The sequence below is a fragment of the Mahella australiensis 50-1 BON genome (assembly GCF_000213255.1).
Lineage (GTDB): Bacteria > Bacillota > Clostridia > Mahellales > Mahellaceae > Mahella > Mahella australiensis.
Window position 1 is genome coordinate 2,131,447 of sequence record NC_015520.1, and the last position, 57,671, is coordinate 2,189,117.

52 protein-coding genes, 1 pseudogene and 2 riboswitches (2 of these 55 only partly in view) are annotated in these 57,671 nt (G+C 44.3%); of the genes and pseudogenes, 18 read left to right on the top strand and 35 right to left on the bottom strand.

Annotated features, from left to right (window positions below; translation table 11 throughout):
* A protein-coding gene (locus MAHAU_RS09980; RefSeq protein ID WP_013781607.1) for a GNAT family N-acetyltransferase crosses the window boundary here: on the top strand, positions 1–291 show its 3' portion. Its footprint begins 207 nt before the window's first position; 291 of the gene's 498 nt are visible here — the last part of the coding sequence; its start codon lies beyond the left edge, outside the window; it ends in the stop codon at positions 289–291.
* Here MAHAU_RS09980 and MAHAU_RS09985 read toward each other — a convergent pair.
* The 9 genes from MAHAU_RS09985 to MAHAU_RS10025 all read right to left on the bottom strand — a co-directional run bounded on the left by MAHAU_RS09985 (position 278) and on the right by MAHAU_RS10025 (position 11,031).
* Complete coding sequence (locus MAHAU_RS09985; RefSeq protein WP_013781608.1) at positions 278–1,129, bottom strand: hypothetical protein; 852 nt, start codon at positions 1,127–1,129, stop codon at positions 278–280. The genes MAHAU_RS09980 and MAHAU_RS09985 overlap by 14 nt on opposite strands.
* Positions 1,130–1,162: 33 nt before the next feature.
* Entirely contained in the window at positions 1,163–3,739 is a 2,577-nt protein-coding gene (locus MAHAU_RS09990) for an Eco57I restriction-modification methylase domain-containing protein (protein ID WP_013781609.1), read from the bottom strand.
* A 9-nt stretch (positions 3,740–3,748) separates the two neighbouring features.
* On the bottom strand, positions 3,749–5,842 hold the full coding sequence (locus MAHAU_RS15105) for a Sip1-related alpha-galactosidase (RefSeq protein WP_013781610.1): 2,094 nt from the start codon (positions 5,840–5,842) through the stop codon (positions 3,749–3,751).
* Between the two features lie 94 nt (positions 5,843–5,936).
* Positions 5,937–6,872 (bottom strand): thiamine pyrophosphate-dependent enzyme, encoded by a 936-nt coding sequence (locus tag MAHAU_RS10000; RefSeq protein WP_013781611.1) that lies wholly within the window; start codon positions 6,870–6,872, stop codon positions 5,937–5,939.
* A 12-nt stretch (positions 6,873–6,884) separates the two neighbouring features.
* A complete protein-coding gene (gene porA, locus MAHAU_RS10005) occupies positions 6,885–8,066 on the bottom strand; it encodes a 2-ketoisovalerate ferredoxin oxidoreductase subunit alpha (RefSeq protein ID WP_013781612.1) in 1,182 nt (393 codons plus the stop codon).
* Between the two features lie 19 nt (positions 8,067–8,085).
* Positions 8,086–8,397: a 4Fe-4S binding protein gene (locus MAHAU_RS10010; RefSeq protein ID WP_013781613.1), complete on the bottom strand. Its 312-nt coding sequence runs from the start codon at positions 8,395–8,397 to the stop codon at positions 8,086–8,088.
* On the bottom strand, positions 8,394–8,972 hold the full coding sequence (locus MAHAU_RS10015; protein ID WP_013781614.1) for a 2-oxoacid:acceptor oxidoreductase subunit gamma family protein: 579 nt from the start codon (positions 8,970–8,972) through the stop codon (positions 8,394–8,396). Before MAHAU_RS10015 ends, MAHAU_RS10010 begins: the two co-directional genes overlap by 4 nt.
* Before the next feature lie 189 nt (positions 8,973–9,161).
* Entirely contained in the window at positions 9,162–10,637 is a 1,476-nt protein-coding gene (locus MAHAU_RS10020; protein ID WP_013781615.1) for a RecQ family ATP-dependent DNA helicase, read from the bottom strand.
* Positions 10,627–11,031 carry a secondary thiamine-phosphate synthase enzyme YjbQ gene (locus MAHAU_RS10025; protein ID WP_013781616.1) on the bottom strand — a complete coding sequence of 135 codons (405 nt, stop codon included), beginning with the start codon at positions 11,029–11,031 and terminating at the stop codon, positions 10,627–10,629. The genes MAHAU_RS10020 and MAHAU_RS10025 overlap by 11 nt, the downstream gene beginning before the upstream one ends.
* Before the next feature lie 394 nt (positions 11,032–11,425).
* Between MAHAU_RS10025 and MAHAU_RS10030 the strand changes: the two genes are divergently transcribed.
* From MAHAU_RS10030 to MAHAU_RS10060, 7 genes are all read left to right on the top strand, one after another.
* Positions 11,426–12,751: a sulfatase family protein gene (locus tag MAHAU_RS10030; RefSeq protein WP_013781617.1), complete on the top strand. Its 1,326-nt coding sequence runs from the start codon at positions 11,426–11,428 to the stop codon at positions 12,749–12,751.
* An 83-nt stretch (positions 12,752–12,834) separates the two neighbouring features.
* Positions 12,835–14,184 carry an ABC transporter substrate-binding protein gene (locus tag MAHAU_RS15110; protein ID WP_013781618.1) on the top strand — a complete coding sequence of 450 codons (1,350 nt, stop codon included), beginning with the start codon at positions 12,835–12,837 and terminating at the stop codon, positions 14,182–14,184.
* An 80-nt stretch (positions 14,185–14,264) separates the two neighbouring features.
* Positions 14,265–15,173 carry a carbohydrate ABC transporter permease gene (locus MAHAU_RS10040; protein WP_013781619.1) on the top strand — a complete coding sequence of 303 codons (909 nt, stop codon included), beginning with the start codon at positions 14,265–14,267 and terminating at the stop codon, positions 15,171–15,173.
* 13 nt (positions 15,174–15,186) lie between these two features.
* The gene (locus tag MAHAU_RS10045) at positions 15,187–16,056 is read left to right on the top strand and encodes a carbohydrate ABC transporter permease (RefSeq protein ID WP_013781620.1); all 870 of its coding nucleotides are present in this window, start codon (positions 15,187–15,189) and stop codon (positions 16,054–16,056) included.
* A 41-nt stretch (positions 16,057–16,097) separates the two neighbouring features.
* Positions 16,098–17,324, top strand: coding sequence for an ROK family transcriptional regulator (locus MAHAU_RS10050; protein WP_013781621.1), 1,227 nt, complete (start codon positions 16,098–16,100; stop codon positions 17,322–17,324).
* Positions 17,321–18,823, top strand: coding sequence for a sulfatase (locus MAHAU_RS10055; RefSeq protein WP_013781622.1), 1,503 nt, complete (start codon positions 17,321–17,323; stop codon positions 18,821–18,823). Before MAHAU_RS10050 ends, MAHAU_RS10055 begins: the two co-directional genes overlap by 4 nt.
* Before the next feature lies 1 nt (position 18,824).
* Positions 18,825–19,595: an alpha/beta hydrolase family protein gene (locus tag MAHAU_RS10060; RefSeq protein WP_013781623.1), complete on the top strand. Its 771-nt coding sequence runs from the start codon at positions 18,825–18,827 to the stop codon at positions 19,593–19,595.
* A gap of 49 nt (positions 19,596–19,644) precedes the next feature.
* Here MAHAU_RS10060 and dmpI read toward each other — a convergent pair whose 3' ends face one another.
* From dmpI to MAHAU_RS10115, 11 genes are all read right to left on the bottom strand, one after another.
* Positions 19,645–19,899, bottom strand: coding sequence for a 4-oxalocrotonate tautomerase DmpI (gene dmpI, locus MAHAU_RS10065; RefSeq protein WP_245543912.1), 255 nt, complete (start codon positions 19,897–19,899; stop codon positions 19,645–19,647).
* 4 nt (positions 19,900–19,903) lie between these two features.
* The gene (locus MAHAU_RS10070) at positions 19,904–20,545 is read right to left on the bottom strand and encodes a D-sedoheptulose-7-phosphate isomerase (protein WP_013781625.1); all 642 of its coding nucleotides are present in this window, start codon (positions 20,543–20,545) and stop codon (positions 19,904–19,906) included.
* On the bottom strand, positions 20,542–21,507 hold the full coding sequence (locus MAHAU_RS10075) for an ROK family protein (RefSeq protein WP_013781626.1): 966 nt from the start codon (positions 21,505–21,507) through the stop codon (positions 20,542–20,544). Before MAHAU_RS10075 ends, MAHAU_RS10070 begins: the two co-directional genes overlap by 4 nt.
* A 4-nt stretch (positions 21,508–21,511) precedes the next feature.
* A complete protein-coding gene (locus tag MAHAU_RS10080; protein ID WP_013781627.1) occupies positions 21,512–23,938 on the bottom strand; it encodes an alpha-mannosidase in 2,427 nt (808 codons plus the stop codon).
* A gap of 17 nt (positions 23,939–23,955) precedes the next feature.
* Positions 23,956–26,496, bottom strand: a complete 2,541-nt coding sequence (locus MAHAU_RS10085) for a glycoside hydrolase family 2 protein (protein WP_013781628.1) — start codon at positions 26,494–26,496, stop codon at positions 23,956–23,958.
* A gap of 51 nt (positions 26,497–26,547) precedes the next feature.
* Positions 26,548–28,077 carry a xylulokinase gene (gene xylB, locus MAHAU_RS10090; RefSeq protein ID WP_013781629.1) on the bottom strand — a complete coding sequence of 510 codons (1,530 nt, stop codon included), beginning with the start codon at positions 28,075–28,077 and terminating at the stop codon, positions 26,548–26,550.
* A 21-nt stretch (positions 28,078–28,098) separates the two neighbouring features.
* Positions 28,099–29,313 carry an amidohydrolase family protein gene (locus MAHAU_RS10095; protein ID WP_013781630.1) on the bottom strand — a complete coding sequence of 405 codons (1,215 nt, stop codon included), beginning with the start codon at positions 29,311–29,313 and terminating at the stop codon, positions 28,099–28,101.
* Between the two features lie 92 nt (positions 29,314–29,405).
* On the bottom strand, positions 29,406–30,716 hold the full coding sequence (locus MAHAU_RS10100; RefSeq protein WP_013781631.1) for an ABC transporter substrate-binding protein: 1,311 nt from the start codon (positions 30,714–30,716) through the stop codon (positions 29,406–29,408).
* Positions 30,717–30,779: 63 nt separating this feature from the next.
* On the bottom strand, positions 30,780–31,598 hold the full coding sequence (locus tag MAHAU_RS10105) for a carbohydrate ABC transporter permease (protein WP_013781632.1): 819 nt from the start codon (positions 31,596–31,598) through the stop codon (positions 30,780–30,782).
* Positions 31,599–31,609: 11 nt separating this feature from the next.
* The gene (locus tag MAHAU_RS10110) at positions 31,610–32,485 is read right to left on the bottom strand and encodes a carbohydrate ABC transporter permease (RefSeq protein WP_013781633.1); all 876 of its coding nucleotides are present in this window, start codon (positions 32,483–32,485) and stop codon (positions 31,610–31,612) included.
* Between the two features lie 23 nt (positions 32,486–32,508).
* Positions 32,509–33,507: a LacI family DNA-binding transcriptional regulator gene (locus MAHAU_RS10115; protein ID WP_013781634.1), complete on the bottom strand. Its 999-nt coding sequence runs from the start codon at positions 33,505–33,507 to the stop codon at positions 32,509–32,511.
* A gap of 298 nt (positions 33,508–33,805) precedes the next feature.
* Here MAHAU_RS10115 and MAHAU_RS10120 point away from each other — a divergent pair, with 298 nt between their 5' ends.
* Positions 33,806–35,950, top strand: coding sequence for a glycoside hydrolase family 3 C-terminal domain-containing protein (locus MAHAU_RS10120; RefSeq protein WP_013781635.1), 2,145 nt, complete (start codon positions 33,806–33,808; stop codon positions 35,948–35,950).
* Between the two features lie 8 nt (positions 35,951–35,958).
* On the opposite strand, the gene MAHAU_RS10125 is transcribed toward MAHAU_RS10120, so the two are convergent.
* The 10 genes from MAHAU_RS10125 to MAHAU_RS10170 all read right to left on the bottom strand — a co-directional run bounded on the left by MAHAU_RS10125 (position 35,959) and on the right by MAHAU_RS10170 (position 45,903).
* The gene (locus tag MAHAU_RS10125) at positions 35,959–36,771 is read right to left on the bottom strand and encodes a DeoR/GlpR family DNA-binding transcription regulator (RefSeq protein ID WP_013781636.1); all 813 of its coding nucleotides are present in this window, start codon (positions 36,769–36,771) and stop codon (positions 35,959–35,961) included.
* A 21-nt stretch (positions 36,772–36,792) separates the two neighbouring features.
* Positions 36,793–38,073, bottom strand: a complete 1,281-nt coding sequence (locus MAHAU_RS10130) for a four-carbon acid sugar kinase family protein (protein ID WP_013781637.1) — start codon at positions 38,071–38,073, stop codon at positions 36,793–36,795.
* The gene (locus tag MAHAU_RS10135) at positions 38,070–39,008 is read right to left on the bottom strand and encodes a class II fructose-bisphosphate aldolase (RefSeq protein WP_013781638.1); all 939 of its coding nucleotides are present in this window, start codon (positions 39,006–39,008) and stop codon (positions 38,070–38,072) included. Before MAHAU_RS10135 ends, MAHAU_RS10130 begins: the two co-directional genes overlap by 4 nt.
* Entirely contained in the window at positions 39,005–39,697 is a 693-nt protein-coding gene (locus tag MAHAU_RS10140) for an aspartate/glutamate racemase family protein (RefSeq protein WP_013781639.1), read from the bottom strand. Before MAHAU_RS10140 ends, MAHAU_RS10135 begins: the two co-directional genes overlap by 4 nt.
* Before the next feature lie 14 nt (positions 39,698–39,711).
* Positions 39,712–40,569, bottom strand: a complete 858-nt coding sequence (locus MAHAU_RS10145; RefSeq protein ID WP_013781640.1) for a carbohydrate ABC transporter permease — start codon at positions 40,567–40,569, stop codon at positions 39,712–39,714.
* On the bottom strand, positions 40,566–41,480 hold the full coding sequence (locus tag MAHAU_RS10150) for a carbohydrate ABC transporter permease (protein ID WP_013781641.1): 915 nt from the start codon (positions 41,478–41,480) through the stop codon (positions 40,566–40,568). Before MAHAU_RS10150 ends, MAHAU_RS10145 begins: the two co-directional genes overlap by 4 nt.
* Positions 41,481–41,550: 70 nt before the next feature.
* Complete coding sequence (locus tag MAHAU_RS10155) at positions 41,551–42,909, bottom strand: ABC transporter substrate-binding protein (protein WP_013781642.1); 1,359 nt, start codon at positions 42,907–42,909, stop codon at positions 41,551–41,553.
* A gap of 309 nt (positions 42,910–43,218) precedes the next feature.
* Positions 43,219–43,674 carry a VOC family protein gene (locus tag MAHAU_RS10160; protein ID WP_013781643.1) on the bottom strand — a complete coding sequence of 152 codons (456 nt, stop codon included), beginning with the start codon at positions 43,672–43,674 and terminating at the stop codon, positions 43,219–43,221.
* Between the two features lie 74 nt (positions 43,675–43,748).
* Positions 43,749–44,558 carry an aldo/keto reductase gene (locus MAHAU_RS10165; RefSeq protein WP_013781644.1) on the bottom strand — a complete coding sequence of 270 codons (810 nt, stop codon included), beginning with the start codon at positions 44,556–44,558 and terminating at the stop codon, positions 43,749–43,751.
* Positions 44,559–44,787: 229 nt separating this feature from the next.
* Positions 44,788–45,903 carry an aminopeptidase gene (locus MAHAU_RS10170; RefSeq protein WP_013781645.1) on the bottom strand — a complete coding sequence of 372 codons (1,116 nt, stop codon included), beginning with the start codon at positions 45,901–45,903 and terminating at the stop codon, positions 44,788–44,790.
* Positions 45,904–46,082: 179 nt separating this feature from the next.
* On the opposite strand from MAHAU_RS10170, the gene MAHAU_RS10175 reads away from it, so the two are divergent.
* From MAHAU_RS10175 to MAHAU_RS10215, 9 genes are all read left to right on the top strand, one after another.
* A complete protein-coding gene (locus MAHAU_RS10175; RefSeq protein ID WP_013781646.1) occupies positions 46,083–46,436 on the top strand; it encodes a LysM peptidoglycan-binding domain-containing protein in 354 nt (117 codons plus the stop codon).
* Positions 46,437–46,518: 82 nt separating this feature from the next.
* Positions 46,519–46,633, top strand: a riboswitch (TPP riboswitch).
* Positions 46,634–46,688: 55 nt separating this feature from the next.
* Positions 46,689–47,312: a thiamine phosphate synthase gene (gene thiE, locus MAHAU_RS10180; RefSeq protein ID WP_013781647.1), complete on the top strand. Its 624-nt coding sequence runs from the start codon at positions 46,689–46,691 to the stop codon at positions 47,310–47,312.
* Position 47,313: 1 nt separating this feature from the next.
* A complete protein-coding gene (locus tag MAHAU_RS10185) occupies positions 47,314–47,748 on the top strand; it encodes a hypothetical protein (protein ID WP_013781648.1) in 435 nt (144 codons plus the stop codon).
* A complete protein-coding gene (thiM, locus tag MAHAU_RS10190; protein ID WP_013781649.1) occupies positions 47,745–48,548 on the top strand; it encodes a hydroxyethylthiazole kinase in 804 nt (267 codons plus the stop codon). Before MAHAU_RS10185 ends, thiM begins: the two co-directional genes overlap by 4 nt.
* Positions 48,545–49,825: a phosphomethylpyrimidine synthase ThiC gene (gene thiC / locus MAHAU_RS10195; RefSeq protein ID WP_013781650.1), complete on the top strand. Its 1,281-nt coding sequence runs from the start codon at positions 48,545–48,547 to the stop codon at positions 49,823–49,825. The genes thiM and thiC overlap by 4 nt, the downstream gene beginning before the upstream one ends.
* A gap of 94 nt (positions 49,826–49,919) precedes the next feature.
* Positions 49,920–50,492 carry an RNA polymerase sigma factor gene (locus MAHAU_RS10200; protein ID WP_013781651.1) on the top strand — a complete coding sequence of 191 codons (573 nt, stop codon included), beginning with the start codon at positions 49,920–49,922 and terminating at the stop codon, positions 50,490–50,492.
* A 19-nt stretch (positions 50,493–50,511) separates the two neighbouring features.
* Positions 50,512–50,991, top strand: a complete 480-nt coding sequence (locus tag MAHAU_RS10205) for an anti-sigma factor family protein (protein ID WP_013781652.1) — start codon at positions 50,512–50,514, stop codon at positions 50,989–50,991.
* A gap of 19 nt (positions 50,992–51,010) precedes the next feature.
* On the top strand, positions 51,011–51,916 hold the full coding sequence (locus tag MAHAU_RS10210) for a hypothetical protein (protein ID WP_013781653.1): 906 nt from the start codon (positions 51,011–51,013) through the stop codon (positions 51,914–51,916).
* A complete protein-coding gene (locus MAHAU_RS10215; RefSeq protein WP_013781654.1) occupies positions 51,913–52,506 on the top strand; it encodes a YqaA family protein in 594 nt (197 codons plus the stop codon). Before MAHAU_RS10210 ends, MAHAU_RS10215 begins: the two co-directional genes overlap by 4 nt.
* Before the next feature lie 188 nt (positions 52,507–52,694).
* Here MAHAU_RS10215 and MAHAU_RS10220 read toward each other — a convergent pair whose 3' ends face one another.
* The 5 genes and pseudogenes from MAHAU_RS10220 to MAHAU_RS10240 form a co-directional block, all read right to left on the bottom strand.
* The gene (locus MAHAU_RS10220) at positions 52,695–53,210 is read right to left on the bottom strand and encodes a hypothetical protein (protein WP_013781655.1); all 516 of its coding nucleotides are present in this window, start codon (positions 53,208–53,210) and stop codon (positions 52,695–52,697) included.
* 12 nt (positions 53,211–53,222) lie between these two features.
* Positions 53,223–53,843, bottom strand: a complete 621-nt coding sequence (locus tag MAHAU_RS16085) for a J domain-containing protein (protein WP_013781656.1) — start codon at positions 53,841–53,843, stop codon at positions 53,223–53,225.
* A 137-nt stretch (positions 53,844–53,980) separates the two neighbouring features.
* Positions 53,981–55,638: pseudogene (locus tag MAHAU_RS10230) on the bottom strand (methionine synthase).
* On the bottom strand, positions 55,635–56,738 hold the full coding sequence (locus MAHAU_RS10235) for an NAD/NADP-dependent octopine/nopaline dehydrogenase family protein (protein ID WP_013781657.1): 1,104 nt from the start codon (positions 56,736–56,738) through the stop codon (positions 55,635–55,637). Before MAHAU_RS10235 ends, MAHAU_RS10230 begins: the two are co-directional and overlap by 4 nt.
* A 96-nt stretch (positions 56,739–56,834) precedes the next feature.
* A riboswitch (cyclic di-AMP (ydaO/yuaA leader) is annotated at positions 56,835–56,962 on the bottom strand.
* Positions 56,963–57,032: 70 nt separating this feature from the next.
* Positions 57,033–57,671, bottom strand: partial view of a GntR family transcriptional regulator gene (locus MAHAU_RS10240; RefSeq protein ID WP_013781658.1) — the 3' portion only. It continues 117 nt past the right edge of the window; only the last 639 of its 756 coding nucleotides appear in the window; the start codon falls outside the window, past its right edge; its stop codon occupies positions 57,033–57,035.

Sequence of the window (57,671 nt, forward strand, 5' to 3'; positions counted from 1 at the left end):
CGCTATGAGATAAAAGCCGACGGCACCGCTTATTTGAGCCGTTTTGGCGTACGGCCGGCTTATCAAAAATACGGAGCCGGCACCGCCTTAATGAGAGCTTTAGAGCAGGACGCCGAAAAAAACGGGGCCACCGCCATAGTCCTCCATACTGCCTTAAAAATGAAACATCTTATAGGCTTTTATCAGCATATGGGCTATTATGTGGTTTCCACATCCGACGATACCGGCTATATACGCGCTTTGCTGCGTAAACCGCTGCAACAACAAGCCGAAGCGGTCAGTCCTTCATGATCACTGTTTTATTCGGGCTGTTTCGGCCTTCTATCATAGGAGGCCGTCCCTCAAGTATGGCCAACGATATTTCTATGTCTTCCTTCGCTTCCTGAGGCGTCAGACAGCCCACCGTTACCATATCACACGGCCGTATGGTATGCCATACGAATGTAAGCCCCACAAATGGGCTTACACGTCCTGCCGCCATCGGTTTTATGGTCATGACCGGTTTTTTTGCATTCCAAATGACTTTATTGATATACTCCACTTCAACCTGCATTAAAAATCCCATGCAGTTATATATCTGTATATACGTTTCAACATCGTACCCATTGAGATCAGAATAAATGATTAACTCCGGCATATGGCATGAAAGCCCTGGTATCATGCCTTGATCCCGTATCATCTTAAGATAATCCGGCAGTCTTTCTATAGTTTGTTTGTTTTTGCTAACCAACTGCTCTACGGACGTGTGGTGCGGCAAGCAAAATGTAGCGCCGAGCTTACGAGAATCGGCTATAACTTTTTCTGCTTCCTTTCTGGCCACGACATTGTTATCCACATTGATTATAGGCGTATCTATAATTATCATGCCTCTGCCGGTACGATCCTCAGCTAATTTCACAGCATCGATCAAATGTTGATTGCCCCCAAATGGAGCCATTATAGCATACACACCGCTCCGCAAAAACACTTCCAGCATATCAGCAATAGCCTCGGCAGTGGCATTCCTGTGTTTTATAAGCATATCGGCCGCAGATGTGGTGTGGCTGTATCCCAATATCCAATTAGTGCCTATTATCATTCTAGGTAACCGTACACCGCCAACCTCGGTGCATGGAAAAACATCGCTCATAGACTTTCCCCTTTCACATCGTTTCAACAACTATTATATCCTCGACACATAACTTTTGCAATATGGTGCTCCACGCAATTTTAGACCATGCCGCTCAAGCCATTCATAATAGTCCTCTGCATCCGTCTTAGCCGGTGTCGCATCGGCCTCAAGCCCGGCTATCGCCTTCTCTAACAGCATTTTCACTTTGTGCTCGGTATCCGTCGATATGCTGTAGCGCCATACAAACACCGTAAAATATCTGCCCTCCGATTGCCCCTTCCATATGAGCGGCTCCCATGGATTCTTTATCTCCTTATATTTGCCAGTATTGTTATCAAAACCAGTATTGTTCAAATAATCATTAGCAAAATCGTCCCTCAGCCACATTTCTATGCTCTTACCCAGTATGTCATTTATCTGGGCTTCTATGGCGCTGCTTTCGGCGCCGAAGTTGGCATATATAGCGTTATGCACGCCTTTCGCCATATCATATAGAGCCGCTACCCCATCGCTGCAATCGGAGAGAACGTGCCGAGCCAATGTTTGAAGGTATCGGGCCACCAATTGATCATCCCCAGGTTTCCGCTCAGGCCGGTGCCTGCCGGCAATTTGCTCCGATATATACCGCCGGTCGGCTGAACTTATACCGTACAGATCAAATATAGCCTCGTCTATGGTATCAACCATTTTCCCTACGGATAAATCATAGTCGTGCAGTTTATTTCGAAATGCCTTGCAAAGCCCATACATATCGGCCGTATTGCCCAGCGATAATTGTTCGGATATGCCGTCGACTTGGTATAGCTCGGACAGCACATCGTATTTATATAATTGTTTTTTTAATTCTACAATGGCCTTTACCATCCCGCTCACCTTCTTCGATATCTCTCTGTCAGGCTTTTTATGTGGCAACCTGCATACATCGCCGACCTGGAAATTGACCGTGGGATTAAGCATAGTCATGAAATAGCATGCCAGCTTCGAATTCACAAACCCCAAGAGATAATAAAGGTCGATGTCTTTTGGAAAGATGCATGAGCCTCCCACATCGAATATCCAGCCCGGAGGCAGATACCTCGCATTGAAATTATCGTATGCTACCAAGCTGAATGTTATGCCCTCGCGAAAGTAATATTCTCTATTTCTGATAACCGAACCTTTGAATTTTCTTATCTCATTCCCATCATCCGCCCAATCGATGACAAAATCATTCCGTCCAAGATACTTATTATAACCTCCTCCCTTGGCATACGGTATCCAGCGCTGACCAACCTCGTCCGGTGAGACTTCCCACCTCATATATACGAATCTGTTGTTACATCCGGTGGCCAAGCCCTGCTTGACATCGGCGTAAGAGGGCGACAACGCCGGCAGATTATTTAATATCTCCAATATGCTGACCGGCACATTATATAAGAACCTTTCGCCGTCCAATGACTTGAAAATACATTGCTCCCTTATATACACATACCTATCATCTATGCGGTATAACGCCCCTTTCTTATCTTTAACCCTTCGCAGATCATAAAACCAGCTTACTCCCCTGTTTTTTGCATCATTGCGTGCTATAAGCACGGCCACGCTTACGTTGGCATTTGCGAATACATCATTGCCTAAATGCACAATCTTATCTATATATAGTTTGTCCAGTAAGACACTGCGCAGTGTTTCGAACCTTTTTATGTATAGATATGTATCGGGCGTAATATAACCCAAATAGCCTTCAGGGACTAAAAGCTCCAATCCTCGTTCAATAAAGGCAGCATAAAGATCGGTTTTGCTGTGGCTGTACCATTGAGCAATATTCCCCCTTAAATTATCGGTCATTTTGCGGTTATTTAAGTAAGGCGGGTTGCCGACCACCACATCGTATAGTTGTCCGCCCACCTTATCGTGGATACCATGTCGCACCAGGCTGCCCATATCGTGATCCGAGCAGATAATGTTCTTAGTCGGCACATCCACGTCGGCATTCATGCTCTTTGCCTTCATATAGAGGTTTAAACGCGCTATGCGCACAGCTCTGGGGTCTATATCCACGCCGTATATATTTTTGTTCAAAATACTGCGCGGTATATCCCCGACAGGCACGCAGCCTTCTTCCACATACATATCATAAAATCTATCGAACGCGTATAATAAGAATGAGCCACCGCCGCACGATGGGTCCAACAGCTTTATACTTTCTACGCTCTTACCTATCTTACGCCAATAAGGCGTCAGCGTATTGTCTACTATATATTTTACTATCCAATCATATGTATAAAACCGTGTTTTAGACTTAGAATCGGCGCTATTAGCACAATGTCGGTAGATCCAAGCTATTATATCATCCTTAAGCCAATCATCTTCGCTTATAGCGTGCGACAGTATGTGGGCAAGTTTTTGTACACAAGCGGTATGAGCATTACAATCACAAGCTTGGAAAAGAGGCTTCACCGGATTTGGTAAAGCATCGGTTATATCCCTCAAAGTCATCCGTCCAGCCATCAAGCCGTCGGCGAGCGGGGGCATCAGCCCCCGCCGCTCCAACGCGATAGCCGTGCATACGGCTATAACCGTATCAATATCGCATCCAGCAGTCAGCAGCGGTCTTATATCTTTTACAGCAGAATGTATTCCGTCCAACTTTGATGTCTACTCCTGTTGTTCGTCAAATAATACTTTGATGTGTACCGGCCCTTTTATATCATCACAATTAACCAGATACAGCACATCGTCTTTACCATAGCCGTATACTGTGCCGTTGACATATATGCCGGCAGGCTCATTAAGCGATACAAAGCCGAATTGCCCGCCCTCGGCCAATATGACGTCCATAACCCCTCCTGTCATGGAAGCGTATTTTACAGCGGCCGATGATATATATTTATCGATTAATCCCAGTATCGCGCGGCCGGCATTTAGCGGAACTAGCTGATATAACGCCACGCCATCGTTCTTTAGTTCGAATGAAATCTCATCTTTTTGACTTATAACCCGTGCCGAACGACTGAAATGCTCATAGACGGCCACATCGGGCATGGTCAATCCCGGTATATCCGAAGCTCTTATGCTGCCGTTTACCGTTAACCCGTCATTATTTATATTAAAAGCTGCTATTATGCCTGCATTGCCAGCCTTGTTCCATATTTTAAGCGGGACAGGTTCACTGCATGGATCTCTCATCAGGCAATCGGCTGTGGGCACCCCTGGGCGCTTACAGCGAAGTATACGTCCATTGGAAAGCATCAGCGGCTTTAGAATATCGCCAGATGTTTTGTCCACCGGATCGCTTATATACACAGGCCCACCGCTTATCGCCCTAAGCACCGCATTGTTGACAGCCTGTGGATGAGATGTCCACCACATATCCCAGTCTCCCCATATAAAATTGCCGTATATATATGAATTATACGCGTTCTGCAGCGCATGCTCCCTGAAGCTGCCCTCGTTATGCGGCAAGAAATCATCGCTATTGCGCGATACGGCCGATGCCCGCCTGTGCCACAAATCCTCCTGTGCCATGCCCATGCAATTTATGACTAAACCGCCGAAATTAAGCCCCACAGATGCCTCCAGAGCGTCATGCATGCCGCTCGCCGCTCCAGCCGCAGGCATATTATACTTAATAAAGTTGATCAGCGAACTTTGATTGTCCACCTTGACAAAATCCACGCCTTTGCTTGCAAGATACGAATGCCATGCATTCCAGAAAGCGAACCCCTTGGCTGCATCAGGATAAGGGATGAGCCTGCCGGCCTTGGTTGTATATATATTTTCCTTAAACTCCTTGGCTAATGCACCATCTTTAGCTATACCGTCCCAGTATCCGGTAAAAGCATGCCACACCCCTACCCAGTTGACTCCATATTGTTCCTTCAGCTTACTTATAACGCTGGCCAAGCCTTCGGGAAATTTATCGCTGTCGGCATCAAAGGACTTGAGCTTTCGATCCTCGGTCTCCGACCATCCATCGTCTATTATAAACCAGCGCACCGGTATACCTTTATCATGGAACTCCCGAGCCTTGTCCAATAAGCCCTGATGATTTACATCATGGTAAAAAGCATCCCAACTGCACCAACCGAGGTATTCCAATTCATCCGGATATGGCCGTTCGTCTATAGTTTTGCCCGGCGTCCTAAGAGATTTAAGTCCGGCAAAAGACGAGGTTTTAACCAACTTAAACGGGTCGGCATCCGATGCCAATACAAAGGCCAGCGTATCGCAGCTATTGTAACCCGCATCATATGCGGAAAGCGTTATCTCCATGCCGCTATCCGCACCGGATAATTCCGCTCTGAATATCTCGTCGCATACGGGCAGCATATGATGGTACATAGCACCGTCTTTCCATACCAACGATTGAGTGCGCGGCGGTATTTTCTCTATATCCGTATCAAACCACGGCCTGGTCCACCAATCCTTATGCAGATAATTAGCCATGAGCCCTTCAACATTACCGATGGCATCTATATGTAACTTCACACCGCCTATAGGCTCTAAAAAGCCCTTCTTTAGATCAGCGCGCACCCTAAAAAGCGTGGCTCCGCGGTAAGCACGAAATATCAAGCTAAGCGACATATCGTCGTCTCCATATTCGGCCGCATCCGAGCCGCACTCCTTAAGCGGTAATTCATATATACAGCCGTCTGCATTTACAAGCGGCTTTAATCCTCCTAAAACCAACTTTCCCTCCAAAGTGACATCCAAAGCTTTGTTTTCTCTGTTAAATACTATGTTATACATACTGAATTTCGCCTCCTGACGTTCTTTATGTAATTATTATATCACAAACAAAGCCTGCCATCACAAGATGACAGGCTTTGTTATTATATAGAGTTTATTTTTCACCACATAGCTTTAATAGATCGTCCCATTCTTTATCCACATAAGCCTGGAATTCGTCTATAAGGTGGCGGTTTTGCGGCGCGAATAGGTGCTTAAACCTACCCTGCGGCTTTAGCCAGTCCTCTACGGGGCGTTTATTCTTCGGCTTATAGCTCAGGTGATATTCGCCGTTCACAACTTCATAGAGCGGCCACACGCACGTATCCACTGCTATTTCTATAAGCTCCATCATTATAGGCGTATCGTATCTCCAACCTCTCGGACACGGAGCCAATACATTCAAGAATGCTGGTCCTTGTGTATATATAGCCTTTTCGGATTTCTCATACAAATCCCTAAAATTCTTCATCGGCGCTGACTGGGCTACATACGGGATGCCATGGGCCGCCATTATCTTTGTCAAATCCTTTTTATACTGCAATTTACCCGGTATTACTGAGCCTGCAGGCGATGTGGTGGTATCGGCAAACTTAGGCGTTGACGATGAACGCTGTATACCGGTATTCATATAGGCCTCGTTATCATAGCATACATATACCATGTCATGCCCGCGCTCCATGGCGCCTGACAATGATTGAAAGCCTATATCGTAGGTACCGCCGTCTCCTCCGAAGGCTATAAATTTAGTATCATATGGTATTTTACCCTGTTTCTTGAGTGAAACATATGCCGCTTCCGCACCTGACACCGTGGCTGCAGCGTTTTCAAAAGCGCTGTGTATATATGAATCCTTCCATGCTGAATAAGGATATATGCTGCTGGATACCTCAAGACAGCCTGTAGCATTGGCTATAACGGCATGGTCTTCAGGCTTCAATGCGCGGAGTACAGTGCGCACTACCACAGGAGCACCGCAGCCAGCACACATTCTATGTCCACCTGTAAACCTTTCAGGCTTCTGCGCTGTTTTCTTAAAATTATATGGCATACTTTACACCTCCTATTCCCTTATACCTAGATAGTTATATAAATTGTCTACTTGACCGCTATCCGCTATCTTCTGCAAGTGATCGTAGACTTGTTTGATATCATAAACACCGACGTCACGGCCTCCCAGACCGTAGATGTAATTTATAACCTTAACGCCGTCGGCTTTGCCGTACATAGCGCTGCGCACATCGACGAATATAGGTCCGCCTGCCGCTGAGAATCCCTCCGCTTTATCCATAACGGCCACTGCCTTGACATGCGATAATGCTTTGGCTATCTCATCAGCCGGGAAAGGCCTGAACAAGCGTATCTTCAACAAACCGGCCTTTATGCCCTGCTCGCGCAGCATATCCACTGTATCTTTGGCTGTACCAGCCGTAGAGTTGGCTATCACTATAGCTATATCGGCATCGTCGAGCTTATACTCCTCAAACAGGCCATACTGGCGCCCTGAAATCTTGGCGAATTCGTTTTGTACGTCGATCAACACTTGTTTCGCATTTTTTATAGCCTCAGCCTGTTGGCGCTTATGCTCGAAATAAAATGCCGGCAGATCGAACATACCCATGCTTACCGGGTGTTCTTTATCCAAAAGCGAATATTTGGGTTTATATTCACCTACGAAATTTTTAACCAGTTCATCTTCAAGCAGCATTATATTTTCCACCGAATGGCTGGTTATAAAGCCGTCATAGCATACCATAACCGGAAGCTGCACATCTGCATGCTCGGCTACCCTTATAGCCATTATAAGGCTATCATAGGCCTCCTGATTGGTTTCATTATATATCTGTATCCATCCGGAATCCCTGGCACCCATAGCATCGCTGTGATCATTGTGAATGTTTATGGGCGCGGACAATGCTCTGTTAACCGCTGTCATAACGATGGGTAAGCGCATGGATGCTGCTATGTAAAGCATCTCCCACATCAGAGCCAAACCCTGGGACGATGTAGCCGTCATGGTACGCGCTCCGGCAGCCTCGGCACCTATGCAGGCGCTCATGGCGCTGTGCTCGCTCTCTACAGCGACGAATTCCGTATGAACCTGACCGTTAGCTACAAATTGGGAAAAGTATTGTGGTACCTCCGTAGACGGCGTTATAGGAAATGCCGCCACTACATCTGGATCTATCTGTCTCATGGCAAAGGCTACTGCCTCATTGCCACTTAATCTTTCTCTTATGGCCATATTGCAACTCCTCTCTATTTTAAGATATATCCTCTACAAAATCTATTGCATCGAACGGGCATACCTCCACACATACGCCGCAGCCCTTGCAGTGATCATAGTCATATTTGATTTTACCATCATCAGTTGGTATTATCGACGTATCTGGACAAGTCGGCCAACACAAAAGACAACCGGTGCATTTATCCTCGATCAACACAGGGCGCATGGTACGCCAATCCCCAGTGGTGAAGGTTTCTGCACCTCCTGCCCACGGTGCCACGCCTCCCGGCGTTATGTCGCGCCAGCTTATATCCTCATTAATTTCTTCTATTTTTTTTACTTCGTTCATGATATTCTTACCTCCTCCATCGCCCTCTTCAAAGCCCGCACATTGCCATCTATAACCTCGGGCTTGGTGGCGAATTTATGATGGAATGACTCTTCCATACTTTTTATAAACTGTTCCTTCTCGACTAAACCAGTCATAGCCATTATAGCTCCCAACATCGGAACGTTGGGAAAATACCTACCCAACTCTTCTTCGGATATCTTCTTGGCATCGACTGTACCCACTTTACCTTTGTAATCCTTTAGATAATGCCTTATTTCCTCGGGCGACTTAGGGGTATTTACGACTATACCACCTGTTTCTTTTAGACCGGCTGTAACATCCACCGATGCAAGAAGTGTTTCGTCCACTACTACCACATAATCGGGTTCATAGATATTGGAATGCACCCTTATAGGCTCATCGCTTATCCTGTTATAAGCTGTGAGCGGTGCGCCGGAACGTTCGGGACCATATTCGGGGAAGCCCTGAATATATTTACCGGTGTTGAAGAGCGCCTCGGCTAAAAGCAACGAAGCCGTCTTTGCACCTTGGCCTCCACGGCCATGCCAACGGATCTCTATCATCTTTCCCATATGATGTCCTGGTTTGTAATTAAACCAGGTCCACACCTCCCTTATATATTTATAAACTATTAGTTTTAACAACGCAATTTTTATAGGTCAAAGATCTCATTTTAGCATCAGCTCCTATATAGCCTTAACCTTTCATATTATAGCAGCAGCGTACAAGTCATGTCAAGGAAAGGCTAAAAGTCGCAAAATTCAAAACTCAATGCCATCGCAACGATCGCATTTGCCGCATCTAGAAGAAATCGGTTTCTCTCCAAAGTAATTCAATATGTAATTCCGACGACAAGTGTATGTTTTGCAGTAGTTCACTATGCTTTCCAATCGTTCCATATCATATCGGCGTTGCTTGTTATACGCCGATATGTCCACAGGCCAATATTCAAAGGATTTGCTTCTGTCAAGCAACCTGTACGCCCTTTGCCAAGTACCTTTAACCGGCAAACGCTTTATAGCTCCGGCGCGTTCCAACGCCTCCAAAGCTACATTTACTGCCGAGACCGATATGCCGTCGGACAACGACGCTGCTGTTTCTTTTATCCCTAGTGTTACAACATCACTGCCTGAACGACAAAGTGAATTGTAGACAGCCCGTACAGCCTTTAGATTTGGATAATTATTATTTATCATAAACTCCTGTAAATGTTTATCCGACGGTTTATAAAGCAATATGCAGCATGCTGGTTGTCCATCCCGTCCCGCTCTGCCAGCTTCCTGATAATAGGCTTCCAGACTGGCTGGCATATTATAGTGCAGCACAAAACCCACATCGGGCTTGTCCACGCCCATGCCGAAGGCATTGGTGGCCAATATGACAGGCAAACGCCCCTGCATGAAATCATCCTGCACGCGTATGCGCTGTTGGTCGCTTAGGCCGGCATGATAAGGGGCCGCAATAATGCCGGCGCGATTCAACCTTGTAGCCAGCATTTCGGTCGCCTTTCGCGTAGCTGTGTATATTATGCCCGGAAATCTAAGTTGACCTATCGTATCTAAAATAAAAGCCTCTCTTTGGCTCTCAGATGATACTGCCTTTACTATAAAACGAAGATTGGGACGTTCAAATCCCGTTACAAAACATCTAGGACGCACAAGCTTTAATTGCTGTATGATATCATCCCTGACGTACGACGTTGCGGTGGCGGTAGTAGCTATAACCGGCGGCCGTCCAGTATATTCTATGGCCTGAGCCAGTCGCAGGTAATCCGGCCTAAAATCATGCCCCCACTGAGATATGCAATGCGCCTCGTCTACCGCAAACAATGATATATGTACTTCTTTTAAACCATCTAAAAAGCTCTGGCTGCGAAATCTCTCCGGCGCCACATATATCAACTTATAGCGCCCCTTTTGCAGACGTCTCATGCATTCCTGTTGTTGAGCTATCGTCAACGTGCTATTTATAAAAGCAGCCGGTATACCGTTGTGCCTTAAAAAATCCACCTGGTCTTTCATAAGCGCTATCAATGGCGATACTACTATGGCCGTACCCGGCAAAATCAATGCAGGCAGTTGATAGCACAGCGATTTACCGCTGCCGGTAGGCATCACCGCCAATGTATCGTTGCCGCTCAATACGGAGCGTATAACGGCCTCCTGCTGACCGATAAACGCATCATAACCGAAATATCGTTTGAGGTAAATTAAGAGATTGTCGGTTTCAACGGCCATGAATCACCGTCACCAACACCTGCCTTGGGCGCGGACCATCGAATTCGCAGAAATAAACGGCTTGCCAGCGCCCCAGCTTAAGCTTGCCGTCAACAATCGGCACTATTTGGGAACAACCGAAGAAACTTGATTTTATATGGGCATCGGAATTGCCTTCAACATGAGCATAATGTCCGTATCTAGGCACAGCTTTATTGAGGTATTCAGCCACATCGGCCATCACGTCCGGATCGGCATTCTCATTGATGGTAACGCCGGCCGTAGTATGCGGTACATATATCATGCATATGCCATTGGTTATATCGGAACGGTCTACCAGAGTCTGGATCTCGTTTGTAATATCTATAAATTGCTGCCGTTGCGTGGTAACAACATCCAACTTCTCCATAAACATATTTTTCCCTCCAAATGATAAGCTCTCGTCTATAAGCTTATTATACCCTCCGATATATTTTATTGCAAACAGCAATTATAGAACGGGCGCATGTAATTTTATTGATACATAATATTCCAGAAGCAACCCGCTACGCAATGTCATGAAGCCGTCGCTTCCGCGGTGCATTCTGTATTATATTTACCATAATTTGCTTCAAAAAAATTACATGCGCCCTTATAGAACGTATTTATTTTCTGGCTATATGAATGATTAATATATTTTTTAGAAAAGAAGGATTTTTAAAATTAATGCCGAATATATAACACATAAACTTTTAATCATACTTTTAATCAAAAGTTTATAAAGTTTAGTTAAATAGCTAATGTGCACAATAATAAGGAGAGATGAGTTTATGAATGAAAAACCAAATATAGTTATCGTATTTACCGATCAGCAACGTTGGGATACAGTGGGATGCTATGGCAATACATTGGATCTTACACCAAATCTGGACGCCGTGGCCAAACAAGGAATAACATTTAAAAATGCATTTACGTGTCAACCAGTGTGCGGTCCGGCACGTGCCAGCCTTCAAACCGGTCGGTATGCAACTGCTACAGGCTGTTTCAGAAATCATATAGCCCTGCCTGACAACGAAAAAACCATAGCACACTATTTAAGGTCCAATGGTTATGAAACCGCCTATGTCGGCAAATGGCATCTTGGTGGCACATGGGATAAACCGGTCCCGAAAGAAAAGCGCGGTGGTTACGATGATTATTGGATAGCTGCAGATCTTCTTGAATTTACATCTCATCCATATGAAGGTAAGCTTTTTGATAAATTCGATAATCCGGTTGAATTCAATAAGTATCGTGTGGATGCAGTTACCGATTTCGCTATAGAATATTTGAAAGCACGTAGTAACGATAAACCGTTTTTATTATTTGTATCTTATCTTGAGCCACATCACCAAAATGATATGAACAGATACGTTGCACCCGAAGGTTATGCGGAAAGGTATAGAAATGCGCCTGTGCCGATGGATCTGATAGATAAGGATGGCGATTGGAAAGAGAATTTACCCGATTATTATGGAATTTGTAAGAGAATAGACGAAAATTTAGGACGTATCATAGAACAACTTAAAGAACTCGACATATACGACAACACTATACTAATCTTCACCAGTGATCACGGCAGCCATTTCCGAACAAGGAACAGTGAATACAAGAGATCATGTCATGAGGCCAGCATAAGGATACCTATGATTATGCATGTCCCCGACATTAAAGAAAGCGTCGCAGTAGAAGAACTGGTAAGCCTCGTGGATATCGCACCCACGCTGCTTGAAGCAGCGGGCATATATGTTCCTCGGAACATGCATGGAAGATCGCTCATACCGCTCTTAAGAGGAGGTGATGTAAATTGGCGTAGCGAGGTATTCGTTCAGATCAGCGAGTCGCAGGTTGGCAGAGCAATACGTACTAATAAATGGAAGTATTGTATCTATGCGCCGGATAAGGACGGTTGGAATGATATTGGCAGCGATATATACGTTGAGCAATATCTATACGACCTGGAAAATGATCCTTATGAGCAAAACAATTTGATAGGCAATGAGGCATATCGTTCTGTATGCGATGCCCTGGCAAAAGCATTAAAAAGACAAATGCTTTTAACAGGAGAACAGGAACCAAAGATAATTCGAGCAAAAGCGGTAAGTGATCTAATATAAATACAGGCATATAACGTTTCGACAGACAAACGGGCATGCTTATTTAAGCAAGAATTTAAATTGAAAACAAGGAGGAAATATCGATGGTGAAGAAGATATTGGTATTTATGCTGTGCGTTTCTATGCTTATAGGCCTGTTAGCGGGTTGCGGCAGTTCCGGCACAAGCAGTGATGATAAGGCTGATGACGTCAATGCGGGTAGCTCTACAGGAACGGATAATAACAAAGAACCTGTAACTATTACATTTTGGGCGCCTAATGAACAAAATGAACAATTCTATAAAGAAGCGGTGGCTGAATTCGAGAAACAGAACCCTAATATAAAAGTGGAAACAACAATGCTTCCTTCTATAAATACTGAAATTGATACCAAATTGAACGCAGCCAAACTTAGCGGAACATATCCCGACGTTTTTGTAGCTTATCTGCTTTTTATAGGGACCAGAGGATCCAAAGGAGAATTTGCACCTTTAGACGATTATGTAAGCAAATGGGCTGACAAAGACGATATATTGGATAGCGCATACAATAGCGGCAAGTATGAAGGAAAGTTGCTGGGGCTGGGTTTCTTCCCTGCTCCAATGCTAATGGTGTACAGAAAGGATTACTTTGAAGAGGCCGGATTGGACCCAAATAAACCGCCGACAAACTGGAATGAATTAAAGGAATATGCAATTAAGTTAACAAAAAAAGACGCAAGCGGAAAGCTGGTGCGTGCCGGTTGGGATATCCCTATTCAAAGCGGAACGTTTCTTCAAACTATGGTAAGACAAAACGGAGGTTTGTATATAGACGAAGAGAAACAGTACCCGGCATTAGACGATCCAAAAGCTATTGAGGCGCTGAAGTTCGCAGTTGATATGTACAATACCATAGGAGGGTTTCCATACAGTTATAATAAACTTGAAGAAGTACCTTTTATACAGGGTAAGAGTGCGATATCGGCTATGAATATCACCTGGCTTAATAATTTGTTCAAAGAGAAACCGGATCTACGAGGCAAAATAGATATCGTGCCCCCACTTGTCGGATACTCCGGCGATAAAAAAAGCGCATTCAACGGGTATAGATACTATACTATAGGCAACGATTCGAAGCATAAAGATGAGGCTTGGAAACTGATAGAATTTATGATGGGCAAGGAGTGGTTATGGAAAAATTATAAAGAATATTTTGTGCCTGTTGTAAGGAAATCTCTTCAGAATGATTTCGTTTCTGATTTGAACAATCAGCAACTAAACGGTAAAGCCTTGCTCGAATATGTGGAATATGGACATGGCGAAGCTATTACGCCTTGGACATCAATAGTTAACCGATACGCTGAGCAAGCCTACCAAGAAGCCATATCGAATAATAAAACGCCGGAACAGGCTCTGAAAGATGCACAGAAAGCCGCAGTAGACGATCTTAGAAAGAACGGGCTTATCAAGTGAAATAAGGCGATTCCTTTGAGCTTTATCAGGAGTATAACCCCCCTGATAAAGCCTATAAAAAAAAGAAGGAGTATAAATAAATGAACGATGTTATAAAATCAAACAACAAAAAACATACGCTCGGCAACGATAATTTGGCAGGGTATATAATGATAGCGCCGTTTTATGTATTTATGTTGATATTTGTATTGGTACCTATAATAATTAATATTTTCCTTAGTTTTACCAATTATAATTTTACATCCGGAAGGTTTATAGGGTTCGATAATTACATCAATATTTTTACCGATGACATAGCCCGTATATCATTCAGAAACACCATTGTTTATACATTGTTCAATCTGCCGATAACTATGGTTTTGAGCATGTTGTTGGCTAATCTGATGAACAGTAAAATAAAGGGTATATCTATTTACAGAACCACCTTATTTCTACCGCACGCAGTATCTATGGTAGCCGTATCAATGATATGGATATGGATATATGATCCCATGAACGGTTATTTGAACAACCTGCTTAAATTATTCGGCATACAAGGAAGACAATGGCTTTATGACCCTAATACGGCTCTTGGCAGTATAATAGCAATGAGCATATGGAAGACAACCGGTTATTATATGATAATATATTTGGCCGGCTTGCAGGGTATACCATCGCAATTATATGAGGCGGCCACAATAGACGGAGCCGGCAGCATTCAAAAGTTTCGACATATAACGGTGCCCATGCTGCGTCCTATAACGTTCTTTATCTTCGTTACAGGCATGATACAAAACTTCAATGTATTCGAGCAGGTAAATGTAATGACAGGAGGGGGGCCCATGAACTCTACTACTACAATAATGCATCAGATATATATAAGGGCTTTTAATGATTACCTTATGGGATATTCGGCCGCATTGAGCGTTATACTGCTCATCGTGGTATCTGCCATAACGCTGATAAACCTTAAATACGGCAGCCAAGGTACCGATCTGGAATTGGATTGAGAGGTATTAATTAATGATAGGTAGCAAAAAGAGTTCAAAATATGTTTTTACAATAACAATGATAATTTTATCATTTATAATGTTATTCCCATTTGTATTGATGTTGTCGACATCATTTAAGAGCATGGCTGAGGTATATGAAAATCCTCTGTCACTTCTGCCCGATAAAATTATGTTTTCTAACTATAAAGAAGCCATGGGGCGTGGGGATTGGCCGCGCTATTTCTATAATTCATCCGTGATAACAGTCGCTGCTGTAATTATAAGCCTGCTATTTAACTCTACTGCCGGGTATGCGTTTGCCAGATTGAATTTTAAGGGTAGAGACATTTTATTTGCGCTGTCGCTTATAGGAATGATGGTTCCGCCTCAAGTATCCATGGTGCCTATATTCATAATTATGAAACATGTACCGTTAGCGGGCGGCAACAATATCCTCGGTCAGGGAGGCATCGGATGGATTAATTCGTATATGGGTATAATTGCTCCTTATATCGCGGGGGCTTTTGGTGTATTCCTTTTTAGACAATACTATCTCAATTTCCCCTCGTCCTTAGACGATGCCGCCAAGATAGATGGATTAAACAGGATACAAACATTCTTCCGTATATATCTGCCAAACAGTAAACCTATAATAGCCACACTGATAGCTTTAAAAACAACATCGACATGGAACGATTATACCTGGCCCCTTATAATTATTCAAAAGGAAGAACTCAGAACAGTGCAATTAGCGTTATCGCTTTTCAGGCAAGAAACTTATACTGAGTGGAATCTCCTTATGGCGGCTACGACACTTGTTATACTTCCAGTATTTATTGTATTTCTACTCTTGCAGAAATATTTCGTAGAAGGTATTGTAACCAGTGGTCTTAAAGCCTAAAATATTGTTAATAAAATTAAAATTAGAAGGGTTAAGGACAAATGGTTTTTCCCAATGATGCCAAAAAAGTATCGAACAAGAATATATTTGAATTAATAAGAAGATATGGCCCAATATCAAAAGCCGATTTAAGTAATATGATAGGCTGCTCGATAACCACCGTATCGCGAGCTGTAGAAGAGCTCTTGACATCTGATATAATTTTGGTCAACGATACCGGTGATTCCAAAGGTGGTAGAAAACCTATGCTTTATTCTATAAACGGTAATGCATGTTATTCTTTCGCCATAGAGATTTCACGCGGATTATTAATGGTAACACTTATAAACCTGAATGCAGAAATCATTGCCAAAAAAGTTTTTTATATAAGCAGTGGTATAACACCAGAAGAGGTAGTAACAAAAATTGCGGAAACTATAGGTGAAATAAGCGGCCACCTCAATAACGAACTTATTAACAAAATTCTCGGGGTATGCATTACAACTACCGGGCCTCTTGACAGAAAGAACGGTATAATATTGAAATCGCATAGTTTCGATTCGGATAGATGGAACAACGTGCCTATATGCGAGATGTTGAAGAGGAAAATATCGTTTCCGGTATTTTTAGATAACCTCGCTTGCGCGTCTATATTAGCAGAACACTGGTATGGAGCAGCTAAAAATCTTGATAATGCGGTTTTTGTATATACATCTTACGGCATCGGATGCGGTATAATAACCAACGGTTACCTTCTAGAAGGTGTTGATGATATTACAGGCGCTTTAGGACATATGATTATAGATATTAACGGTGAAAAATGTACTTGCGGCCATAAAGGCTGCCTCGAAACGTTCTCGTCAATACCGTATATGCTTAAACATGCATCCGAGGCCATATTAAATGGAAGACAAACGATTTTGACGCAACATATCGGGCAAGACATATCGTGCCTGACATTCGACATGTTATGCGAGGCTCTCGTTGAAGGCGACGAGCTATGCAATGATGTTATAAACAAAGCAGCTTATGCCTATGGTTTGGCACTAGCCAACTTTATAAATCTTATGCGGCCTAAAATGGTTATATTGGGCGGCGAAACCATAGATAAGTGCCCTTGTTTTTACGATATAGCCGTGGCAACGGCCATTGAAAGCACATACCCAGAACCGGTCAAAGATATAAAGTTTGATAAAGCCTCGCTGGGTATGTACGAATCCGTGATCGGGGCTGCCGCAAAAGTATTTAATTTATATTTAAATGAAAGGAAGCATGAAAATATATTATGAAGGCAATAATGGTTATGTTCGATTCACTCAACCGTCATATGCTGCCGCCATATGGATGTAATTGGGTTAAAGCGCCTAATTTTGAGCGTTTGGCGGCTATGACGGTAACATTTGATAATTGTTATATAGGAAGTGCGCCCTGTATGCCGGCCAGAAGGGAACTTCATACGGGTAGATACAACTTCTTGCACAGGAGTTGGGGGCCGATTGAACCGTTTGACGATTCCATGCCGGAGATTTTAAAGAATGACGGAATATATACGCATCTGGTAAGCGACCATTATCATTATTGGGAAGATGGCGGCTGTACGTATCATACTCGGTATAATACGTGGGAGGCTTTTCGAGGGCAGGAAGGAGACCCGTGGAAAGGAAACGTTGTTGATCCATCTATCCCACCTTCCATAGGCGGACCCGGAGGAAACCTGTGGCGACAGGATTGGGTAAACCGTAAATATATGGCGACGGAAGAAGAACTGCCCCAAGCTAAAACTTTCGCAGCCGGTTTGGAATTCATTAGGACTAATTATACAGAGGATAACTGGTTCCTGCAAATAGAAACATTTGACCCGCACGAACCGTACCTTGCACCAAAAAAATACAAAGACCTTTATCCTCATGAATACAATGGGCCACACTTCGACTGGCCGCCATACAGACGCGTTGAAGAAACGCAGCAACAGGTCGAGCATTGTCGCTATGAATACGCTGCCTTGCTAAGCATGTGCGACGAATATCTAGGCAAAGTGCTGGATATGATGGACGAACTTGATTTATGGGAAGACACCATGCTCATAGTGAATACCGACCATGGCTTTCTATTGGGGGAACACGGCTGGTGGGCTAAGACCATGCCGCCGTTTTATAATGAGATAGCACATATTCCGCTGTTTATATGGGACCCGCGATGCGGCATAAAAGGCGAGCGGCGCGAAGCTCTTGTACAAACTATCGATTTAGCGCCCACATTATTGGATTTCTTCAATGTCAATATTCCTGAAAATATGCAAGGAATGGCACTGAAAGATACCATAACTTCAGATGTGAAAATAAGGGAGGCAGCGTTATTTGGTATACATGGTGGGCATGTGAACTGTACAGATAGCAGATATATTTACATGCGCGCCCCTGTTACTGCAAATAACGAACCATTGTATGAATACACACTTATGCCTACGCATATGAGGCATCCTTTTTATCCCGAAGAATTGCAGGATATAGGGCTTGCTCTACCATTCGCCTTTACCAAGGGCTGCAGAACTATGAAGATAAAAGTGCCGGGGCGCGACCTGAGTAAGATAGATAAAGATACGATGAGTAGTATGCTGTTTGACTTGGAAAGCGATCCTAAGCAGGAGAATCCTATAAATGATCCTGATGTAGAGGAAATGATGATAGAGCATATTATTGAATTGATGAAAGCCAACGATGCGCCGACAGAACAGTTTGAGCGATTGGGATTACTACAATATACCGATACAAGGATTGGAGATAGATAACATGAAAGTTACAATAAATCCCGGTAAAAGAAACGATATTACCTTTCTGGAAATATCGACCGATGACAGAAGAAATAACAAGCCTATGGTTATAATCATCCATGGCTGGAGTGCCAGAAAGGAAAATATGCTTTTCCCAGCGTATTTTCTAGCACAAAGCGGCTTTTTTGTTATAGCTCCTGATGCTTACGGCCATGGAGAAAGGAAAACCGATGCACTCAAAGAACCCTTGTCCATACTGATGAATGCTATCGCCATAACCGCTGACGACATTAATACGCTTATAGACAACTATACAGATGACGATAGAGTGGATACGACACGCGTTGGCCTTGCCGGAGTCTCCATGGGAGGTATTATCACATATTCCTATATTGTAAAGAAAGATCGCAAGGTAAAAGCAGCGGTTTCGCTTATAAGCACACCAGATATATCAGCAGCTCTTGATTCATCCAGTAAAGAAGCCTTATTTAAAATGGCTGGCATTGACCTACACGATGACGATAGTAAAGCGAAAGAAATATTGAAGATTGCGGAAGCTATTCAGCCTGCTAAACACTATCAAGATATAAACGGCTTACCTCTTCTTATTTTGAATGGTACGGCAGATCCTTTAATTGATATAGAAAACGTAAGGAAATTCTATAATTTTATGAAACCTATTTATTATGACGCTGAAGCCATTCAAATGATAGAGTATCCGGACGTGGGGCATGCAGTTAATTTTAATATGGTTCAAGACATGGCGCAATGGTTTGAAACATATCTCTAAACATCAACAGGCTGACGAATATTCGTCAGCCTGTTCCGTATAAAAGCTATTATTTGTGTGTTTCAGACAGCAGTTTGCCACCGGCGCCTATGTTATCCATGCTATTCTCGCGTATGATTATGCTGAAGGCCTGCTCGGGTATACCCAGCACCTCGTGGGCCGTCTGGGTCAGCTTGGCCACCAATTCAGCTTTTTTCTCTTTGCTCATCTGAGGGCCATCGAATTGGATAAACGGCATATGTATCATCTCCTTTCGTTCATTCCCGCCAAAGTTTATTATAACATCATAACTGCGGTATTTCACCCATTCATATAAGCTCTTCCTCCAGCATAGCGCACAATGTGTGGTATACCGGCATATGAAACTCCTGCACGTCCGGCGTATCATTCGCAGGCACTTTTATGGTTATGTCGCATATACCGTCCATTTTACCGCCGCTTCTACCGGTCAGGCCCACAGTATCCACTCCCACTGCCTTAGCTACATATAATGCATCTATCACATTTGCGGAATTGCCCGATGTGCTTATGCCTATCAGCACGTCATATTTATTGCCCAGGGCATAAACCTGCTGTGCAAACACTAATGAAGCGTCCACATCGTTGGCAAAAGCAGTAAAAAACGCGTCCTGTCCAACCAGTGCTATGGCCGGCAGAGCTCCTTGAAGTTTGGAGGCTATATAACGCCCCCTTTCTCCATCGGCATCCTCTATAGAACGCTTTACATCATCGGGCAGAGGGCGGCTCTTTAGGAAGCCTTTCATCAATTCTCCCACTATATGTTGAGCATCGGCCGCACTGCCGCCATTGCCGCATACCAGAATCTTGCCGCCGCTCGCCAAATCCGCAGCTATGAGTTCAAAAGCTCTTTCTATATCATCCCTGCACGCATTCAGCGACGGGTAACGTTCCATGAGGCGGTCCAGATGCTTTTTGGTATTCTCCTTCATACTACATTCTCCCTCCAATTTTCTATAGCTATCGACAGGCTGGCATAATCCCCTATGGCCTCGCCCAAGCCAGGCGTCATTATGCTGCAGCGCCGAGCCGCTATAGGCAACGCTTCTTCCTTTATTACTTTTTCGGCCTCGGGCTGCAGTATATCGCGGCAGCGAGCAAATATGCTGCCTATGATAATCCTCTCGGGATTTAATATATCTATTATAATAGACAGTCCATATCCGAGATACTTACCTGATATTTTCAGTATCTCTGTTGCTAATGGATCGCCAACAGCAGCCGCTTTACCGACGTCCTCCGCAGTTATACTATCCGCCTGTTCAACCGTGGGACAAAACGCCACGGTCTTGCCGTTTTTAATGCTATCTTTTATCATTTGAGCGGCTAATTTCGCTATACCGCCGCCGCTGCAAAAACCCTCGAAAGAGCCTGCTTTGCCATAGCCGACGGGGCCATCCGGCGCTAACCTTATATGGCCTACCTCGCCTGCCGTATCGGTGATACCGCTGTACAAGCGGCCGTTTAGTATCAGCCCTGCTCCCATACCCGTACCGAAAGTCAAAAATACCATATTATCGCATCCCACTCCGGCACCGAAGCGGTGTTCGGCCAAAGCACATGCATTGGCATCGTTTTGCAGATAAGCCGGTACGCCGAAACGCCGGCTCATTATATCTACAATGTGCACATTATCCCATCCTGGCAGATTTGGCGGCGACATAATTATACCTTTGCGGCTGTCCAGCGGGCCGCCACAACTTATGCCTATAGCGACTACTTCTGGTCCCATGAGTTGCTGTGCCATTGCCGTCAGTTTGTCCAACATTTGCTCCGGCCCTTTATCGGCTTCTGATGGTAATTTGAGTTTTTTTAATATGCGCCCATCAGATGTTCCAAGTATGGCTGCGAGTTTGGTGCCTCCTATATCCAATCCTATGAAATATCTTCCCATTCCATTATAGCTCCAGCATGTTGGTTTCGATTATTTTTTCATGGCTGTTTAGCGGTATCTTAAAGGTCTTAATCTCGCATGCTCCAAAGTGCGCTGCCCATTCCCTGTCAAATGCCGGCAGCTTTATCACAGCGTCGGTTTCCTTCTCCGCCGTTTCGTAGCACCGCACTATTATAGCGTCCTTGTCCTCGCCCAACTTCATCACCGTAGCCTCTATATTTTCAGCATCTATGGATATAAAGTCCTGCACCCCAGGCTGCGTGCCTTCATGCCAGGTATCAACCACCCATGGTATAGGAGCATTTAATTCATGGGCATATTTCACCGCCTGGCTTTGCTGCCAATTGCCTCTATGCGGGTACAGTATATAGCGGAATTCATAGACACCTTGATCGGTGTATTCGTATTCTTCTTCAGGATTCGGTTTGTGCGGGTCATGTTGAGCGTATACGGGGCTTCTGAGCACCGTTATCCTCATATCATTGCCCTCTATGTCATAGCTGTAGAGGCTGTCGGTCGCTATAGCCAATCCATAGTCTTGCTGCCTGTCGGTTACATCTATCCATTGCTGACCCGGTTCTTCCTCGCCGTCTGCAGGGCGTTGTATATAGCCGTAAGGTATCTCATACGTAGCCTGCGGTCCTTCGACGTTAACTGGAAAGCTAATTTTAAGCATCTTGTGTTTTTCATGCCAGTCCACTTTGACCCTGCACTCTATATAATCCAGTTCATCATACATTATGAAATCCTGTGTCAATATAGAATCGCCATAGCGGCTTTTGACGCGCAGCCTGGAACGCACCGGGCCTTGTTCTATCACCTTTGTTTCGGCATCGGTAAAGCGCCCTATCTCATCTTTGAACCTGAACACGCCATGCGACCATGTATCGCTGGGATCGTATATCACAACCGGTAAAGCCGCAGGTCCGTTGAACACCTCTTTGCCATTGGTTTTGTCGTATAAGCGCTTTATCCAGCCTGTACCTGCGTCTATTTCCATACGATAGTATCGGTTTTCAATGTTGTCCTTGGTTATAGCCACCGGTTCCGAGTCCTGAGCTTCTTTGCCTAAAAATACCCTGTAAAGCTTATATCCCATAGGCGGCAGCTTATCTGTAAAGGTTATACGCAATCTCCCATTCCCTACGGTGGCGGATGTTTTAATAAATTGCAATGGTATGTCTTTGCCATCGGCATCGGTTATAACTGCTTTGGGTATGTCATCCTCAAATTTTGTCCCTTGCATCTCGAATTCTATAGGAGCATGTCTTTCCCATGAAAGCGGATTAAAAGCTATGAGAGGTATGCCTTCTCCTTCGGTATTTATATGCCTTATAATGGAATTTACAGCATAATTCAGGCTTTCATCGGCCAGTTTGAGCGATTCTCCGAAGAAATCCCTCGCATCTTCGTAAGCTTCTTTTATGGATGATCCGGCCATAGTATCGTGAAACTGATTGAACAGCACATTGTGCCATGCTTCTGTTAATTCCCGCTGCGGATACGGCGTATTAAACATGGTATGGGCTATAAGGCTGAATTTCTCAGCCGTCGTCAATAGTTGCTCGCATCTTCTGTTCATGGCTTTAACCCATGCGTTTACAGAATAGCATCCGCTGGCATGATGTTGCAGGTCGTCGATTACCGTCGGCAATGTCGGCTCGTAAGCTCTGATGGTTTCAAAGTATTGATCGGGCGAGCTGAATACAACACGAGGCATATTCGGATCGGCGGTCATCCGCTTTATCAAGGCTATATTCTCTTTTGTAGGTCCGCCTCCGTGATTGCCCACGCCGTAAAACTCCATCATATCGTTTATGCCCTCGGGAGCCATATCGGCTATCCGCTTAGCCATTTCCTCCATATGGGTACTGCCTACGTTATAGGAAAACGGTATGCGGTATGTAAGTACGCGGCTGCCGTCGGCGCTCTGCCACCAAAATACATCCGGTAACCCGGGGTTTTCATGAGGACCCGGGCGCATAAAGACATAGTTATCCATACCGCTCTTCTTTAATATCTGCGGCAGCATAGCGTTATGACCGAATGAATCCACATTATAGCCTGTACTGGCCATAACGCCCAGCTTTTCTTTGAAATACCTTTGGGCATACAGCGCCTGGCGTACAAAGGATTCCCCCGAGGGTATATTGCAGTCGGGCTGCATCCACCATCCGCCCACTACCTGCCAGCGGCCTTCCTTCACCCTCTGCTTTATTTCTTCAAACATATCGGGATCGGCCTGCTCTATCCATTTGTATACAGCCGCCTGAGCGCATGTGAATATAAAGTCCGGCGTCTCGTTCATGCGGTCCAAAGCGGAACGGAATGTCGACCACGCCGCCTGGAATCCCTCCTGCCATCGCCATAACCACACAGGGTCTATATGGGCATTGCCTATCATATGTACCGTTATATCTCTGTGTTCCATAGTTACCTCCAAAATTTTTACTCCGCATTAATCCATCTTATTTTGAATTTAGGGTCATTTTGAGTACATTCATCGGTTGTAACCGTTATTTCCCGTTCTTGGCCAGGCATCAGAACGAAGTAATTTGACGAAAACCGCACGAAATCCGACGGATTTTCTCCATATAGAAATACGCCTATCGCAGCTACCGGCGAGTCATTCCTTAAAACCCAAACATTTTGGTCAATATCCGCCTTAACCGCTGTGACATTCGCCGGCAACATATCCCTTATCGCCTTAAACGGATGCTCGCTATCGACGGTAAAAATATATGTGTTCTCGTCCATTATACCATATTCATTATCCGATAATTTTACTTTTACAAAGAATATATTGCCTTCACAACCTTGTATCTTCCAAGTAATCTCATCTATAGGTATAACCGGCCCGTCCCCTTTTTTATCCAAATCCATCGTGAAGAGCACATTGCCATGTATGTCCGTTATCTGCGCGCTTACTTTGAGATCTTTCGCTTCATCGCCGTCACATGTTACATAAATATACCCATTGAATACCTCGCCGGACACACAACAGATTCTATCGTATTTCAATGACACATGAAATCCCGAGTAGGCATTTTTTATCCAATAGTATGCCGGCTTCGGCGTGCCGTCATATTCTATTATCGACGTATTGGCATTGTTTGGATAGGGTTCATTGCCCATCCAGATGATAAAACCAGAGGAAACAGGCTCCCTTCGCCTGGTGGCTTCAACCGCATACCTCAATGCCTCGGCTTGTATATAGCGGCTGGCCTCTACATACCTTGGGAATTCTTCCTTCCTCCATTCTCCGAAAAGCTCGGTTAACTGTTTTATTTGTATCCACCATGCACCGCGATGCATCCATAATACATTGGTTTCGTCGGGCGGCCACAATTCGTATTCACCTTTGTACTTTTCTAATGAATCCAACCGTGAAACAGCAGGACAGCCGGTTTCCGAACGGAAAAGCGAATCATCTCGGTTAAAGAAACGATAATGAGCTGGTTCCCCCATGTACTCCCATGGGCCATGTACATCATGATGCATATTCTTGCCGAAATTTTCCTCGCTAGCTGCAAAAGTCGGCCCCGATGGGCTGGTGGGCAAAAAGCATTTGCCGGGATCCATCTTGTTTACCAATTCTTTAAGCATCTTTATGTTTAAGTGATTATCATTTACAGGTACATTGTTCTCCCACATGAGCTCGTTCCCGCCGCACCATATTATATGGCTGGCATGATGCCTTCTGCGTCTTATAAAAGTAGCGGCTGCCTCTTTTAATTTCTCCAGAAAATCCGGATCATCCGGAGGCGTATTATTGAGCCCGCTGGACGATTGTGGAAATTCCTGCCATACCATTATGCCCATTTCGTCGCAAATATTATAAAAGGCCTCCTTTTCGAGGACGGCTCCACCCCATACCCTCAGTATATTGCAGTTCATGTCCTTAAAGCGTCGCAAATAATTTTTATAATCTTCTTCGCTTACAGCTCCATAAAATGGCGAGATAGGCACCCAGTCAACACCTCGCAAAAATATGCGCTTCCCGTTGAGCAAAAGCGTATATGGCAGAGCGCCTTCCGGTGAACCCGGATTGCGCACAAACTCCACGCGTCGGAAGCCCACCCCTTTTGAGGCATCATCACATATGATACCCCCTTCATTGCGGATAGTAAGCTCGATATCGTAAAGCGGCTGCTGCCCGAAGTTATTAGGCCACCATGGTTTTATATCGTCCAGTTCTATTCGATGTACCACTTCTTGTCCTTTTGCAGTTAATAAACTATTATGAAATTCTTTTTCGCATATCAATTCCCCATCAAATAAGACCCTATAGTTAAATGCATATACCCCCGAAACATCTACATCAAGCTCTACGCGCGCATCTACCACGCCTTTTTTTAAAGCATCGTCTACCGATGTTTTAGGGAAAAAATCCATTATACGGGCATAATTGTATACCTTTATGTAAACATCCTCCCATATACCTATTGGAATTATGCGAGGACACCAGTCCCACTGATAGTTAAAGCGAGATTTCAATATTTTTATCCTGTTAGAATATCCTATCTGGCCGTCCACTTCAGGGGTAATATAAAATACAACCCTTAAAAAGTTGACTTCATCTTTTTTCACGATAGCCGTTATATCAAATTCATGTGGGATAAACATGCCGGAGAACTTCCCGAGCAATATGCCATTCAAATATATCTCGCCATGATAATCCAATCCGTCAAAGCACAAAATATACTTTTCACTCTGCTTCTCCGGCGAAATGACGAATTCCCTGTCCATAAACCATTCTCTATTGTTAACCCATTCATCGAGGTGGCTGTCCAAGCCATAGTTGGGGTCTCTTAGTAATCCAGCCTTTATAAGATCAATTTGCACGGCTCCAGGTACACTCGCTTCTACCGTAGGTACACAGCCTTTTATCTTAATGCCGGTCTCCATAGATCTTATCTGTCGCCACTGATTCTTCCAAAATCCCGTAACCTTCCATTGATCACCGTTTAGTAAAATGTTTTTGCTCATGTCAACAACCTCCTATTATCATATATTCAAAACATCCCCTATTGCATCCCATTAAGACTTATGAGCGCCATCCTTGCATAATGTATCCAGTTTATCGAAAGAGTCCTTTAAGCTACTATAGAGCCCTTTATACACATCAAAATAAGCCAAATAATTGTCATGAAGCACCATATTCGGATGAGTTACATCTCCGGGCTTAATCCATGCCTCCGCGCAAGCCTTTATCGACGGATACATGCCCAATGCGACGGCCGTCAGTATAGCCGCTCCGTAAGTAGAACCTGCGAGATCGATATGCCTAATTATCGGCATACCGAATATATTAGCCGCCATTTGCCGCCAAACCATACTCTGTGCGGCTCCGCCCGTTATAGTGATGGCCTCGGGATATCTACCTTTAAGATCCGCAAGTATATTTATGGACTCGTACAAGGAAAACAGTACGCCTTCCAGCACTGCACTTACCATATGGCTTTTTGTATGATGAAAATCAAAGCCTATAAAGGCCCCCTTGGCTTTGGGATCCATAATAGGGGTACGCTCTCCGAATAAATAAGGCAGGAAGATCAATCCATCAGAACCGCAAGAAGTCAAATCCACCGTATTTACCAATTCATCATAAGCTTTATATCCGCACACCTGAAATATATGTTCGGCTAACCACTGCAATGACGCACCCGCCGACAAAGTCGCCCCCATTATATGCCATTTATCTGGTACGCCATGGCACAATGTATGGACACGCGCTTTTTTATCCACTATCACGCGATCCACAGGAGTAAAAATCTGCCCTCCTGTACCGATAATACACAGCCACGAATCGTCATCAACCACACAATTGCCCACAGCTTGTGCCTCGGCATCGCCCAAGCCGCATATAATAGGTATTCCTGGCTTTATATCAAGAAGTCCGGCTGCCTCATGTGACAAAACACCTGCGATATCAGACGATCCGAGTATATCCGGCAGCATCGCACGCTCAATATCAAATGCCGTCAGTACATCATCTGCCCAGCATTTATTAACTATATCGAACATTAACGTAGCCGATGCATCCGTTGGATCAGTCGCATAATTGCCCGTGAGCCAAAAACGAACATAGTCTTTGGGCAACAAAAAGTGACTGACTCGATTAAAAATATTCGACATGTGATGCCGCAACCACAAGATTTTAGGCAATGTAAAACTCACATTAGGACGGTTACCGGTCATATTCATCCAGGTGTCCAAGCTGAAATTAGCTTCCAGCTCTCCGACTTCTTCTTCACAACGTTTATCAGCCCATATTATGGCATTATATACTGGCACGCCATTTTTATCCAATGACACCAAACCATGCATTTGGCCTGTTATGCCTATACCTGCCACATCATGCATGGCATCTGGCGATTCTTGTTTCAGACGTTTAACTCCCTTTATCAAGGCCCCTATCCAATCGCCCGGTTTTTGTTCCGCCCATTCCGGCTGCGGTATCTGGATATTATAACTTTCCGTGACGCTCCCCATCAATTTGCCGTAGCTGTCGACCAATATCAGTTTCAGCGCAGAAGTACCCAAATCTATACTTAATATGGTATCCATTTTAAGTATCCACTCTCCAAATCATATACGATATATTCGTTTAGGATTTTCTCTGAATATCATATCTGCGAATCTCTTGGCTTCACCTATATCGAAATAACCGTCTTTAATTTTTTCTTCCAGTACACGCGATACCGTTTCTCTTGCCACGATAGCATGAGCAAATGTATTTTCCACATGCATAAAATCACCGCCGAAACCTATTATCTTATTTCTAGGTATCATCTCTATTGCATCTGATAGCATTCTCGCGGCTTTATACGGGCTTATTATATAAATCCAGGAAAAATCCGCTATCGCATTCGGTATATTCTTTACCATGGATAAATACTCTTCCTGATAAGGAAATCCACCGTGCAAAAGCACAAAGGCAGCATCCTTATGTGCAAAAAGCACAGGAATAAGGTCAGAAACCCTGCCGTTTGTAACGCTGTAAGGCCCCACGCAAGCAGAAGGTTCCACATGCCCAGTATGAATCTGTACAGGGATATCATGCCGCTCCATTATATTTATTATCCGATTAAATATATAGTTCTCAAAATTAAACATGCGGTCAGAGCAAATGTCGAACTCCCTTTTAGCTTCCTCAAAAATATAATCGTGCAAGTTTAGATCACGCCAGTATGGTATACCGAATTTCGCCGCCACAATCCCATGATCTATGCATTTCTGACAATAATCATCCACATACTCGACATAATCGGAAAATGCGTATTCTTTCTTGCCCTGCTCGACACGCTTCCGATTAACCAGTTTTATATGATCGGCCCTCATTAAAAAATCTAAATACACCATCGGTTTAAGAAAATCGGGGGAATCAAAGCTTCCGTCATCTACAACAATAGCCTGTTCGATGTTGGCTCTTTCCACAAGCACTTCTTTATACCAGCCGTCATGCTGTGAACGTTCTTCAACCATTCTATCCAATTCAGGGAGGGTATTTCTATCTATTTTATCTATGCCGTATAGTTCTTTTGCAAATAATGGTATTAATTTGGCATAAGTTGTGTTCGACGTATTCTCAAAATATCGCAGAAAAATATCGTACTTTTCCCTCTTAGGCATCGCATTATCGCTAAGCAATACATTCAAACCGGACGACACCATATCGGACTCGAAATAATGCAATAGGCCAAAAAAGTCTGTATTTTCTCGTTTTCTTATAGTGGGATACAATAGATGTTCATGGCCGTCTATTATACTTAAGTTTCTTATATAATCACGAATTTCCTCCATAATAGCTCCCAAAATGCTCTAAATTATTCAAAAGGAACAAGCATACCGCCTGTCCCTTTTGAATCTACAAAATATCTTATCATACAATCCGCTTACTTGTCTAATTCTATTTCCGGATAGGCATTCTTAATTTTCCCTCTGAAGGCATCGAAAATTTGCTCATTGGTTTGGCCTTTGGTTATGCCCTCAGAAGCCGCTGATCCAAACAAATTAATGGAATCCCTGTAATAGCGGTCAGCCGGATGTGCCGGTACCTGGCTTATTATATCATAATATGTCTTCAATATATTCTGATCTCCAAACAAAGGATCCTTATATGTTTCCATATTGTTTTTATAAACGCTGAGCTTGGCAGGCATATTGCCAGTTTTCTTAAGATTCTCCACCTGATACTCATCTGTTGTAAAATACTTTATGAATTCAAATGCCAGATCTTTATTGGGAGATTTATCATATATAGCCCTCATCGTCGCACCTTCAAAGTATGGCTTGGGTGCCTTGGCTATGCCAACTGTCCCGTTAGCTTTGCCGTCTTTGTTGTCTATGAAAAAGCCGGACCAGGAAGGCATGGCCCATGCTATGACGCTGCCGTCATTTATAGCTGCACCCCATGCCGGAGACCATGGATCAAGTTTGGCATCAAGGTTTTTGCTCCTTATTTCCCTCATCACATCTAATACGTCGTTCCAGGCAGGATCTATGGTGAGCTTACCATCCTCTATGAACGGCTTTTTAGACAGCGCTTCTATCTTTATAGCGTCGCTGAAATGCGCTAACAGGTGAACTTTACTGCCGCTTTTTTGTACTACATCCTGGCTCAACTTTATTATGCTATCCCAGCTTGAAAACATCTCCGATAATTTATCGGGATCATCAGTACCGAGATATTCCTTAGCGGACTTACGATTATACCAGAAACCGCCCGGTGAGCCGTTATCCGTAACAGCCTTTATCTTACCACTTTTGTCCTTACCAAGAGCCACTAAATACGGAGCATAATCTTCCAAAAGCTTGTCCGCACCCATTGCCGAAAGATCAGCTAAAGCGGGATTATCGATAAATTTGCCAACATATGCTTCCTCAAGATCAAACACATCCGGTGCATTCTGACCCGACTGCAACACCATACGGATCTTATTTTCGTACTGATCGCCGGGAAACACCTGCACATTGACTTTTATATTAGGATTTTTGCTCATAAAGCTCTCAGCTTGCCACTTGACCTGATCAAAGTAGGTCCACATAACGATTTCACCGCTTAGTTTTTTAGAGCCGCCGGTTTGGTCGTTTGTTTGATCGCCCGCCTGGTTGCTTTGCTGTGGTTCGTTTGCGCTTTTGCATCCCGTTAAAAGCGATGCAATAAGAACAAAGATCGCCAAAGCCAGAGTGATTTTTTTCGTCATCTTAAGACGTCCTCCTTAAAATATTATATTTATTTCAAAAACCATAAAAATGGCTTTCTGAAATCAGCCCTTTACAGCACCTATGGATACGCTGTTCATTATCCATCGCGAGGAAATGCTGAAAATAATTATTATAGGCATAACCGATATAAGTATGCCTACATACTGAGCCCCGTAATCTGCCGTAAATTGCGTGCGAACGCTGGCTATCATTACGGGCAGAGGCTGCAGTGAATTATCTATTAATATTATCAACGGCATAAGGAAACTGTTCCATGCTCCTATAAACGATAGGATTCCCAAAGCTGCCAAAGCCGGGAGCAGCATAGGCAACACTATACTGTTGAACAGCTTTAACTCTCCGCATCCATCGACATATGAGGCCTCTATGATTTCGTTAGGTACAGCGGTATCGCACATTTGTTTCATAAAAAATATGCCAAACGCATTAGCTATAGACGGTATTATCAGAGGAATATAAGAATTAATCAACCCTATATCGTTCATCAGCTTGTAAAACCCTATGATGCCGAGCTGGCCCGGTATCATCATGGTGGCTACCACAAAAGCAAACAGCGAATCCCGTCCATAAAATTGGAACTTAGAAAATCCGTACGCCACCAGCGCGGAGAAATAAAGCGTAAGGGTCGTCGACGAAATAGCTATAATAGCGCTGTTCAAAAATCCTCTCCACACATTTATCGTTTGTGTAAGCCTAGCATAATTATCGAGAAAATTATTGCTCGGTAAAACCAACAACTTGGTTGTTATGGATGTATTGTCATGTGTAGAGGATATAAGCATGCTATAAAAAGGTATAAGACACAGCAGCATTATTATAATAAGAAATACATATAAAATTACATTCGCAAACTTTTTCATTATATGTTTCCTCAACTTTCTTTATTGGCGTTGGTTATTTTAAGCGATATAAGCGAAAATACAGCTATAATGATAAATATAGCGTACGCTATAGCCGACGCGTAACCAAAATGATATCTCGTAAACCCTGTTTCGTAAAGATACATAACCATAGTTCTTATAAGGTCTTGAGGCGCATTCCTGAACATAGCCGGCACATCAAAAATCTGTAATCCGCCGATTATCGAAGTAATAAGCACGAATATTATAACCGGCTTTATTAAAGGTAAAGTTATCTTAAACGCTATCTGTCTTTGATTTGCCCCGTCTATATATGCGGCTTCGTAGATCTCTTGAGAGATCGATTGGAGGCCGGCCATAAACATGAGCATATTATAGCCGAACCATTGCCAGCATATTGCCAGGCCTATTATAAGCCTTGAGAAAAAAGGGGAATACATCCAATTTATATTTCCGTCGATAATACCTAAGGCCAGTAGCATCTTATTTACCGTACCCGTCTGCCAATCAAATAACAAACTGAATATGACACCTATAGTCACGGGCGTAACTATGTTAGGAAAGAAATATACTGCTCTGAAGAAATCCCTACCTTTAATGGCCTTTTGATTTAAAATTATGGCCAGGAAAAGAGCTAGGCTTATTTGTGGAATAATGGAACAAATCCATATAAACAGCGTATTGAATATAGAAGTATAGAAATACGTGTCTGTTATAAGCCTTGAGTAATTTCTTAATCCTATAAAAGACGGTAAATTCATGCCATCCCAATCTGTGAAACTAAGATAAAGCGAATACAATATAGGATATAAATTAAATATTGCAAACACTATAAAAAACGGGGCTATAAATGATATTCCATACAATGCTCTCTTTTTATTATACATGATTTACTCTCCTTACTTATCGGTTATATAATAGCTCTGCAAGATTCTCGTTTTATCATAGTCGGCTTTAATATTATCCTGGAATAACACTGAGCTTTGTTATCTATTTTATCCAAAAGCTCCATTGCAGCTCTTCTTCCGACATCAAAAAAGGGTTGCCTTATCGTAGTCATGGGAGGCTGAGAAAAAGCCGCAATATCTATATCATCGAAGCCCGTTACAGATACATCTCCCGGCACATTCAACCCTGCATCCTGTATGGATCTCAAAGCTCCATAAGCAGAGTAGTCATTTGAACCTACAATAGCTGTAAAATCTATCTTTCCAAGCGCCTCCTTAACCGCATTGTATCCCCCTTCAAATGTCCAATCCGATTTTATAACAAGGTTCGGATCATATAAAATACCACATTTCCTCAAGCCTTGAATATACCCTTTCTCTCTGGCAATTGCAGCATTAATATCTTTAGGGCCGCTTAAATAAGCAATTCTCTTATGTCCAAGCGAGTAAAGATAGCATACCATCTCCGCTATGCCTTCTTCATTATCTATATCTATGGAAGTTATATCCTTATTATCAGCATTGTCTCCTATTATTACAATCGAATCTTTTAACTCGCTCAGCTCTTTTACATCTTCGATATCTCGTACTGAGAACGTTCCCAGTATAAGGCCATCTACCCGTCCTTCATATATTAAATTTAAAAACTCATTTTCTTTCTTTTGACTGGACATACAGCTGTAGTATACGCAGCTGTAATTAAATTTGCGCGTTATGCTCTCAATTCCGGCAAGCATGCCGGCATAAAAATTATTGGTTATATTGTCCAAAACTATTCCTATTACATTTGTTTTATTCAGAACCAGCCCTTTGGCATTGGCGTTGGGATGATACCCAAGTTCCTCTATAGCCTTAGCAATAGCTTTTGCAGTAGCAGGCTTTACCGTATAACCATTCAAATACCTCGATACCGTGCTCTTAGAGGTATTCGCTGCTTTGGCGATATCTTTTATATTAGGCATATAAAGAAACCCTCTTTCTATCGCATATATTTGGGAACGTTCCCATTCTGTTAATATAATAGCATTCCCTATATTCATTGTCAACAATTAATTTGAACTTGTGTTTTTAGAACAAAAAAGTGCATATTTGTGCCGATTTCCTGAATTTTGTATGTTAGTTTCTCCCAAAAAATTATGGTGTTAAAGCCTAAAGACGGGTATATCCATTTCCCCGTTTCTTTTCTATATTTTCTTACTATAACTTTCCCTCCAGTGATGTTATAATGGTATAAACAATACCATCAGGAGGAACATCATTATGAACCACATGAACCACGAAGAAAAATTACCCGCCTATAAAGACGTTTCTTTATCATTCGAGGACCGAGCAAAGGATCTCGTATCCAGAATGACGCTGCCCGAAAAAATATCTCAAATGATATATGACGCACCGGCTATACCCAGATTGGATATACCGGCGTATAACTGGTGGAACGAGTGTTTGCACGGCGTGGCCAGAGCCGGTATAGCTACGGTATTCCCTCAGGCTATAGCAATGGCCGCTACTTTTAATCCCGAATTAATACATAAAGTGGCCGAGGCTATATCCGATGAAGCCAGAGCCAAGCATCACGAGGCTGTACGAAACGGTGACAGGGGTATATATAAAGGGCTGACTTTCTGGAGCCCCAATATAAACATATTCCGCGATCCGCGATGGGGCAGAGGCCACGAAACTTACGGTGAGGACCCATATTTGACCAGCCGCATGGGGGTGGCATTTGTAAAGGGCTTGCAGGGCGACGATCCAAAATATCTTAAGGTAGTGGCTACGCCGAAACATTACGCCGTACATAGCGGCCCCGAAAGCCAGCGCCATTCTTTTGACGCCAGGGTTAGTCAAAAAGACCTGAGAGAAACCTATCTGCCGGCATTTGAGGAATGCGTAAAGGAAGGCAAAGCCGTCTCAATCATGGGGGCATATAATAGGACTAACGGCGAACCGTGCTGTGCCAGCAAAACCTTGCTTAAAGACATACTGCGGGATGAGTGGGGTTTTGATGGATATGTTGTATCTGATTGCGGTGCCATCGACGATATACATATGCACCATAAGGTCACAAAGACCGCCGCCGAATCCGCCGCATTGGCAGTGAACAACGGCTGTGAGCTAAACTGCGGTAAAACATATGAGTATCTGTGCCAGGCCGTTGAGCAAGGACTCATATCTGAAGAAACCATCGATCAGGCTGTCATCAAGCTGTTCACAGCGCGCATGCGATTGGGCATGTTCGATCCGCCGGAAATGGTCCGATATGCACACATACCATACGACGTCAACGATTCACCGGAGCATAGGGAATTGGCTTTGGAAACTGCCAGGCAGTCTATAGTTTTGCTAAAGAACGATGAAAATATTTTGCCGTTATCCAAAAAGCTAAAAACCATCGCTGTAATAGGGCCCAATGCCGATGACCTTGATGTACTGTTAGCAAATTATTTCGGAACCCCATCGAAATATGTAACGCCATTGGAGGGTATAAAGAATAAGGTATCGCCTGATACAAAGGTGTTATATGCTAAGGGATGCGAGGTTACAGGCAACTCTGTTGATGGCTTTGATGAAGCAGTAAACATCGCCGAAATGGCTGATATCGTCATTATGTGTCTTGGCTTATCGCCCAGAATAGAAGGCGAAGAAGGCGACGTCGCCGACTCCGACGGCGGTGGTGACAGGCTGCACATCGATCTTCCCGGCATGCAAGAGCAATTGCTGGAAACGATATATGGTACCGGTAAACCAATAGTACTAGTCCTATTGAACGGCAGCGCAATAGCTATCAATTGGGCACATGAGCATGTACCGGCTATAATCGAAGCCTGGTACCCTGGAGAAGAAGGCGGTACGGCGATAGCCGATGTTCTGTTCGGCGATTACAACCCGGCAGGGAGATTGCCTATAACCTTTGTGCGGTCGCTGGATGACCTTCCGCCGTTTACCGATTACAATATGAAAGGAAGAACGTACCGGTATTTTGAAAAAGAACCTCTATATCCCTTTGGTTATGGACTCAGTTATACGAGCTTCAAGTACAGTAACCTGAGGCTAAGCGCCATGCGGTTGCCTGCAGGCAATAATCTAGACATAAATGTAGATGTAGAAAATACAGGCAAATTAGCAGGGCGCGAAGTAGTACAACTTTATATAAGCGATGTAGAAGCATCGGTTGAAGTACCAATGCGCCAACTATGCGGTATACAGTGCATAACTCTCGAGCCGGGGCAAAAGCAAACCGTCAGCTTCACCGTAGAGCCACAGCACATGTCCTTGTTCGACTATGACGGCAAACGCATATTGGAACCCGGACAATTTATAATTGCAGTCGGGGGGCATCAACCCGATGAACGCAGCAAATCGTTAACAGGCAACGACGTGCTCACAAGCACGTTTGAAATCGTATAATATTGCTATCAATGCGTTATGGGAAGGTTCATAGCCTCTTCCATAACGCTAGAAACAATAACTTCCACACCGCGTTCCTTTATGGCTCTCAGCACGTCTTTATCGGCTAAATCGCTGGTGACCAGCACGTCGATATCCTTAAAGTCCGCAAATGCTATTAAGCCTTGTCTATCAAACTTGCTATGATCTGCCACCACCACTCTCTTACGGCCGGCCGATACCATGGCACGCTTGACCTCAGCCTCATATATATCTGAACTAGTAAACCCCTTGCTCAGAGATATCCCCGACACCCCTACAAAAACGATATCAGCATTATAATTGCGCAGCTCCGCTTCAGCCTGAGGTCCTACCAGGCTCATAGACTTTTTTATAAGTTTGCCGCCTATCACTATGACCTCCGCCCCGTCATCTTTACCGAATTCTTGAGCTATGTCCACGCTATTGGTCACTACGGTTATGCCCTGTCTATCGTTCAGATGTCTGCTTACAGACCATGTGGTAGAACCGGCATCCAATATAACGGTATTTTTATCAGCGATTAAGCCGGCGGCGGCACGCCCTATGGCATCTTTTTCGTTGGAAAATTCAAACTTCCGTTGCTGTACCGGCGGTATGGCCATGATGGCATTTTGCAATTCCTCAACCAGCACAGCCCCTCCGTAATTCTTTTTTATGAGCCCTTCTTTTTCCAATTCGTTCAAATCGCGGCGTATGGTTTCTTCGGATACGTTGAAATAACGGACCAATTCGGACACCTTGACGCTTTTATCCTGCAATAGTATCTCCTTTATTTTTTTACGCCTTTCATCCACCAGCATCTATAATCATCCTCTCAAATTTTATCGATTCTTCAGATATTCAACAGCGTTTACAAAAAAATCATCGCTGCCAAAACTGCCGGACTTAAGTATAAGGAGCATTGGCTGCCGTGATATGGACATACATGAGGGCAATCCCGGCTGTATCTCGTCCAGTATAATAAGGCCGTTTATTCCTAATTTATCGCAAACCGCCGCCGAGGTTTCACCCCCAGCGACAAGTATTCTGTTCTGACCGGAACGATTTATAACGCCCGATGTTATTTCGGCTATTGTCTCCGATACCAGTCGCGATACCTCAGTCGATGATAGCCCTTTGCTAATGCCCATTGCTTTAGTACGAGCCACCTTATTTTCATCGTTATCCGAATAAATGACAGCATCGCGTCCGCTAATTATCCTGTCACTTACGGCTAATGTCAATCGCTGAACCTCATCTCGCCTTTCCGCATCATCAAACAGCCTCAAAGTATTCAACTCAAAACAAACCGCACCTTCATTGCAAAAATACCTCACCTGTCTGGCAGTCTGCGGCATAAGGCTACCGGCCACGCACAGTATGCCCAACCCCTCTTTACGCTGCACCTCAGGCAATGCAATGTCTGCACATCCTGGGCCCCAGAAAGCCGGCAGCTCTTCCGCCAATGCCGAACTGCCCCCGAACATGACCTCATCGCTGGTCGCCTCGGCTATGACGCGTAGATCGCGTTGGCTCAATACATCGAATATCAAATAATTATACCTCGACCTCATATCGTCGATAACCTTTTTCAACTTCTCTGAGCCTTCAGCTATCTGCCTGTAGTTTATAAGGCCAACATTTCTTCTTGTTTGCTCCTGCAGTATATCTATTATATTAGATTTCAGCATAGGATGTACAGGATCATTTCTGAATTCCGACTCCTCGAGGCGTTTACCATGGACATAATGAATCCCATCCTTGGTTATTCTACCGTTTTTGGGAAATCCGAGAACTATTATGCCAAAATCCATGCTGAGCGCATCCAACATAGCATCGAATTCCGCTCCTACGTTACCGCGGAATACCGAACACGTTTTTTTGAAAAAATGAACACAGTTAATACTTCTAAGCATCTCAGTGGCATAGAAGACCTTTTGATAAGCCACATCAGCATCATCGAGGCGGGAATCTGTATTCAATATAATGACATCGGGGAACCTTTTTATATCTGATATACGAAAAGCATCGTAGCGGTACACGTACACCAGATAGTCGCTTTTGGCAAACATTATCCCTATATCATTTGCACCTGTTATATCATCGGCTACTACACCGATCATTTCCGATCACCCTGTATATGATTAAAATCCGCGGCATGGCCTTGACTGCCTAAAAACCGTTCTATCTTCTGCCTCACTGTTTCCTCTACCGCCTCAGCGGCCTTGTTTAATATCTCATTATCCAATGCCGACAACTGCGCATCAGTGACCGATGCCTCATACCCTAAGCTCTCCAATAATGCCGCTTCTAAGTCAGTGGCTATATTGACCTTGGATACCCCTCCGCCATCGAGATGTATAGCCCTCATGACCATATCAGCCGGCACACCCGATGCGCCATGCAATACCAGCGGCACATCGACTGCCGCCTTTATGGCTTGTAACCTTTGGTAGTCTATATTCGGCCGCTTGCCCTCATAAGGGCCGTGAGCGGTACCTACCGATACAGCCAGTGCATCCGCTCCGGTTTCTTCTATAAAAATTTTAGCCTCTCGCGGGTCGGTGTATAGCTGCCCATTGCTATCAGTTTCAATGAAGTCGGTAGTGGATATCTTGCCCAGCTCGGCTTCGACAGATACGCCTCTGTCATGAGCATATTTTACGACTTCGCGCGTTATGGCGATATTCTCTTCCAACGGTTTATCCGATGCATCTATCATAACCGACGTAAAATCTGCATTAATAGCTTTTTCTATAATAGCAAAATCCTTGGTATGATCCAAGTGCAATGTTACGGGTACGTCGATGCCTTCTTCCATTATAGCAGCATAAAATTCCCTTGCGAATTTATCGACGGCCACTTGATATTTATTTATCTCCTTTTGCGATATCTGAACTATCACAGGCGAGACACACTTTTGTCCCGCTCTTAAAATGGAGCGGATCATGGGCGTATATCTTGCGGAAAATGCTCCCACCGCATAGCCGTTCAGCGAAGTATATTTCAATATTTCTTTCAACGTAAAAACATTTGACAAATTCATCCTCTTACTCAATTATAATTTTCCTCCTCCGTCTTTAGGCTTTGAATATCAAGTACAGCTTTAACTCGTTGCATAGCCAATACGGGGCTGGATAAAAATTTATCCTGAATTCCCTCGGATAACGACGGTATAACGCGTGCCATAGACGCCTGCGCTAAAACCACTATATCGACTTTATCAGCCAACTCTTTCAAAGTCTTTGTTAATATGGCATCATGCATATCTTTATGCCCTGCTACAAGCTGCTCATATGCACCCTCAGCCAAAGCGGATTGCAATTCTATATCTTTGCCTGCCTCTCGCGACTTCTTTTCCAATAATGCCAAAGTTGGTCTTAATGTGGTGGGTAGCGTGGCTGCTACCCCTATGCGCCGGGCTATGCCGACAGCTTTTTCAGCCATAGCCTCGTCGATCCTGATCACCGGTATCGATACCATACGACGAGCCTTTTCAGTAAGCTCACCTACCGATGAGCAGGCGTTGAGCACGCAAGCTGCGCCCACGTCTTTCGCAAAAACAACGTACTGTAGCCAGCGGCCCTCCACCGCACTCAGATCGCCGCCGTTTCTCATCAATTGAGGCAATATGGAATCATCCATAAAATTAACCACTTCACAGCCTTCTATTGTATCTTTCGCCAAAGCAGTCAACGGTTCCACCGTGGCAAAAGATGTATGAATAATGGCCAGCTTCTTACTCATCAAAAAATCACTCCTTAACCTTTCATACCTGCCGTTAAATTCATTCCTTCTATAAAATAGCGTTGGAACACAAAAAATATAGTAAGGACCGGCAATAGTACCAGCGTCGAGGCGGCCATCAGATAGTGCCATTGCGTCTGAACCAATCCTCTAAAATTCTGCAGGCCTATCTGCAGCGTATACTTCATCTCATCGTTCAAATAAAGCAAGGGTCCTATAAGATCGTTCCATGCTCCGTTAAATGAGAAAATAGCAACGGTAGCCAGAACCGGTTTCACCATGGGCAACATAAGCCAGAACCATATATAAAAATGATTGGCTCCATCGATCTTAGCAGCCTCCACCAGTTCGTTGGGTATGGTCATATAAAACTGGCGGAACATGAATATAAAGAAGGCGCTGCCGAAAAACGGCGGTACTATCAAGGGTAAATAGGTATTAACCCATCCGAGCTTTGAAAACAAAACGTATTGCGGTATCAATGTTACAAACCCGGGTATTATCATAGTGGCCAATACCACGCTCATAAAGGTTTCCCTTCCCCTAAAATGAATTTTGGCAAAGCCGTATCCGACAAAAGAATTGGACAACACGCTGCCCGTCACGCTAAAAGCGCATATAAGCAGAGTGTTAAGCGTGTACCTCGTAAAGGGGGCCGTATGCCACGCTTCTATATAATTCTCCCAATGCACCTCATGCGGATAAAAAGTCGGCGGATACTGCATAATCTCGTCCATAGACTTCAATGACGTCGATACCATCCACCACAATGGCATCAATAGTATTATGCTTCCGGCCAGTAGTATCGCACTGACTATAATTCTGCTTCTGACTTGCTGAGCATGACGACTGGCATAGTATTTATCCTTCATCTATTGTCGCCCCCTTCATAATAGACCCAATTTTTAGAGTATTTTAGGTTCAACACCGTCAATATCATAACTATTACAAACAGTATCCATGCCATGGCCATAGCATAGCCCATATCGAACACCTCGAAGGCTTTATTCCACATATGGAGGTTATAGAACAAGAGCGAATTCATCGGCCCGCCGTCACCGCTTTGGGACATGACGTAACCCTCCTGGAATATTTGAAACCCGCCTATAAGGCTGGTCACTAAGTCGAAAAATATCACCGGCGTGATCATAGGCAATGTGATATACCGGAACTTATGCCATGCATTAGCCCCATCCAAATCAGCCGATTCGTACAGTTGCGTAGGTATGCCTTGCATACTGGCAAGATAGAGTAGCATGCCGCCTCCTACGCTCCACAACTTCATAATTATAATAGCGGGTTTTGTCCAAGCAGGATCAAAGAGCCAAGCCGGTCCCTCTATACCTATCAACCGTAAAAGCGTGTTGAGCAAACCCGTTTCCGGACTTAAAATCTGCATCCACAGCATATATACAGCCACACCGGATAAAACTGACGGCATGTAGTATATCGTCCTATATACCCTAGTGCCCGGCACTCGCTGATTCAGCAAGACCGCCATCAATATAGAGCCCGCAGTGGTAAGCGGCACCATAAATATCACATAATAAAATGTATTATAAAGCGAGGTCCAAAACAACGGATCCCCGGTGAACATCCTTTTATAGTTATCAAGCCCTATAAAATCCATGCGGGACGTAACGTTGTAATTTGTAAAACTGCCGTACAGCGAAAACAACAGCGGCCCAAGCACAAAAACAACAAACCCTATAAGCCAGGGCAGTATAAATATATAACCCTGAATCTCTTCTCTCTGCCTTATGCTCGACGTTTTTCTATTCAATATAGCTCACTCCTCCTTTATTAAAAAGTGGAGCGGCGACGACCACTCCACTTTTCCTTTTTTATATACACTATTTTTTATTGCTCTTTACCAGATTTTCGATATCGCTCTGCGCCTTATTCAAAGCGTCTTGAACGCTGGCCTTGCCTAAAACAGCAGCATCAATTTGCGGGTTCAATAGGCTGATGAAATCCGGAGCAAAAATAGGTGTAGGCGTTATCAAGGTTTTATCCATGGCCTCCACTGCCACTTTATATACGTCTATGCTCTGCAATTCCGGGTCATTGGCCGCATTTTTATTGGCCACCATATCCAGTCCCCATTTTGCCCAGTAACTTTGAGCATCCACATCGGTAAGGTATTTGATAAATTGATACGACTCCTCCGGATGCTTGGCGCCATACGGTATTTCAACCGCAAAGCCTCCGCCCCAGCTCCAATGGCCGCTTCCTTCTTCGCGTTCAGGCACAAAAGTCACACCATACTTTACGTCTTTTCCATAATCCCTCAATTGAGTGTAGAAGTTCATATTCTGAACCATCATGGATACCTTACCTGATATAAACGGATCAGCCTGTTGGCTACCGAATTCCGCCTGAAATGCGTTCACCGTCTTTTCACCCAGGCGATTTCTCCAATTGACTATCCACTCCAACGCCTGAATCTTTTCAGGGGTATTGACATAAACGTTGCCATCTTTATCTATAAAGTTTTTACCATCGCTATTGAGCATCCATATATCGGCGCCTACTCCCCACAGAGGATAAAAGCCTATGCGCGTATATTTGCCATTTTCCACTTTATCCAGTTTCTTGGCATATTCCTCCAATTGGGCCCATGTTTGTGGCGGACTCTCTGGATCCAGGCCTACCTCGGCAAAATGTTCCTTATTCCAGAAAAGAAGCCGTGTGTCGGTGTTGAATGGAAGTCCGTAAGCTTCACCATTGAATAGTACTGCCTCCCAAAGCTGCGGGAAAAAGCGTTCTTGGATATTCTCGCTTTCCTTGGACAGATACGGGGCTAGATTGGTATTCTGCTTTTGATTGGCCCTATGCGCCACGGTATTGATATCGTTTATTATCGCATCGGGCGGATTGCCGGCGGCTATAGCAGCCAAGTTCTTTGTCCAGATATCGCCCCATGGTACAAACGTATATTTTACCTCAATCCCATCCTGAGAACCGTTAAAATCACTTACTATTTTCTCGATGATAGGACGGCGCGTCGCCGAACCCCAAAACGACCAGAAATCAAGCTTAACCTTCTCCTTAGGCATATCGGCAGCAGCCTGTTCTCCATCATCCTGCCCTTGATCAGCAGGCGGTGTTGATTGCTCTGATTGTTCAGAATTTGAACAACCTGCTAAAACCATGCTAAGGCTCAGCAATAGCACCAACAATATGGCCAAAGGTCTTCCAAATCTCTTCATCTACAATTCCTCCTTACGAATTACGCATAATCCCACAGTATTTAATATGTATTATCATTATATTGTGGAATTGCGTTGTTTTCTTAATTATAAATCGTGATTCAGAAATGTTCAAGGAGGAATAAAGGCCATTAAGGTTAGTTAAATGCTAATATTACTCATCAATCTTCGTTTATCGAGGTATTGCTTTGAATATCATCGATTTTTATAATTTAACTCCACATAATCATTCAATCATGTTTGTGATTATGAATTATTTAAAAGTTAAAAGGCCGGAATGAAAATTTCATTCCGGCCTTTGGATGCTTATCAATCATTTTCAAGAAGTTCAATCATAACCTTCAGATCTGCAATGCTGTCTATATAAGCGTAACGGCCCCCGGTATACTCTCCCTTCTGTACCAACGGCATACCGATCTCCGCAAGCTTATTGACTTTGCCTTGCATATCTTTTATAACAAAAGCTATATGGTGTATACCCTCTCCATGAGCATCTAGGAATTCTCGCCATGTCGACGGTTCATCGTCCGGCTCTATGAGTTCGATATCGATGTTATTGGACATATGCAAGAATGCCAGTTTAGAACGGGCCTTAGTAGGTTCGCCTTTATATTGCGCTAATGTCTTGTCGTATGTATCGGTTATAGTTATCTCTGGAACTTCCATACCAAAAAAATCTGCAAATTTCTTCGCTGATCGTTCTATATTGTTAACAATAATCCCTATCTGTGCGACAGCAGTCGTTCCCAAAATCCCATTATCCATGCAAAAACTCCTTTTAATTTATTGAATCGGGCAGAGTGCCACATTACCGCACCCTGCCCAAAGCTGACATTTAATTATAAAAACCGTTTATTTTGATTTAAGCCGCTTATCCTTTCCATATCCTCTTGGGATAATTCAAAGTCAAATATATCGGCATTCTCTTTTATATGTTTCTCATGAGTAGCCTTCGGTATGGCAACGACATCTTTTTGAATGTCCCATCTCAAAACTATTTGGGCAGGCGTCTTGCCGTATTTTTCTGCTAATTCCTTCAACAGCGGCACGTTATTGACATTGCCTCGCATTAAAGGACTGTAGGCTTCGAGCTGTATATTATTGGATTTGCAATAATCATATAGTTCCGGTCTCGTGTTAAGCGGATGATATTCCACTTGGTCGATAGCTGGAACTACGCCGCTGTCTTTTATTATATCCTCCAAATGATTGACATCAAAATTGCTGACCCCGATAGCGCGAGCTCTACCGGATTTATAGATATCGATCATAGCTCTCCACGCAGCTATGTATTTATCGCCAACCGGCCAATGTATCAGATACAGGTCCACATATTCGAGCTGTAATCTCCTTAGGCTTTGCTCAAAGCCGTCCATTATTGCGTCATAACCATTCGCTTGGTTTTCATTCCACAGCTTTGTGGTTATGAAAAGCTCCTCCCTCGGTATACCACATTCCTTTATTCCCCGACCCACACCGCTTTCATTGCCATAGATAGCCGCTGTATCTATACTTCTGTAACCAATCTTTGTAGCTATCTTTATGGACGACGTGGCCTCTTCATCGGTCATCTGCCATACGCCTAAGCCAAGCCATGGCATATTCACACCGTTATTCAATACGGTACATTCCTTTATGCTATCCCTCATCTTTAGTCCCCCTTACGCAATATTTATGTATATTTATATATTTATTTTAGCACAAAACCCTAGATAGAACAAGTGCTTTGTTTCGCTTTTACTGGCTTTCCAGCTCAATAACGCAAGAATTATGCCCATCCAATTCTTATAACCGTCAAAACCTTATATACAAAATTATCTATGAAATACATAGCTCGCACAGCAATATGGTTGAGCAGTTGCTACGCTCAAATTTGCTTTACCTTAACACATCATCTATAAAATAGCCATCCTTATAAAAAAGCTGATCGTCGGCATATATTTCGCCGCCCTTTCTCATATCGCACAACATGTCCCAATGTATAGTTGAACGATTCCTGCCGCCTGCCTCAGGCATTGAATCCCCTATGGCCATGTGCACAGTACCGCCTATTTTTTCATCGAATAGCATGTTCCTAGTAAAACGTTGAATCCCGTAGTTCGTACCTATGGCCACTTCGCCGAAATAGCTTGCACCTTCATCCGTATCCAGCAAAGCCTTCAACAAACCCTCACCCTTTTGAGCAGCGGCTTTTACCACCTTGCCGTCCTTTATTTCCAGATATATTCCCTCTATGGCCTTACCCATGTAAATACCGGGAAAGCTAAAGGTTATATGTCCGTTTATGGCGTTCTCCACCGGAGATGTAAATATTTCCCCATCAGGAAAGTTCTCTTTACCGTCGCAATTTATCCATCTCCTGCTCGACGTATTAACAATGATATCGGTGCCTTTTGATATTATATGTATTTCATTCTTATCATTCAGATATTTAACCCATCGTTCCTGTTCTCTGTGCACTCGCTGCCATTCCGCTATAGGATCATCTTTATCCAATAACCCTGCGCTGTATACGAAATCCTCATACTCCCATAAGCTCATATCAGCTTCTTGTGCATTGGCTTGTGTAGGAAACTGTGTGCCACACCATCGCAACGTACCGTTGCCCATACGTTCAGAATAAATCTTGCGCCATGTGCTTTGTCCTCTAGCAGCGATTTGCAGTCTTGCGGGATCTATATTAGCGTTGCAGCGGGTATTTTTATCGCCCCATGCGGTGAGCCACACATCAGCCCTTTCTATCACTTGTCTTTGGATGAATCGCTCTTGCAGCAGCTGCTGCTCAGATGCAATTTTCAGCATCAGTTCAGACATTTCGGGTATATCCACAAGCGTCTCCACATGAGCCCCAACAGATACAGCCTCTTTCGCCACTTCAATTATCCAAGGCAAGGCTATATCTCCGGCCTGCACTAGCACAAAATCACCTTTTTTTACATTGGTTGAATAATGCACCAACACCTTTGCCAAATTATTTAATCTTGAATCTATCATGTCTAAATCTCCTTAATTAATCTCATTCAACAGAGCACCTTTGTATTATAATTCTTTATTGGATGCTTTTGCAAGCAATAATCCATGCTTCAGCCCTCGACACTCTAATGAACATTTCAGCGACAACATACATAACATGTATCAGATATCTTATATATTAATAAAGGTGGTGTTTAATTATGCCTACTTGTCCGTCCGGATCATTTGCATACACGATCAAGGCCGGGGATACCTTTTGGAAGTTAGCCAAAACGTATAATACCACGGTGGCAGCTATACAGGCGGCCAACCCCGGGGTTAATCCTAATAAGCTTCAGATAGGCCAGGTAATATGCATACCTGGAAGTAATACTCCTCCCGCCAAACCCTGTCCGGCAGGTTCTCGATCATACACGATCAAGGCCGGGGATACCTTTTGGAAGTTAGCCAAAACGTATAATACCACGGTGGCGGCTATACAGGCAGCTAATCCCGGGGTTAATCCTAATAAGCTTCAGATAGGTCAGGTAATATGCATACCGGTAGGTAAATAACAATCAACACAAATATCATATTATAGAGAAAATCGTCATTGACATGCTTTCTCCTGCATGATAGAATATACAAAAATTGAATAGGTGACCACTGGGGTGCCGGATGAGGCCGGCTGAGATAAAGGACCGTTGAATCCTTTGACCCATTGAACCTGATCCGGTTAATGCCGGCGTAGGAATGTGGAATGCGTATATACAGGCCATGGACATCAGGTTCATGGCCTTAATTTATTTTTCGAGAGGAGGGATTATATGAATATATCCGGACTTTATGCCATAGCCGGCAGCTATAGAAATGATAAACCAGTTGAGCGTATGGTAGAGGCCGCCATAAAAGGCGGCGCCAGTATTATACAGCTGCGCGAAAAGAACACAAGCGCCAAACAATATATAGAAAGAGCAACGCGCGTTAAAGCAATAACCGATCGCTACGGCGTGCCTTTGATAATAGATGACAGGGCTGACATAGCGCTGGCCTCCGGAGCAACCGGCGTACACCTCGGCCAAAATGATTTGCCCATAGAATTTGCCCGACAAATATTAGGCTCATCTGCTGTAATAGGCATATCTGTGCAAACGCCGCAGCAGGCTATAATGGCTCAACGGCAGGGCGCTGATTATATAGGAGCAGGTCCTGTATTCCCCACCATATCCAAGGATGATGCAGAACCGCCCATAGGCATCGCCGATCTTTACGACATATGCCATGCCGTGACTATACCGGTCATAGCGATAGGCGGTATATACTCATACAACGCAACCGAGGTTATGGGCGCTGGGGCCGCCGGCATAGCGGTAATATCGGCTATATTCAACGCCCGCGATATAGCAGCGGCAACGGCAGAGCTAATCCAAGCGATGAGGAGGAATACATAGCATGAACATAATCGAACAACTGATACTGCGCGTCATAGACGCCAATATAAACCGCCTGCGCGAAGGGCTGCGCGTATCGGAGGATATATGCCGCTTTGCATTAAACGACGAGACGTTAAGCCAGCAGCTCAAGGCGTTGCGCCATCAGGTAAAACAGGCCAGTGATCTAATAGCACCCTATCCGCAACTATTGCACGCCCGCGATGTCCAATCCGATGTAGGCGCCGCAACGCCAAATAAAGATGAAGATCAGCGCGATAATATACAACGCATATTAGCCGCCAATATGAAACGAACGCAGGAATGTTGCCGCGTGCTGGAGGAATTCGCTAAATTATATTCCAATGAGGCCGCTTCTACTTTTAAGACTATGCGCTATAATCTATACGCGCTGGAAAAAAATATATACGATATTATGGAGGAAAGAAAGATATGACAGGACAATTACTGGAGAGAGTACGGCATGAAAAGCCGCTCATACATCACATAACCAATCAGGTGACTATCAACGACTGCGCCAATGCCACGCTGTGCATAGGCGCTCTCCCGGTCATGACGCATGCTGTCGATGAGGTGGAGGAAATGGCAGCAGCATCCAACGCTCTGGTGATAAATATAGGTACACCCACGCCGGACCAAATAGATGCCATGGTGGCTGCCGGCAAAAAAGCAAATCGATTGAATATACCGGTTATATTGGATCCCGTAGGCCTCGGAGCAACCAAACTGCGCACCGATACCATAAAAAGGTTATTGGATAACGTCCACGTATCCGTAATAAAAGGCAATGCTGGAGAGATAAGCATATTAGCCGGGCAAGGCGGCACCGTCAAAGGCGTTGAATCAATAGGGCAATATGATAATATAGAGGCCTCATGCCGCGATGCAGCAAAAATATACGCTTGCACAGTGGTCGTAACCGGCGCTGCCGACATAATAGCCGACAGCAGCCGCACGCTCAGGGTCGGAAACGGCGACGCCATGATGGGCCGCGTGGTAGGGACGGGATGCATGGCGGCATCGATATTAGGCTGTTTTGCGGCCGTGGAGAACGATCATGTGCAGTCCTCGGCTGCGGCCATGGCTTGCTTTGGCATAGCCGGACAGTTAGCAGCCAAGAGAGATGATGTAAAAGGCCCCGGTACTTTTAAAGCCACCCTAATGGATGAGCTGTATAATTTGGATACAGCTTCGATAGAGCAATATCTCAATATAGAGGAGGTTGTAACGATATGACACAATTGCAAGCCGCCAAAAACGGCATCATAACGGAGCAAATGAGGACCGCCGCATTAGCAGAAGGCATAGAGCCAGAAGAACTGCGCCATGGCATTGCCGATGGCGCTATAGTGCTGCCGGCAAACACAAACCATAAAGGCTTAAATCCAATAGCTGTAGGCAAAGGGTTGAGCACCAAGGTAAACGCCAATATAGGCACATCCGAGGCTTTTAACGACCTTGCCGCCGAGTTGTCAAAACTTGAGACAGCCGTCAGTGCAGGAGCACATTCGATCATGGATCTGAGTACCGGCGGAGACATAGATGACGTGCGCCGGACTATTTTGGATCATTGCAAAGTTATGCTTGGTACAGTACCCATATACCAAACCGCCGTAGAAACGTTGCGTTCCGGTAAAACCATAGTGGATATGGAGGTTGATTATATTTTTGATGTAATAGAGAAACAGGCACAAGACGGCGTGGACTTTATGACGGTGCACTGTGGCGTAACTATGGAATCGATAGAGCACTTGAGGAAAGAAGGCCGCTTAGCCGATATAGTCAGCCGCGGCGGCTCCTTCATAACCGGCTGGATGTTGCACAACGATAAGCAAAATCCTTTATACGAGCAATTCGACAGATTGCTGGATATAGCGCTACGCTATGATGTGACGCTAAGCCTCGGCGACGGTTTACGTCCGGGCTGTCTGGCTGACGCCACCGACCGCGCTCAGGTAAGTGAGCTGGTAATACTCGGCGAATTGGCTCAAAGAGCCTACGAGGCCGGCGTACAGGTCATGATAGAGGGCCCCGGCCATATGCCTCTCGATCAAGTAACCGCCAATATACAGCTCGAAAAACGCCTGTGCCACGGCGCACCATTCTATGTGCTGGGCCCACTGGTTACTGATATAGCACCCGGCTACGATCACATAACCGCAGCCATAGGCGGAGCTATAGCCGCAGCAGCCGGCGCCGACTTCCTGTGCTATGTCACACCAGCCGAACATCTTGGATTGCCCTCTTCCGGCGATGTACGCGAAGGCGTGATAGCATCGCTTATAGCGGCTCATGCCGCTGATATAGCCAAAGGCGTAAAAGGAGCCATGCAGCGCGACATATCGATGGCTAAAGCGCGTAAGGCCCTGAACTGGGAAGAGCAGATAGCACTTTCCATCGACCCTGTAAAATCCAACAGATACCGCCATGAAAAAAATACCGATGATGAAGAGGCCTGTACCATGTGCGGCCGTTTTTGTGCCATGAAGTTGGTATCAAAATATCTGTCATAGGCTATGAGCATATATTCTTTAACTTTTCGAACTTTATATAATCTTTTGTTGTCTATATTATAGAAAGCGGTAAAATATACTTGGGTGAAGATGAGTGATAGATGTAGAACAACTGGTAAAGAGAAGTCGCGGCGGTGATGATTCAGCCTTTGCTGAGTTGATAGCAAACTTTCAAGGCAAGGCTTTTTCAATAGCATACGGTATACTGATGGATAAAACCGAGGCTGAGGATATAGTGCAGGATGCCTTTATAAAGGCTTATTTTTCGTTAAAACAACTTAAGAATCCCGCAGCCTTTCCGTCATGGCTTTTTAAGATCACCGCTCATCTTGCCCTTAATAAAACGCAGCGGCGCGACAATAAAAATATATCGCTTGACGATGAGGATACCATTACATATATACAGCTTTCACCTGATATATGGAATACACCGGAGGAGGCTTTTATGCGCGCAGAAACTCAGCACATTGTCAAGCAGGCCATGATGTCATTGCCGCCCAAATATAGAGCGGCTATCTCGTTGCGAGAGATAGATGGCTTTTCTTATACTGAGATAGCCGATATGCTCCAGATACCGGAAGGCACGGTAAAATCAAGGGTTCATGAAGCCCGGAATATGCTCAAGGACAGGCTGATTGCTTTTGGCCTTGACATAACCACTTTATGATTAGCAGGAGGTTTAGCAGATGGATTGCGATAAATTCGAACCGTTATTACAAGCCAGTTTAGATGGTGACTTAGGCCCGCCATCACAGGCATCCTTAGATGAACACCTGGCTCATTGCCCGCGCTGCAGAGCCAAGGATGCCATGCTCAGAAGCAGCGTAAACGCCTTAAAAGAATTGAATAAACCTTCAACATCATCTGCTTTGACTACACGCATAATGACAGCTATAGTTCAGGAACGTAAATGGCGCCGAATATGGGCAGTAATAGCTTCATGTATGGGCGCTGTAATATTGGCCGTAATATTGCCTTTGCTCATAAATACGGGCCCGGTTTCTTCCTTGTTGCTAAACAGCGCAGGCTATACCTTCTTCAGGGATATGCTGCTGATGTTGCCGGTTGTAGCAACGTTGTCATGGCGAGCAATGTTTATAATTTTTGCCGTGCTGTTACTCATACCCGCTGCAGTATTGATAAAGAATAACGTGAAGTATATATAAAAGGGATGAAACTTAAAAAATGAGACATAAGTCGTTTATAACACTAATAATAATTATAGCGCTGATATCTTCGCTATATAGTATAGCCGCCCCAATTGACGCCAAAGCCGACAACGACAAAAGGGAGCCGTCAGCCGAGCAGATTTACCGCGATGGCATCCAACGCAGTCACGGTGATCATATAACCGTTCTTAAAGGGCAACAGGTTAAAGACCTATTTTTGTTCGGAGGCAGCGCCGATATAGCCGGTACTGTAAAAAACGATGTCGTAACCATAAACACCGACGTAACGCTACGCTCAACTGCTACAGTAAACGAGAAAGTAGTCATGCTCGGCGGCAGACTAACGCAAGAGGACGGCGCTAAGATCAAAGAAGGTATATATCGCATAGACTCGGGCAAAGACGCAATAAACAGCATGTTCATGGGTTTTGCAGCCTTTGCCGGCTTAGAAATGGCAAAGCTGATGGCGTTGATCGTATTGGTGTTGTCAGCCGTCATAATCAATATGCTACTGGCTGAACATATCCAGAAAGTTATCGATTTTATTGCACCCCAGAAAAATGCGGTAATAGGTATAGGAATAGGGACGGCCATAGTATGGGCGGCTTTATCCGCAGCATTTATACTGGCACGATGGGGGATACCTCTGGTTGCTTTGCTTTCATCGATAGCTGCGATATTGTCATTTATAGGCTTCATAATACTAAGCACCGCAATAGGTTCAAAAATCAATGATAGAATGAACTGGCCAAATGCATCCTGGAGCACGGCTCTAACCGGTTCATTGGTTATCTGCATAGTCGCTGCCATACCAATAGTAGGCATGTTGATAATAGCAGTTACGCTGGTACTGAGCCTGGGCATAAGTGTATCGTATATATTCCATTTAATAAATAATAGGAAAAGGACTTTAAAAGCATGATATCCGCTATCGCACAATGGGCGGACCAGATAATTCCGCTTTTTTTGCAGTATGGTCCTATAGGACTTTTCATACTGTCCATAGGCGAGGTATTTATATTACCCGTGCCGCCCGACGCCGTACTCATACCTATGTCGCTTTTAAATCCGTCCAAAGCCTTATGGTACGGCTTCATAACCATTGCCGGTTCCGCTACAGGCAGCGTTATGGGATATTATATAGGCAAATGGGCTGGACGCCCCGTATTGGCGCGTATGGTTAAACCGGATATGATGCAGCGCATAGAAGACCTGCTCAGCGAACACGGTTCTATGGCTGCCCTGCTCATCGGTTTCTCACCTATACCGGATAAGCCTTTTACCATAGCCGCAGGTATATTCCGCATAAACATCGTGTCCTTTGTCATATGGCTGACCATAAGCCGCAGCATACGCTTTATGTCTGAGGTACTGGCCATTATTTTCTTCGGCGAAACAGCAGTTGCCCTCGTACAGCAATATTTCGGCCCAATAAGCGCCGCGATATGCATTATCGTCGTTATAGCCGTCGCATTTCGATATAGAATGAAAGCCCGCGAGAAAAATTTTTAACATTCCTTTCATACTGTTTTCACAATACCGCTCTGCACATTTATATGCAATGGATACCTTATTTAACCGCTCCAATCTCACGGTTTCGGCGACCAACACAGACCTGATCATTTCATTGTTACCTATGGCTTAGCATAAAGCCTCGCCACTTATGGCTGGGAGAAGTCAGCATTAGCGTAGTTCTAGATTTATCTAAACATAGCCTTCCTTATCCTGTTATGATAAAGCCTTAAAAAAAGCGTATATGCATAGTCATATACCAAAAACGCGACTTGAGCGGCAAGCCACAAAAGGGTCACCGGCCACCGGCCTGATATATTTAATTCATTAGGCAAAAATGCCGATGCTATCTTATACAAGATAAACAATGATAGATTAAAAAACAGCAGCTTTAGTATGACCTCTATCCAACGATCGTGTATCCTCTCTATATAGCCCTTTATTATGCCATAAATACCAAAAAATGCCGTATACAAAAGCGCTATCGATTTCATGGGTATAAGCAAAAGCACCAGCAGCGACGACGCTATATAAAACAGCCAGCCATAGCCTATGCCGATCTCCATGATAACCACAGCCACAAATACCGAACTTATGGCCGTAAAAAACAACCTGTTCAACGGCATGAGTACAGCCAAAAACAACATGGCCATCGTAAGCGCCAGCATCAATCCTGTAAATGCTATTTTATTCGACGTTCTCAATATGCCGCCCCCTTAACAACAAGATATACAATCCCCGCCCATCATCTCACAACAGCAATCAGTGCAATACATGGCAGTGCATAGCTGACACAGCTGCTGCGACTCGTCGTCGCGCCGATTATATACATCTCGGCGAAAACCGCGCGAAGCATTCATCATTTGATTCAAGGCATCCTGATATACAGGATTGGACGGGTCCATATTCACAGCAGTCTGAAAGCTATCGTATGCCACGCCGTACCTACCGCGGCGTGCTGCTATAACGCCTTTAAAGTAATACCATTGTGCGTCACGCGTCGGTATATTATTCAACATGCGCTCGGCATTTACCAAATCGCCCCGATTTATATATTCAGCCACTTTCTGATAATCGCCCTGTTGAGCCCCATAGTTATAATCCTGACTATATGAAGACGATGAATACTGCCCGCTGCTACTATTTCGACCCGAGCTGCCCTTCATGAGCATGTCATAGGCCTCATTTATTTCTTTTAGTTTCTCTTCGGCCAGATCGGATAAAGGATTATCCTTGTATTGATCCGGATGATATTTCCGCACTAACTCGCGATAAGCCCGCTTTATTTCCTCTTCTGATGCCCCTTCTTTTATCCCCAGTACTTCATATGGATTCAATGTATTTCTTCCTTCCCAAGTCTTCGATTGTAATGTCCACCATAATGAGCATATTATATCACATTATAATATGCGCTGCTATGAAAAAAACAGGGGCTAGTGTTAATACCACCGCCCCTGTTTCTCTAAACGTCAGCTTAAAATACGAACTTCTCATGCGCAGCTATGCCGTTGTAAATATTTGAGAGCACATCGCGCAGCCTGCGCTTCTCATCGACGGGCTTACCGCTCTCGTCTACAGCATAACAGGCCCCTCCTATCACCGCTGTTTTGAGCATACCGGCCGCATATGGGTTACCAGCCAATTGCGGAGCATCCAATATGCCCAGCTTGATGGCAGCGGCTATGCACGATGGCTCTATCAAAGCATCTTTGTGTTCATCCAACCTTTTAATGGTGCCTATTATAGCATAAGCATCGCTTATAAGCTGATCCTTCCGTTTCAATACGGCAGGATCCAATGTCATATTAGGCATGCCTTTCAATACATTATCTATCACTGCCCTGGCTATGGCACAGCTTTCCACGACCTCTTCAGGTTTCGCGGCGTGATCGGCCTCGCAGAAGCCCACTACATGCACTATATGCGGCTTTAAGGCCATAGCCAAGTATGTGGAAGCCGCCAACTGGCCTTTGGCTTTATCGAGGTCATCCGGCATAGATGCAAGGCCGGCGCGAACCTGCCTAAAGACCGTGAAAGACTTATCCTGCAACGTGTCTATCATCTCTGTGACGGCCAGCATTTTAGCCAAATCCATAACAGGCGAGATTTGCGGCGGCACATTGAACATCATCTGGGATATATAATATCTCACGCCCATGCTTTTTGCATTATACGCCGCCAAATAGGCTGCTGCTACGCCTATCGCATCGTGAGCACCTCTTAGGCTCCAGTGGTGAGCCTCATTTACCTCCACCGGTATGCCTCTGTCGGCATGCCACTTCATCAGGAGTTGATTCTCGGCTATGGATTCCAATGGTCTGCGCGGTCCTCGTCCATCCAGGCGATTATACCAGCACAGTGGTATAGCGGCCCATGCATTATCAATTGTATCCTTCAACATTTGCGCCATGTCGAATATATCGTTTGTGCCGCTATAGCAGCGTAAGAGTGGATGATTTCCAGTTTGAGCAGCGTCGTATATGCGTTTCAGATCATCAGGCTTTCTGATAGGTACGCCGCCTGCCCCATCCATATCCTCATTCATCTCATCAGGTTCAAAGAAATGCTCCTGCGCATTCTGATCAGGGGCTATGGATATGACGTCCACCAGGCCGGACGATGCTATATCCTTGACACCGGTTATAGTCATATCCAGCGACGGCAAACCGAAATGGTGTCTTATAAGCGGATAAGGATAGCTCTCTCTTATTCGCCCTATCAAATCAGATGCATAAGTCATTTGCCCATTATACATATCCTCATTTTGCAGATATGCCAACGATTCTTCGTCACCGCTCTTGGCAAAGACGTGTTCAAATATACCGAAACGTTTGGCCGTTTCGCAGTTTTGAGGCGTACCGCCAAATAACCATATTATATGTTGCAAATCATATTGTTCTATCAAAGCCTTGAGTTCTTCCAATAAAGGCTCCAATGTCTGAGGCGTTAGCCTATAGCTTATGCCAACTGAATCCGGCTTTTGAGACAATACAACATCTATAAGACGGCTCAAAGGTACAGCCGGTCCTAAAAAGCGCGTTTCATACCCGTATTGTTTTGCCAATTCGAGAAAATTAAGTGGACCTGCTATATGAACGTGTTACCTATAGACGCAGCTATCATCTGTTTCATGCCACCACTCCCCTTCTGATGTCTCCGAAGTATACATAAGTATATATCTCATACATCGACATATCGTCGATACCTAATTTACTTATAGTCCTGCCACACGCCCGATAATCGACGCCGGATACGGTGCAAGCTAGATCTATTATGGCATCTATCGTAGGCGTAGGAACACCTGCCATACGTCCAAAAGCTGATATTGGCACCAAACTGTACGGCACATCCTCAAATATATAGCGCGTATCTGTATTGGACGGCGCCTTTATGCCCTTATATCCTTTATTCTGCTGTATGGCGCTGTACAGGTCATCGGCCTCCACACCGTAAGACACCCTCATCCATTCCAAGGCACTCATGCACTTTACATTTAGCATCTTGGCCACAGCCATTCTCTCATCATCCATACGCTGTATTATCTTAGCTATTGACGGAGATATGCCTTCTATATAATACTCAAATGCCCCGCCCGTGGTCTCTATACGGGCAGCGTTCAACAGCGTGGGCGCCGGATGGAATATAGCGCCTATGTTATTGAAACTGGTTTCCAATACGCTTTCGGCTGGAACAAATTGCGGATATACCTCTTTCAACGCATCCAATACCAACCCCGTTCTTACAGATGGAAGTGCTGCTATTTCTACCGATTTTTTTATATCGAATATGCGAGCCGAGCATGGACCAGTCTTGCGGCAGGCGTATATAAAAGTCGAGGCTTCGGCCACCGTTATCCGGGCATTTACACCGTATTCGTACAGCGTCTGCGAGAATTCGAGGGCCCCACCGGTACGTCCCGGATTCAACACAATTATCTGACCATCCTGCAAATACGGAGCGCACATTTGGGCTATATCGCGATGCCCAACGGCCGGTACTGTCACCATAATGACATCGACGTCCCTTATCGCTTGCCTAATATCAGATGTGACGATTTCAAGTGGTCCATAACCTTCTACAAGTCCTTCAAGATAGATTCCACCCTGCTCTTGTATTGGAATCAGTTTGTCAAATGTACGGTTAAATAGATTGACCTCATGGCCTTTCAGCGCCAGATGGGCGGCCATGGCCATACCTCCATTGCCGGCTCCTATGACAGCAAATTTAGGCATAAAATAATCCCTCCTAAAAATTTTTAATTTTTATTATGGAGGGAGAACAAAAAAGCCACGAACGAGAGCCGTGACTTCTCAAGCTAAATTATAGCCTGCTCCCTCTTCCTACGCTTGCGAGGTTAGCTGACGGGTTCGGGTCGAAAGAGATAACCCTACCTTACGGATTCACCCCAAAAATTGGTTCCCCCGTTTCCCTGACGGGAATTCAGCGTTTTTCATATTTAATTGTATTATTATACTACCATATATCAGAGCAAAATGCAATACCCTTTTTGAATTCTTGATGGTTATTTAGCGTTTTAATTCCAGGTAAAATTTGTATCTATCGCCGCGATAGTAAGAGCGTACGTATTCTATCGGTACGTCGTCTTCATCGTATGTCACACCGATAACCATTATCACAGGCGCCCCTTCCTCTATACCAAGCATAGAAGCTATATAGCTGTCAGCCAATGCAGCCTCCAAAGTCTCTTTAGCCGATACCGGATGCGCTCCGAACTGTTGCTCCAATATATTATACAAGGAACAATGCTCGAGGTCGGCCTTCTCCAATGCATAAAATCTTCTATAGCTAAAATAAGAGACTTCAAATACCATAGGAACACCGTCGGCAAAGCGCAAACGCTCTATTTTTAACGCCGGTTCTTCATCTTCCAGGCGCAACGCTCTCCGCACATGGCTTATATCCTCATGTACTGCCTTAATATCCACGGTTTTTGCCCCGGCTTGCATGCCGCGTTTGTGCATATCCTCACTGAAACTCGACAATTGCATTATCGGCTGGTCCAGCTTGGGTTCGGCCACAAAAGTACCTTTCCCACGCAGACGATACAGCACGCCTTCCTTAACCAATTCGGATATGGCTTGTCGTACGGTCATACGGCTCACGCCATATTCATCGCATAATTCGCGCTCCGATGGAACTTGCAT

Coding starts and splice junctions, on each gene's coding strand:
- MAHAU_RS09985 (WP_013781608.1), bottom strand. CDS start 1,129: ATGAGCGATGTTTTTCCATGCACCGAGGTTGGCGGTGTACGGTTACCT.
- MAHAU_RS15105 (WP_013781610.1), bottom strand. CDS start 5,842: ATGTATAACATAGTATTTAACAGAGAAAACAAAGCTTTGGATGTCACT.
- MAHAU_RS10000 (WP_013781611.1), bottom strand. CDS start 6,872: ATGCCATATAATTTTAAGAAAACAGCGCAGAAGCCTGAAAGGTTTACA.
- porA (WP_013781612.1), bottom strand. CDS start 8,066: ATGGCCATAAGAGAAAGATTAAGTGGCAATGAGGCAGTAGCCTTTGCC.
- MAHAU_RS10010 (WP_013781613.1), bottom strand. CDS start 8,397: ATGAACGAAGTAAAAAAAATAGAAGAAATTAATGAGGATATAAGCTGG.
- MAHAU_RS10015 (WP_013781614.1), bottom strand. CDS start 8,972: ATGGGAAAGATGATAGAGATCCGTTGGCATGGCCGTGGAGGCCAAGGT.
- MAHAU_RS10020 (WP_013781615.1), bottom strand. CDS start 10,637: ATGGCCGTTGAAACCGACAATCTCTTAATTTACCTCAAACGATATTTC.
- MAHAU_RS10025 (WP_013781616.1), bottom strand. CDS start 11,031: ATGTTTATGGAGAAGTTGGATGTTGTTACCACGCAACGGCAGCAATTT.
- MAHAU_RS10030 (WP_013781617.1), top strand. CDS start 11,426: ATGAATGAAAAACCAAATATAGTTATCGTATTTACCGATCAGCAACGT.
- MAHAU_RS15110 (WP_013781618.1), top strand. CDS start 12,835: ATGGTGAAGAAGATATTGGTATTTATGCTGTGCGTTTCTATGCTTATA.
- MAHAU_RS10040 (WP_013781619.1), top strand. CDS start 14,265: ATGAACGATGTTATAAAATCAAACAACAAAAAACATACGCTCGGCAAC.
- MAHAU_RS10045 (WP_013781620.1), top strand. CDS start 15,187: ATGATAGGTAGCAAAAAGAGTTCAAAATATGTTTTTACAATAACAATG.
- MAHAU_RS10050 (WP_013781621.1), top strand. CDS start 16,098: ATGGTTTTTCCCAATGATGCCAAAAAAGTATCGAACAAGAATATATTT.
- MAHAU_RS10055 (WP_013781622.1), top strand. CDS start 17,321: ATGAAGGCAATAATGGTTATGTTCGATTCACTCAACCGTCATATGCTG.
- MAHAU_RS10060 (WP_013781623.1), top strand. CDS start 18,825: ATGAAAGTTACAATAAATCCCGGTAAAAGAAACGATATTACCTTTCTG.
- MAHAU_RS10070 (WP_013781625.1), bottom strand. CDS start 20,545: ATGAAGGAGAATACCAAAAAGCATCTGGACCGCCTCATGGAACGTTAC.
- MAHAU_RS10075 (WP_013781626.1), bottom strand. CDS start 21,507: ATGGGAAGATATTTCATAGGATTGGATATAGGAGGCACCAAACTCGCA.
- MAHAU_RS10080 (WP_013781627.1), bottom strand. CDS start 23,938: ATGGAACACAGAGATATAACGGTACATATGATAGGCAATGCCCATATA.
- MAHAU_RS10085 (WP_013781628.1), bottom strand. CDS start 26,496: ATGAGCAAAAACATTTTACTAAACGGTGATCAATGGAAGGTTACGGGA.
- xylB (WP_013781629.1), bottom strand. CDS start 28,077: ATGGATACCATATTAAGTATAGATTTGGGTACTTCTGCGCTGAAACTG.
- MAHAU_RS10095 (WP_013781630.1), bottom strand. CDS start 29,313: ATGGAGGAAATTCGTGATTATATAAGAAACTTAAGTATAATAGACGGC.
- MAHAU_RS10100 (WP_013781631.1), bottom strand. CDS start 30,716: ATGACGAAAAAAATCACTCTGGCTTTGGCGATCTTTGTTCTTATTGCA.
- MAHAU_RS10105 (WP_013781632.1), bottom strand. CDS start 31,598: ATGAAAAAGTTTGCGAATGTAATTTTATATGTATTTCTTATTATAATA.
- MAHAU_RS10110 (WP_013781633.1), bottom strand. CDS start 32,485: ATGTATAATAAAAAGAGAGCATTGTATGGAATATCATTTATAGCCCCG.
- MAHAU_RS10115 (WP_013781634.1), bottom strand. CDS start 33,507: ATGCCTAATATAAAAGATATCGCCAAAGCAGCGAATACCTCTAAGAGC.
- MAHAU_RS10120 (WP_013781635.1), top strand. CDS start 33,806: ATGAACCACATGAACCACGAAGAAAAATTACCCGCCTATAAAGACGTT.
- MAHAU_RS10125 (WP_013781636.1), bottom strand. CDS start 36,771: ATGCTGGTGGATGAAAGGCGTAAAAAAATAAAGGAGATACTATTGCAG.
- MAHAU_RS10130 (WP_013781637.1), bottom strand. CDS start 38,073: ATGATCGGTGTAGTAGCCGATGATATAACAGGTGCAAATGATATAGGG.
- MAHAU_RS10140 (WP_013781639.1), bottom strand. CDS start 39,697: ATGAGTAAGAAGCTGGCCATTATTCATACATCTTTTGCCACGGTGGAA.
- MAHAU_RS10145 (WP_013781640.1), bottom strand. CDS start 40,569: ATGAAGGATAAATACTATGCCAGTCGTCATGCTCAGCAAGTCAGAAGC.
- MAHAU_RS10155 (WP_013781642.1), bottom strand. CDS start 42,909: ATGAAGAGATTTGGAAGACCTTTGGCCATATTGTTGGTGCTATTGCTG.
- MAHAU_RS10160 (WP_013781643.1), bottom strand. CDS start 43,674: ATGGATAATGGGATTTTGGGAACGACTGCTGTCGCACAGATAGGGATT.
- MAHAU_RS10165 (WP_013781644.1), bottom strand. CDS start 44,558: ATGAGGGATAGCATAAAGGAATGTACCGTATTGAATAACGGTGTGAAT.
- MAHAU_RS10170 (WP_013781645.1), bottom strand. CDS start 45,903: ATGATAGATTCAAGATTAAATAATTTGGCAAAGGTGTTGGTGCATTAT.
- MAHAU_RS10175 (WP_013781646.1), top strand. CDS start 46,083: ATGCCTACTTGTCCGTCCGGATCATTTGCATACACGATCAAGGCCGGG.
- thiE (WP_013781647.1), top strand. CDS start 46,689: ATGAATATATCCGGACTTTATGCCATAGCCGGCAGCTATAGAAATGAT.
- MAHAU_RS10185 (WP_013781648.1), top strand. CDS start 47,314: ATGAACATAATCGAACAACTGATACTGCGCGTCATAGACGCCAATATA.
- thiM (WP_013781649.1), top strand. CDS start 47,745: ATGACAGGACAATTACTGGAGAGAGTACGGCATGAAAAGCCGCTCATA.
- thiC (WP_013781650.1), top strand. CDS start 48,545: ATGACACAATTGCAAGCCGCCAAAAACGGCATCATAACGGAGCAAATG.
- MAHAU_RS10205 (WP_013781652.1), top strand. CDS start 50,512: ATGGATTGCGATAAATTCGAACCGTTATTACAAGCCAGTTTAGATGGT.
- MAHAU_RS10210 (WP_013781653.1), top strand. CDS start 51,011: ATGAGACATAAGTCGTTTATAACACTAATAATAATTATAGCGCTGATA.
- MAHAU_RS10215 (WP_013781654.1), top strand. CDS start 51,913: ATGATATCCGCTATCGCACAATGGGCGGACCAGATAATTCCGCTTTTT.
- MAHAU_RS10235 (WP_013781657.1), bottom strand. CDS start 56,738: ATGCCTAAATTTGCTGTCATAGGAGCCGGCAATGGAGGTATGGCCATG.